Raw genomic sequence first — 57,671 nt, 5'->3', positions numbered from 1 at the left:
CCCTCGACGGCCTCGACGTGGTCCGGCTGAAGGGCGGCGACCCGTTCGTGTTCGGCCGCGGGTCGGAGGAGGTGCGCGCCTGCCGCGTCGCCGGTGTGCCCGTCACGGTCGTGCCCGGAGTGACGAGCGCGATCTCGGTGCCGGCCGCCGCGGGCATCCCGGTCACGCACCGCGAGGTCAGCCGCGCGTTCACCGTGGTCTCGGGCCACGCCCCCTTCAGCGAGGAGGAACTCGGGCACCTGGCCGGGCTGGGCGGCACGCTCGTCGTCCTCATGGGCGTGAACACCCTCCCGCACCTGGTCGCCGGGCTGCAGCGCGCGGGCATGACCGCCGGGATGCCGCTCGCGATCGTCGAGCGCGGCTGGTCGCACGCCCAGCGCACCACGATCACCTCCGTCGGCGAGGTGATGGGGCTGCTGGCCGACCTCGCTCCGCGCTCTCCCGCGGTCATCGTCATCGGCGAGGTCGTGCGCCAGGCCTCGTGCGATGATTCTCAGGATCCCGAGAGCATCGCCCGCGCGGTCGATGCGCTGACGACGTGAGAGCCCGAGGGGGCCGCCGATGAGCACCACCGACGCACCCGACTCCGACGCCTCCTCACCGGGCTTCCGGCCCGACCAGCTCGTGGGCTTCCGCATCGGCGTGACCTCCGACCGCCGCTCCGAGGACCTCATCGCCGCCTTCGAGCGCCGTGGCGCCGACGTCACGCACGCGCCCACCATCCGGATGCGCGGCATCGACACCGAGGGCGTCCTCGAGGACGAGACCCGCGCGATCGTGGCCGCGCGCCCCGACGTGCTGCTCGCGACGACCTCCTACGGCATGCGCCGCTGGCTCGAGGCGGCCGACGCCGCGGGCCTGGGCGACGAGCTGACCGACGCTCTCTCGGCCGCGCGGATCCTCGTCCGGGGTCCGAAGGCCCGCGGAGCCGTTCGCGCCGCCGGCCTCGACGACCACGGCATGAGCGAGCGCGAGACGACCACCTCCCTCGTCGATCTGGCCCTGCGCGAGGGAGTGGACGGCCGCACGATCGCGGTGCAGCTGCACGGGTTCACCGACCCCCACCAGCTCGAGCGCCTGACCGACGCGGGCGCGACGGTCCTCACCGCCGCCCCCTACCGCTGGAGCGTGCACGAGGACTCGGCGCGGGTCCTCCGGCTGATCGAGGCGATCTGCTGCGGCGGGATCGACGCCGTCACCTTCACCAGCGCCCCCGCGGTCGAGGCCCTCTTCACCGTCGCCGAGGCCGCCGGCCGGCTCGACGCCCTGCAGGCCGCGTTCCGCGAGACGGTCGTCGCGGCGGCGGTCGGCCCCGTCACTGCGGCGCCGCTCGTCGAGGCGCAGATCCTGCCGATCGTCCCCGACCGGTTCCGGATGGGCGCCCTCATCCGCCTGCTCTGCGAGCACCTCGAGCAGAGCGCCCCGCGCATCGAGACCGAGTACGGCCTCCTCGAGCTCCGCGGCCGTCACGCCGTGCTCGCGGGGGAGCGGGTGCCGCTGACCCCGGTGGCGCTGGCGCTGTTCCGCACCCTGGTCGCCGCCGAGGGCGCGACGGTCGCGCGCAACGTGCTCGCCGCCTCCGCTCCCGAGGCGCTCGACGACCACGCGGTCGACGTCGCGATCAGCCGCCTGCGCCAGTCCCTCCCGGAGCCCCGCCTCGTCGCGACCGTCATCAAGCGCGGCTACCGCCTCGCGACCCCGCTCTGACCGGGCGCTCTCCGGTCTGCGCTCGCACCCCGCGACCGGTCGCGTACCTGGGTCTCCGGGCGATCGAGCGCCCGGTTCGCGTCCACTCGTCGTTCGCGCCTCCGGCGAGTGGTCGCGTACCGGGGTCAGCGCGAGGTGCAGCACCCGGTTCGCGTCCTCTCGCGTCTGCCGTCGATCGTGAGTGGTCGTGCGGCGGGGTCTGCGCAGGGTAGAGCGCCCGATTCGCGTCTTCTCGTCTTTCCCGCTGCTCACGAGTGGCCGCGAGGCGGGGTCTGCATGGGTCGAGGCGCCCGGTGCGCGTCCACTCGCGGCTCGGGTCCGTGCCGCTGTCACGACGAGGGACGCCATCCGCCCGCGAGGAGCGCCCGACGGACGCGGGCGGCGCAGCCGAGCGGGTCCGCGTCGAACGAGGCCGAGGCGATGCGCACCACCGTCCACCCGGCCGCCGCGAGCCTCTCGTAGCGGATCAGATCGCGATCCCACTGCTCGCGGTCCGTGCGGTGGTGGTCGCCCTCGTACTCCACGACGACACGCCACCTCCGGTACAGCAGATCGACCCGGCCGATCCTCCCGAGCGCGTCGAACAGCTCGACCTGCAGTTCGGGCTCGGGGAGTCCCGCCGTCACGAGGACGAGGCGGAGCCGGGTCTCGCGCCGCGACTCCGCTCCCTCTCGGACGAGGGCGAGCGCGCGACGAACGGCGCGCGATCCACGGCCCTCGATGCGCTCGACGCGGCGCTGCAGCTCGTGCAGGGGGACCCACGGTCGGGGATCGTCCGTTCGCGGCTTCGCTGGGGAAAGGACGAGCGCATCCCCGACCGCGACCAGGTCCTCCAACCGCAGCGCGTCGCCGAGCTGGCAGAAGACGCTCGCGCCGTCGGCCAGGAGCAGCCCGCCCCGCCGCACTCCGGTCAGCTCGGGGTCCGCGAGCGAGCTGCCCACGAGCCCGCGCCCCCGCGGGGCGCGCGCCGGATGCCGGACCGCGACGTGCAGCGGTTCGTCCGGAGGCTCGCTCGGAAGATCCAGCGGCCAGAGCCGAGCCGCGGTCAGCCCGCAGAACACGGAGCGCCGCATGATCGTCGCGTACGCCGTGGCGCGCTCGAGGACGCTCGTCACCGCTCCGGCCGGTGCCCGCACTCCGCGGAAGGGGATCACCAGGTCGGACGCGCGGAGGCGGTCCTCCGTCACGCCGGCGGACCGCGCCTCCTCCACCGAGAAGGCGCGTCCGCGCAGTTCGAGCGGGAGGGGTGCGGGTCGGGGCATCGCGTCATCGTGCCCGATGTCCCGTTCCGGCGAGCAGGTTCTCCACAGGCCAGCGTCGATCCGCCGCGAACCGGGCTGTGCGGGGCGCCCGGAGCCCGTTTCCTGCCGAGTGGCGGGTCGGGCGCGGCTGCCAGAATGGGGCGCATGAGCAGCGCAGCCCTCCGTGTCGTGATCGCCCCCGACTCCTTCAAGGGGTCCGCGACGGCCGTCGAGGTCGCGGAGGCGCTCGCCGAGGGCTGGCGCGAGGAGCGTCCCGGAGACGCGATCGTGCTCGCTCCGATGGCCGACGGCGGGGAGGGGACGGTCGACGCGTTCGCGGTCGCGGTCCCCGAGGCGGCGCGGCACACGCTCACCGTGACCGGGCCCGACGATCGGCCGGTCGAGACCTCGTGGCTGCTGCTGCCGGACGGCGCGGCGGTCGTCGAGCTCGCCTCCGCCAGCGGCATCACCCTGCTCGACCCGCTGCGCCCCCTCACCGCGCACACCCGCGGCTTCGGGCGGGCGATCGCGGCCGCTCTCGACGCCGGGGCGCACTCGCTCCTGCTGGCGATCGGCGGCAGCTCCTCCACCGACGGCGGAGTCGGGGCCCTGCGCGAGCTGGGCGCGCGCTTCCTCACCGTGACCGGGCACGAGATCGGCGACGGCGGAGGCGCCCTGCACGACCTCGCGGCCGTCGACCTGCACGCGCTGCAGCGGGTTCCGGCCGGCGGCGCGCTCATCCTCAGCGACGTGACGAACCCGCTGCTGGGCGACTCCGGAGCAGCGCACGTGTTCGGGCCGCAGAAGGGCGCCTCGCGCGACGATGTGCTGCGGCTCGACGACGGCCTGCGGCACCTGGCCGCGCATCTCGACGCCGACCCGGAGGAGGCGGGCACGGGGGCGGCCGGCGGCACCGGGTTCGGCCTGCTCGCGTGGGGCGCCCGCCTCGCGCCCGGCTCGGCCGCGGTGGGCGAGGCGCTCGGACTCCCCGCGCTGATCGACGGCGCGGACGTCGTGCTCACGGGGGAGGGGCGCTTCGACGCCCAGTCGAGGGCGGGGAAGGTGCCGTCCTACCTCCTGGAGCTGGCGGAGGAGGCCGGTGCGCGGGCGATGCTGGTCGCCGGAGCGATCCAGGCGCCCACCACGGGCTTCGCCGCGGCGGGCTCGCTGGTCGAGGCCGCGGGGTCGGCCGCGACCGCGATCGCGGACCCGCTGCCGTACCTGCGGGCAGTGGCGCGGGACCTGGCGCGCCTGGCCTGAGAGCCTCCGGCCGCGCCCCCGGTGTCGGTGGTGCGGCCTACCGTTCGAGCATGATCACGGACGCGCGACGACCCCTACATGTGGTGGTCCGCCCCTGCCTCCGACCCCGGATGTCGGGAACAGCGACACGCCGACGAGCGTTGTACACAGGGAACGCCGGGAGCCTCTCCACAGCGGTGGATAACTCCGGGCGATCCGCGTCCTCACGCGGATCCGCGGGCCTCGGCCTGTGGATGAACGGGGGACGAACCGGTGGATAACTACACGAATGTAACTACTAGCCCTAGTGGGCTCCCGCCGGGCGCCCCCCTATATGTAGTATTGCTGAGCAGGTCGGGGCGAGCGCCCCTCCGGCGCCCAGCACCACCCCAGACGTACCATTCACGACCGTCTCCCACCCCGATCGGCACGCCGACGGAACGCCTCGGAGCCGGCCCAGGACACCCTCCCGGAAAGGACGACACGCATGGCCGTGACGGTCTACACCAAGCCCTCCTGCGTTCAGTGCACGGCGACCTACCGCGCCCTCGACAGCAAGGGCATCGACTACGAGGTGTTCGACCTCTCCGTCGACGAGAAGGCCCTCGAGGCCGTCAAGGCGCTCGGCTACCTGCAGGCGCCCGTCGTCATCACCGACGACGATCACTGGAGCGGCTTCCGCCCCGACAAGATCGCGACGCTCGGGGCCTGAGACCCCTCGCCGCCGCGTCCCTCCCCGGACCGGCGGCCCCACGCTCCGCCGGTCCGGGTGGGCAGGTTCTGCCCCGGACCGGCGGAGGATCCGAGTCGCGAGGCTCGGGTCCTCACCGGAACGACCGCCACGACGCCCCGCAGGGCACCCGGAGGGGGAGCACACGATGAGTGAGCTCGTCTACTTCTCCAGCAGCTCGGGCAACACGCACCGCTTCATCGAGAAGCTGGGGCGGCCCGCGCAGCGCATCCCGCTGCACTCGCACCGCGACGGGGCGAAGGCCGACACGCTCCACGTCGACGAGCCCTACGTGCTCGTCCTGCCGACCTACGGCGGCGGGATCGACGGGGGAGCGGTTCCCAAGCAGGTCATCCGGTTCCTCAACCAGCCCCGCAACCGCTCCCTGCTCCGCGGCGTCATCGGCGCCGGCAACACGAACTTCGGCGAGGCCTACTGCCTCGCCGGCGACATCATCGCGAGGAAGTGCGCCGTGCCGCACCTCTACCGCTTCGAAGTATTCGGAACCCCCGACGACGTCCGCGCCGTCGACGAAGGATTGGACACGTTTTGGACGCAGCAGTGATCGACGCCCCCCGGGACGCCGCGCAGATGGACTACCACTCGCTCAACGCGATGCTGAACCTGTACGGCCCGAACGGAGAGATCCAGTTCGACAAGGATCGCGAGGCCGCTCGCGAGTACTTCCTGCAGCACGTCAACCAGAACACCGTGTTCTTCCACTCCCTCAAGGAGCGCCTGGACTACCTGGTCGAGAAGGAGTACTACGAGCAGGCCGTGCTCGATCAGTACTCGTTCGAGTTCATCCAGCAGCTGAACGACCTCGCGTACTCCAAGAAGTTCCGCTTCGCGACCTTCCTCGGCGCCTTCAAGTACTACACGTCGTACACGCTCAAGACGTTCGACGGGAAGCGCTACCTCGAGCGCTTCGAGGACCGCGTCGTGATGACCGCTCTCGGACTCGCCCAGGGCGACGAGAAGCTCGCCGTCGCCCTCGTCGAGGAGATCGTCGCCGGCCGCTTCCAGCCCGCGACCCCCACGTTCCTCAACACGGGCAAGGCCCAGCGCGGCGAGCTCGTCTCGTGCTTCCTGCTGCGCATCGAGGACAACATGGAGTCGATCGCCCGCGGCATCAACTCCGCGCTGCAGCTCTCCAAGCGCGGCGGCGGAGTGGCGCTCTCGCTCTCCAACATCCGCGAGGCCGGCGCCCCGATCAAGCAGATCGAGAACCAGTCCTCGGGCATCATCCCCGTGATGAAGCTCCTCGAGGACAGCTTCAGCTACGCCAACCAGCTCGGCGCCCGCCAGGGTGCGGGAGCCGTGTACCTCTCGGCGCACCACCCCGACATCCTGCGCTTCCTCGACACCAAGCGCGAGAACGCCGACGAGAAGATCCGCATCAAGACGCTGTCCCTCGGCGTCGTCGTGCCCGACATCACGTTCGAGCTCGCGAAGAACAACGAGGACATGTACCTCTTCTCGCCCTACGACGTCGAGCGCGTCTACGGCCTGCCCTTCGGCGACATCTCGATCTCCGAGAAGTACCGCGAGATGGTCGACGACCCGCGCATCAAGAAGACCAAGATCTCAGCGCGCGAGTTCTTCCAGACCATCGCCGAGATCCAGTTCGAGTCGGGCTACCCCTACATCGTGTTCGAGGACACGGTGAACAAGGCGAACCCGATCAAGGGCCGCATCAACATGTCGAACCTGTGCTCCGAGATCCTGCAGGTCAACACCCCGACGACCTACAACGAGGACCTCTCCTACGCCACCATCGGCAAGGACATCTCCTGCAACCTCGGCTCGATGAACATCGCGCTGACCATGGACTCGCCCGACTTCGGCCGCACCATCGAGACCGCGATCCGCGGCCTCACCTCGGTGTCCGACCAGTCGCACATCACCTCGGTCCGCTCGATCGAGGACGGCAACGACAAGTCGCACGCCATCGGCCTGGGCCAGATGAACCTGCACGGCTACCTCGCCCGCGAGCGCATCCACTACGGATCCGAGGAGGGCATCGACTTCACCAACATCTACTTCTACTCGGTGCTGTTCCACGCCCTGCGCGCCTCCAACAACATCTCCATCGAGCGCGGCACCACCTTCGAGGGCTTCGCCGACTCGAAGTACGCCTCGGGCGAGTTCTTCGACACCTACACCGAGAAGGAGTGGGCTCCCGCCACCGAGCGCGTCGCCCGCCTCTTCGCCGACGCCGGCATCGCCGTCCCCACCCAGGACGACTGGCGCTCGCTCAAGGCCTCGGTCATGGAGCACGGCATCTACAACCAGAACCTGCAGGCCGTCCCGCCGACCGGCTCGATCTCGTACATCAACAACTCGACGTCCTCGATCCACCCGATCGCGTCGAAGATCGAGATCCGCAAGGAGGGCAAGCTCGGCCGCGTCTACTACCCGGCGCCGTTCATGACGAACGACAACCTGGAGTACTACCAGGACGCGTACGAGATCGGCTACGAGAAGATCATCGACACCTACGCCGCGGCGACGCAGCACGTCGACCAGGGCCTCTCGCTGACCCTGTTCTTCAAGGACACCGCCACCACCCGCGACATCAACCGCGCGCAGATCTACGCCTGGCGCAAGGGCATCAAGACCATCTACTACATCCGTCTCCGCCAGCTCGCGCTGGAGGGCACGGAGGTCGACGGCTGCGTCAGCTGCATGCTGTAGCGATCGCCGCTGCTCCCCTCGACACCTCTGCACCACCGACCCGCACGAAGAAGAGATCATGACTCCCCCTGAGAAGCTCAAGCTGGTCAGCCACGTCAACGCCATCAACTGGAACCGCATCCAGGACGACAAGGACGTGGAGGTCTGGAACCGCCTCACGAGCAACTTCTGGCTGCCCGAGAAGGTCCCGCTGTCCAACGACATCCAGTCGTGGAACACGCTGACCCACGAGGAGCAGCAGCTCACGATGCGCGTGTTCACGGGCCTGACCCTGCTCGACACCATCCAGGGCACGGTCGGCGCGGTGTCGCTCATCCCCGATGCGATCACTCCGCACGAGGAGGCCGTCTACACGAACATCGCGTTCATGGAGTCGGTGCACGCGAAGAGCTACTCGTCGGTCTTCTCGACGCTGTCCAACACCCAGGACATCGACGAGGCGTTCCGCTGGTCCGTGGAGAACCCGAACCTTCAGAAGAAGGCCGAGATCGTCATGGACTACTACCGCGGCGACGACCCGCTGAAGCGCAAGGTCGCCTCGACTCTGCTCGAGTCGTTCCTCTTCTACTCCGGCTTCTACCTGCCGATGTACTGGTCCTCGCGGGCCAAGCTCACCAACACGGCCGACCTCGTGCGCCTCATCATCCGCGACGAGGCCGTGCACGGCTACTACATCGGCTACAAGTTCCAGAAGGGCCTCGAGCGCGTCGACCAGGCCAAGCGCGACGAGATCAAGGACTACACGTTCTCGCTGCTCTACGAGCTCTACGACAACGAAGCGCAGTACACGCAGGACCTCTACGACCAGCTCGGCCTGACCGAGGACGTCAAGAAGTTCCTCCACTACAACGCCAACAAGGCCCTGATGAACCTCGGCTACGAGCCGATGTTCCCCAAGCAGGTCACCGATGTGAACCCCGCGATCCTGTCGGCCCTCTCGCCCAACGCGGACGAGAACCACGACTTCTTCTCGGGCTCCGGCTCCTCCTACGTGATCGGCAAGGCCGTGAACACCGAGGACGAGGACTGGGACTTCTAGGCGTCGACACCACGTCCGGTCCTCCACGGCGAACGGCCCCTCCCCGACACGGGTGAGGGGCCGTTCCTCGTTCGCAGGGACCGCGCGCTGGTCAGCCGTCGAGGAGCGCGGCCCGGATAGTGCGGAGCAGCGCGGGGGCGTGCACGGTGACGGTCGCCCACAAGCGCTCGTTGTCGAGCGCGGAGTAGTTGTGCGGGGCGATGTTCCGCGTCGCTCGCAGCCCTTCGACCGCGTCGCCGGGCAGCTGTGCGACGACGGCGGCCGGCAGGTCGCGGTGCACGAACTCGGCGAGAGTGATCAGGGCGAGCGCGCCGATGTCCCTGCTGTCCGAGACGGGGCGGATGAACTCGTCCTCGCCGTCTCGCGCGGCACGATCGAGGCGGGAGAGGAGCCGGTCCGCCTCGAGGATCAGCCGGGCGCGCTTGTCGGTGTCGTCGGCGGGGCGCCGGGGGCGGGCGGTGAAGCGGCCGGGCGTCGTCTCGCCGTCGTCCGGCCCGGTCACAGCGGCACTGCCTCGCGGCGGATCGCGGCCACGACGTCGTCGTCCGGGCTGTCGATCACGACGTCCACCGGGAAACCGAGGAGCTCTTCGGCGCGACCGCGGAACGCGGCCAGGCGGAGGAAGTCGACGGACGGATCCGCCGCGACGAGCAGGTCGATGTCGCTCCGCTCGTCGTCCGAGCCCCGGGCGGCGGATCCGAACACCCGGACGTCGCTCAGTCCGTGCTCGACCGCGAGCTGCCGGACGTCGTCAGCCAGGTACTCCAGAACGATCGACGGGCGGAGTCGGGCGGCCCGGAGGAGTCGCTCGAGCAGTTCCGGACTCGGACGGCGCGCTCCGGCTTCGATCGCGGCGATGTTCGGCTGGCGCAGGCCGGTGGCCGCAGCGAGTGCCGTCTGGGACATCGCGACGTCCTCGCGGGCGCGACGCAGGACGGCACCGAGGGGGAGGCGGTCGAGGATCACGATCGCATCATATCGCCGTGGTATGTCAGAGCGGGAGGCGCATCAGCACCCGCGGGAAGCCGTTCAGCACGGAGGTCGTGTCGGCCGCCCAGGAGAAGCCGGCGCGCTCGAACAGAGCGCGGGTGCCGACGTAGGCCATCGTCTGCTCGACCTTGGCGCCGCGGTTGTCGACCGGGTAGCCCTCGATCGCCGGGGCGCCGTAGGAGCGCGCGAAGTCGACGGCTCCGGCGAGCAGGGCGTGCGAGATGCCGCGGCGGCGGAAGCCGGGGCGGACCCGGATGCACCACACGGTCCAGACGTCGAGGTCGTCGACGTGCGGGATCCTGCGGTTCTTCGCGTAGCTCGTGTCGGCGCGTCGGTGCACGGCGGCCCAGCCCGCCACCTCGTCGCCGTCGTAGGCGAGCACGCCGGGCGGAGGATCCTGCGCGACCAGTTCGCGCATCCGCTCACCCCGCGCAGGACCGCGGAGGGAGGTGTTCTCGGTGGAGGAGAGCAGGCGGTAGCTCAGGCACCAGCACACGCTCGCATCCGCCCGCTTCGGCCCGTTCATCGTCGCCACGTCGTCGAAGACGGACGCCGGGCGCACCTCGATCGTCATGAGGGCACCCTGGCACTAAGGGAGAAGCGCGGGCAAGCATCCGCATTCACCACTCCGCCGCATGAATCGCACCAGCACCCGCTGTTGGACGCCACTCAGCCGGCCCCCCTAGCGTGGGGGAGTACCCGACGAAGGAGTCCCCCCTTGAAGCACGTCACCCTCGGCGCCTCCGGCATCGAATCCCCGAACGTCGTCCTCGGCCTCATGCGCATCCCCGACATGACCGACGACGCCATCCGCGATCTCGTGCGCACCGCGCGCGACTCCGGCATCGACTTCTTCGACCACGCCGACGTTTACGGCGACGCCGTGCACCACTGCGAGGAGCGCTTCGCCGAGGCGATGCAGCTCACCCCGTCCCAGCGCGACGAGATCGTGCTGCAGACCAAGTGCGGCATCGTCGGCGACGGCCCGTACTTCGATTTCTCGTACGAGCACATCATCGAGTCGGTGGAGGGGTCGCTGAAGGCTCTGCAGACCGACCGCATCGACGTGCTCCTGCTGCACCGCCCCGACGCACTGGTCGAGCCGGACGAGGTCGCCCGCGCCTTCGACGAGTTGCACGCCGCCGGCAAGGTGACGCACTTCGGCGTCTCGAACCACACGCCGTACCAGATCGAGTTGCTGAAGAAGTCACTGAACCAGCCGATCGTGGCGAACCAGCTGCAGCTCTCGGTGACACACGCTCCGCTGATCGCGCAGGGAGTCGCGTCGAACATGGCGGCGCTCGACCAGTCGATCATGCGCGACGGCGGCATCGTCGACTACTGCCGCCTCAATGGCATCACCGTCCAGGCGTGGTCGCCGTTCCAGGCGGGCTTCTTCACCGGCGTCTTCCTCGACAACCCGGCGTACACGGAGCTGAACGCCGTGATCGACCGCCTCGCCATGCAGTACGACGTGCCCGCGATCGCGATCGCCACGGCGTGGATCACGCGCCACCCGGCGAACATGCAGGTCGTGCTCGGCACCACCAACGAGCAGCGCGTGCACGACGCGGCGCTCGGCTCCGACATCCCCCTGACCCGGGCCGAGTGGTACGAGATGTTCCGTGCCGCCGGCTACACGGTCCCCTAGAGCTCCCACCCCGGAGGAAATGCGCGTCGGCGCACAGAGAGGGCACGACTCCGGTCGTGCCCTCTCGCACGTCCGGGGGTCGTCAGATGCGCAGGCGCACGGTGACGGCGGAGTCGATCTCGACGCCCTCCGCCCGCCGCACCGCGGTCTTGAGCGGCACCAGGTAGCCGCCGTCCTTCGGCCAGAGCGACGTGCTCCAGGTGCTCGAACCGAGGACGACCGTCGCGGGGATCATGCCCCAGCCGTACGACACATGCGCTGCGGCGTCCGCGATCGTAGGGACGCGCTCCTCCGGGACGCGCACGAAATGCCAGGGTGCCGGCCCGCGCCAGAAGACGACGACGGCGTCGAACTCGATCTCCACGTGCAGAGAGTACGACTCAGCGAGACCCGGGAATAGGATCCGCCCCTCCGCGTTGAACTTGAGTGCAAGTGACTCAACTCTTCAGGAGGACTGGTGCCCGACAACTTCAACGAGGCCGGAGCGAGCTCGTTCGACGACTTCCTCGCCCGCTACCTCGACGGTGAGCGCGCCCGCGCGGCGCGGTCCATCGACCTCAGCCGATTCCTCACCGCCCGGACCCAGAGCATCCTGCAGTCCGCAGGACGCTTCGCCCTCGAGCGCGGCCAGACCGAGCTCGACGCGCTGCACGTGCTGCGCGTCCTCGTCGACGACGAGGCCGTCGCGCAGACGGTCCGGCGCATCGGCGTCGACCCCGGCGCGATCGCGACCGCGACGGAGGCGCGCCTGCCGCAGGCCGCCGAAGGGCAGGCGTCGCCGAACGCCGCCACCATCACGCCCAGCGCTCAGCGCGCCCTGTTCCACAGCTACCAGGTCGCCCGCTCGAGCGGATCAACCTACATCGACCCCGAGCACCTCTTCTTCGCGCTCGTGCTCGGCCAGGACGCGCCCGCCGGGCAGGTCCTGGCGCGCGCCGGCGTGACCGCGGAGGCACTCACCCAGGGACTGCGCGAGACCGTCACCGCCGGTCCGGAGCAGCAGGAGGCCGGCGCCCCCGCCTCCGAGACGCCGATGCTCGACCAGTTCGGCACCGACCTCACGCAGCTCGCCCGCGACGGGAGGCTCGACCCGGTGATCGGCCGCGCCGACGAGATCGAGCAGACCATCGAGATCCTCAGCCGCCGCACCAAGAACAACCCGGTGCTCGTCGGAGAGGCGGGCGTCGGCAAGACCGCGATCGTTGAGGGCCTGGCCCGCGCGATCGTCGCGGGCGAGGTCCCGGAGCAGCTGCGCGACAAGCGCGTCGTCTCCCTCGACCTCCCCGGCATGCTCGCCGGCACCCGCTACCGCGGCGACTTCGAGGAGCGCCTGACGAAGACGATGGACGAGATCGCCGCCCGCTCCAGCGAGCTGATCGTCTTCATCGACGAGGTGCACACCGTCGTCGGCGCCGGTGGTGCCGGCGAGGGCGGCATGGACGCGGGCAACATCCTCAAGCCGCGGCTGGCCCGCGGCGAGCTGCACCTGGTGGGTGCGACCACGCTCAAGGAGTACCGCACGATCGAGAAGGACCCGGCGCTCGAGCGCCGCTTCCAGCCCGTCCGCGTGGGCGAGCCGTCCGTCGAGGACGCGATCGCGATCCTGCACGGACTGCGGCAGGCCTACGAGGAGCACCACCGCGTGACCTTCACCGACGACGCCCTGCGCGCCGCCGTGGAGTTGTCGGACCGCTACCTCCCCGACCGCGTGCTGCCCGACAAGGCGATCGACCTGATCGACCAGGCCGGTGCGCGCCTGCGCCTGTCGCTGGGCGCCGGAGTCGACACCGCGGCCCTGCTCGAGCGCCTCGCGGTGCTCGAGGGCGACAAGAACGCGGCCGTCTCGGCCGAGCACTACGAGGAGGCGTCGCGACTGCGCGACGAGATCTCGTCGGTGCAGGCTCAGCTCGACGCCGCGACCTCGACCGGACGCGCGACGACCGGGGCCGAGGTGGGCGAGACCGAGATCGCGGCCGTCGTGGCCCGCGCCACGGGCATTCCCGTGTCGCGACTGACGGAGGGGGAGCGCGAGCGGCTCGCGCACCTCGAGGACGAGCTGCACCGGCGCGTCATCGGGCAGGACGACGCCGTGACCGCGGTCGCCCGCGCCGTCCGCCGCAGCCGGACCGGGCTCGGCGACGCCTCGCGTCCCGTCGGCTCGTTCCTTTTCCTCGGACCCACGGGTGTGGGCAAGACCGAGCTGGCGCGCACGCTGGCCGGCTCGCTCTTCGCCGACGAGCAGTCCGTCATCCGCTTCGACATGAGCGAGTTCGGCGAGCGGCACACCGTCTCGCGGCTGGTCGGCGCCCCTCCCGGGTACGTCGGCTACGACGAGGCCGGACAGCTGACCGAGCGCGTGCGGCGGAACCCTTACTCCGTCGTGCTGTTCGACGAGATCGAGAAGGCGCACCCCGACGTGTTCAACCTGCTCCTGCAGGTGCTCGACGACGGGCGTCTGACCGACGGTCAGGGCCGCACGGTCGACTTCCGCAACACGGTGATCATCATGACCTCGAACCTGGGGTCGGAGTTCCTGGCCTCCCGCTCCGGCGCGCTCGGCTTCGTCGCGCAGAGCGACGCGTCGGCCGAGGGCTTCGCCTCGGAGAAGGACCTGCGCGACCGCGTCATGGGCCGGCTCCGCGAGGCGATGCGTCCCGAGTTCCTCAACCGCATCGACGAGATCGTGCTGTTCCGCAAGCTCGGCCGCGAGCAGCTCCGCGAGATCGTGGGCATCGTGCTCGACGCGACACGGGCCCGACTCGCGCCGCGCGAGGTGTCGCTCGAGGTCACGGAGTCGGCGATCGACTGGCTCGCCGAGCACGGCTACGAGCCGCAGTACGGTGCCCGTCCGCTCCGCCGCCTCGTGCAGCGCTCGGTCGACGACCGCATCGCGGACCTGTTCGTGAGCGGCGACGTGACGGACGGCGGAGCGGTGCACGTCGACGCGGTCGGCGGCGAGCTGGTCGTGACGTCCTCGTCGCGGATGCCGCTGGCGGCGTAGTCCACCGCCCACCCGCGCCCCGGCTCCCTCACCTCGGGAGCCGGGGCGTCGTCGTGTCCGGGACCGGGCGCTCGTGCGACCGCTTGCGCGGGGGAGCGGGGCCGGATAGACACGGGAGAGCACGAGAACCGGAGGCCCGATGTCGAACCCGCGCTACTACGACCCGGTCGGTCGCGCGATCCGCGCCCTGCTCTGGATCTCGCTCGTCTGCTTCGGGCTGGCCGTCGGCTTCTTCGCGCTCGACGTCGTCACTCCGGGGTCGATGACGGACGCGGCACGGCCCTACGCCGAGGCGAGCGGGGCGCTGGCGTGCTTCGGCATCGCGGCGCTCATCATGCACTTCGCGGTGGTCGCGATCGTCGGGGCGATCCGGGGGCGCGGACAGTAGGTCCGCGCCCCCGAGCTGGTCTCAGTGCCTGGGCGTCAGGCGATCAGGGGCACTTCTTCGCAGTGATCGAGACCTTGAGTTCGGCATCCGGAGCGACGGAGGATCCGCCCGCCGGCTCCTGACCGGTCACCTTCCCGGTGTCCGGCGCATCGCCGGCCTCGGTGCAGGACAGCGTGATCTGCGTGAATCCGGCGGCCCCGAACGCGGCCTTCGCCGCCTCCAGGTCCTGACCCGTCACATCCGGCACCGTCTTCTGGTTGCCGCTGCTGGTGAACACCGTGATGCCGGTGCCCGCCTGAGCCGAGCCCGACGGATCCTGGCGCGTCACGGTGCCCACCGGGGCGTCGGACGCCTCGGTGCCGCCCTCGATGAGGGGGAAGCCCGCCGCGGACAGCTTGGCCTTCGCGTCGGCGAGGGCGAGCCCTGTCACATCGGGGATCTCGACGCGCGGCACGACCTGGAGCGAGCCGTTCGCCTTCGGGAAGGCCGCTCCGCCGTACTCGGCGTTCGCCGCCGCCATCACGACCGGCCAGATGCGGTGACGGGCGGTCGCCGCGGGCCCGGAGTCGAAGTTGAACTGCCGGAGGCGCAGGTTGGCGGCGCCCTTCACGTTGAAGACGCCGACGACGGTCGCGACCCGGGTGCTCGCTCCGCTCATCCAGGTGGCTGCGGCGCTGTCGGTCGTGCCGGTCTTGCCGATCAGCGGGATGCTGTCGCGGGTGCGCGACGCGGTCGCCGTGCCGCCCGCGGTGAAGGTCGACTGCAGGGCGACGGCGGCGGTGGCCGCGACGTTCGCGTCGATCGACTGGCGGCAGTTGGCCGGCGGGACCGGCTGCTCCGCCCCGGCGGTGTCGGTGATGCGGTCGATCGCGATCGGGTCGCAGGTGATGCCGCCCGAGGCGACGGTCGCGTACGCGCCCGCCATCGAGAGCGGCGAGACGTAGTTGGTGCCGAGAACCGAGGACGGGTTGTGTTCGAGCTCGGCGCCGCTGCCCTGCTTCACGCCCATGTCGAGCGCGGTGTCGCGGATGCCGCAGAGGTCGAGCTTGCGCGCCATGCCCACGAAGCCGGTGTTCAGCGACGTCTTCGTGAAGGAGACGGGAGTGCCCACCTCTCCGGTGCCGCCCTCGTCGTTCTTGGCGCTCGTCTCGTTGCTCGTGTCGGTCCCCCCGGCCACGCACGAGTCGGTGAAGGTGCCCCAGGTCGACTTGCGCGTGCCGTCGACGCGCTCGTTGATGCTGTGCCCCTCCTTCAGCCACTCGATCAGGGTGAAGAGCTTGTAGGTGGAGCCCGGCTGGATGCCGGAGGAGCCGCCGTACGCCTTGTCGGTGCTGAAGTTGATCGCGCTGTAGGAGGCGTCGGCGTTCAGGACGTCGGGGTCCTGCGAGTACTTCTTGTTCTGCGTCATCGCGAGCACCCGGCCGGTGCCGACCTCGACGCTGACGGAGACGGCGCCGACGTCGAAGTTCCACGTCTCGGGGACCTGCGCGTTCACGGCGTTCACCGCCGTGTCCTGGAGGGAGACGTCGAGCGTCGTGTAGACGTCGAGGCCGCCGCGGCGGAAGTTCGTCCAGCGCGCGTCCTCGTTGTCGCCGAAGGTGTCGGAGTTCTTCAGGACGTTCGTGACGTAGTCGCAGAAGAAGCCCGCGTTGCCGGCGGTCGAGCAGCCGGTGCTGGGCTCGGTGATCGCAGGCTGGACCGGCGTGGCGAGGGCCGCGTCGTGGTCCGCCTGCGTGACCTTCCCCTCCTCCAGCATCTTGTCGATGATGTAGTCGCGCCGGTCCTTGTTGCGGGCGTAGCCGTTCGCGGCGCCGTTGTCGGGGTCGTCGGGCTGGTCCAGGCGCAGGTTCGCCGGGTTGTTCACGATCGCGATGAGGCTCGCGGCCTGGGCGATCGTGAGGTTCGCGGCAGTGGTGTTGAAGTAGTAGTTGGCGGCCGTCTCGAGGCCGTAGGTGGTGCCGCCGAAGAACGCGATGTTCAGGTATCCCTGGAGGATCTGGTCCTTCGTGTACTCCTTCTCGAGACCGATCGCGAGCTTCATCTCGCGGAGCTTGCGCTCGGGAGTGGTCTTCGTCGCGCTCTCGATCGCCGCGGCGCGCTCGGCCTCGTCGGTGATGTTGCGGACGGCCTTCTCGATGAGCACGTTCTTCACGTACTGCTGCGTGATGGAGGAGCCGCCCTGCACCTCGTTGCCGAGCACGTAGGTCTGGGCGACCGCGCGGAGGGTGCCCGGGAGGTCGACTCCGCCGTGCTCGTAGAAGCGGGGGTCCTCGCCCGAGACCGCGGCGTCCTTGGCGAACTGCGAGATCTGATCGAGAGGGACCTCGACGCGGTTCTCGACGTAGAAGGAGGCGAGCAGCTGGGGCGTGCCGTCGGCGCGCGTGGCGAAGATGTTGCTCTTCTCGGAGAGCTTGTCGACCTCGAGGTACTCGGGGAGGCCGTCGAAGACGCCGATGGACTGGTTCGCGGCGACGCCGGCGATCGCCACGGCGGGCGTCACCGTGGCGGTCACGAGGACTCCGGCCACGACGCTCATGCCCAGGAAGCCGACGATCGCCTTGATCACGCCGCCGGTGGTCCGTCTGTCCGTCGCCAATCCGTCTCCTTCGGGTACCCCCGGTCTCGCGACGGCCGCCACCGACGCCCTGACGCGCTCTGCGACAGGTCAACCTCGACAGACTAACCCGAGACCTCCGGAAGACGAAGGCCCGGTCCGAGGCCTGAAAGGGGGCTGGGACGCGGGGCGGAGGCGGCCGGGCGGTCGGTGCGTGCGCAGAGGGCTCCGTGGGTCGGGGATGCTCGGGCGCGACGAGCTGGTGATTGCCTGAGAAGAATCACAGGGAGACGGCGAGCGGGTGTCATACAGGGGCTGCTCGGGAGAGCGCGGCCTCGGTGCGGCGACGCGGCCCGTCCGCTCTCCTCGGTGCCGGTCGCTGAGAGGCCGAGGGCTTCCTCCACAGGGCGGCACCGTTGCGCCATACCGGTGTTATCCCTACTCTCCGAGGAAACCTCACCGATCCGAAGGAGATCACATGTCCCCCTCCCGGCGCGCAAGCGCTTTCGCCCTCGTAGCGGTCGCCGCAGCGACCCTCGCTGCTCCCGTCGCCACCGCGGCGGAGAGTCAGTGCCCCACCGGCTTCAGCTGCGTCTGGACCGACAAGGACTACTCGAGCAGCTACTCCGGCCGCGGCAACGCCAACTACCACGAGTACTACGCCGTCGGCGGCCGCATCTTCAACGACTCCATCTCGAGCATCAAGAACCGGTACCCCGGGAAGAAGAACTGGTTCGAGCACATCGATCGAGGTGGCGCACGCCTGCAGATCGAGGCGTTCGAGAAGATCTCGAACCTCCAGGACCGCCACACGGGTCTCTGGTACCACGCGGACTGGAACGACTTCATCTCGAGCGTCGACTGATGGCGGGAGTCCGCCTGCTCCCGCCGCTCGTCCTGGTCCCGGTGCTCGCGCTCTGCGCGTGCACCGGGCCGGGCCCCGAACCGACCGGCGCCACGATGCCGGAGCGCGTCGACATCAGCGAATACGCGGACGTCAGGGCCGGCCTGGACGCGGCGAACGAGACGATGACGTTCCCGATCGACGCGTTCTTCCTGTCTCCCGCCGCGCTCGGCCGGGTCGGCCAGGCGAACGCGCTGCTCTGGGACGCGTGCATGCGGGAGGGCGGGCGGACCTACCCTCCGGCCGCTTTCGACCTCACGACGTCGGGCATGCTGCCCGACACGCTGTACGGGATCTGGAGCCCGGAGAACGCCCGGCAGTGGGGGTACGGGCTCGACCCCGCGAATGACGCGGTGATGGAGGCGGCGAACGAGGCCCTGATGGCGGCCGCGGCGGCGGATCCCGGTTGGGATCCCGCGTTCGACGTCTGCCTCGAGTCGACACCCCGGATCCCGGAGCCCGGGCGCTGGTTCAGCGGTGACGACGAGCTGGCGATCTCCGGCCCGGCCAAGCAGGTCGCCGACGACGCGAAGATGCTCGCGATGACGGACCCGCGCTGGGACGAGGCCCGGGCCAGGTGGAGCGACTGCCTCGTCGCGGAGGGACTCCGCCTGCGCGAGGGCGAGACGTCGCCCTGGTCCCCCGAGGTGCCCGAGGATCCCGAGGCGGCGATCAGGACGGCCGTCCTCGACGTCGAGTGCAAGGCGAGGACCGAGCTGGTCGAGACGCTGAGCTCGCTCGAGGCGCAGTACCAGGCGGCCCTCATCGATCGGGAGCGAGCGGCTCTGGACGAGGTCGCCGAGAAGGAGCGGGAGATCGTCGAGCGGGCCGACCGGATCATCGCGGGGAGCGGCCGGTGAGCGACGAGCCGCCCTCCCGTGTCCGCCTGCCCGCCGTCGTGCGTCCGCGCGCTCTGGCGGTGTTCGCGGTCGCGGTGCTGCTGGTCGGTGCCGCGGGAGTTGCGCTCGGGGCCTCGATGCGCTCGACGTCGGACGTCGACGACGAGGCGCTCCTGGCTCCTCCGCCGGTCGACGCGGCGGTCGAGAGGCGCTCCATCGATCCGGCCCGGATGCTGCAGGGGGCCGTCGACGCGGGGGACACGACGACGGTGGTCTTCGGCGACGCGGGCGGCGAAGACGTGCTGCCGTACGTGACCGAGGTCGGCACCGCGGCGGGAGCGGCGCTCGTCAACGGAGGGCTCCTGCTCGCCGTCGCCGACCGGCCCCGGATCGCGCTGCACGTCGCCTCGCCCCTGTACCGCGACCTCCGCGTGGGCGACGAGGGGAAGGACGTGCGGGCGTTCGAGACCGCGCTGAAGGCCGTGGTCCCCGGCGACTTCGACGTCGACGAGGACTTCACCGCGCGCACCCTCGCGGCGGCGGAGCAGCTCTGGCAGCGGCTCGGGTACGACCTGCCGACCCGTCCCGGCGAGGTGGTCGCTCCGGCGCCGTCCCCGTCGGCACCGGGTCCGGTGGCCACCGGTGTTGCCGTCACGACGGCGACGACACCTCCCGCGACGGCCACGACTCCGGCGATCGCTGCGGCTCCGGAGGCGTACATCGACGTGGCGCAGATCGTGCAGCTGCACGCCGACGCGGTCGGCGTGCTGACCGTGCTCGACGTCGGCGCGATCGCCGAGGCCGGCGCCCCGCTCGCGACGCTGCAGACGAGCCCGCGCCGCGTGGTCGCCCGCGCGAGCGTCCTCGATGCGGACGAGTTCGTCGTCGGGACCGCGGTGACCCTGCGGGCGAGCGGACGGCCCGAGCAGAGCGGCACCGTCGCAACGGTCGGCGGGTTCGTCGCCGCCGACGGGACCGCGCAGAGCGTGTCGGGACGCGACGTGCGCGTCGACCTCCCGGCCGACTGGGCCGATCTCGCCGAGAAGTCGACGGTCACGCTCACGACCGTCGAGGCGGGCGAGCCGGTGCTGGCGGTGCCGCTCACGGCGGTCCACGACGCGTCCACGGACCCCTACGTCGTCTCCTCCGAGACGGCGGGCTTCGACCGGGGAGAGCGGGTGCCGGTCCAGGTGCTCGGTTCCGGCGACGGCTGGGTGCGCATCGACGAGGAGTCGGGGCTCCTCGAGGGCGATCGGATCGAGGTGGGCCCGTGACCGTGCCGCTCCTGTCCCTCCGCGGCGTCTCGCGGCGCTACGCCGGCACGACCGGCACCCTCGCGCTCCAGGGCATCGACCTCGACGTGCACGAGGGCGAGTTCGTCGCCGTCGTCGGCCGTTCCGGAGCGGGCAAGTCGACGCTCCTCAACGTGCTCGGGCTCCTCGACTCGTCCGACGCGGGGGAGTACCGCATCGGCGGGCTCGACGTCTCGCAGCTGCCGGAGGGCGACCGGGACGCCCTGCGGGCGCGCACCTTCGGCTTCGTGTTCCAGGACTCGTTCGTGCTGCCGGGCGAGAGCGTCGCCCGCAACGCGGCGCTGCCCCTGCGGATGCGGAGGGAGTCCCACGAGTCGCAGACCACCGCCGTCGCCGCGGTGCTCGACCGCTTCGGCCTGCTGCGACTGGCGGAGCAGCCCGCGGGCACGCTGTCGGGCGGGGAGCGCCAGCGGGTCGCCCTGGCCCGCGCCGTGGTCGGCCGGCCCGCGGTCGTCCTCGCCGACGAGCCCACGGGGAACCTCGACTCGGCGACGACCGCGGTCGTGATGGACCTGCTCGTCGAGCTGCACCGCAGCGGGGTCACGGTCGTGCTCATCACGCACTCGGCGGAGGTCGCCGCGGTCGCGGGACGGCGGATCCGACTCGAGGACGGCGCGATCGTCGCCGACAGCGGCGACGGCCTCGACGATCGGCTCGGGGTGCCCGGAGGAGTGGCGACCGCGGTGCCGCGGGAGCGGGGGCGACGCGGTCCGGCCTGGGTGATCGCCGACGCCGTGTCCGCGCTGCTGCTCTCGCCCGCCCGCACGCTGGGGGTCCTGGCCGCCTTCGTCCTCGCGATCGCCGGACTCGTGTCCTCGGTCGGGATCAGCGCCACCGCCACGCAGCAGGTGACCGAGCGCCTCGACGCCGCGGCGCTCGACCAGGTGACCGTCCGGATGCCCGAGTCCTCCTCGGACGAGGACCTGCGGCACGCAGCCGCGGCGATCGCCGGTCTCGGCGGAGTCTCCGCGGCGGGCCCGAGAGTCCTGCTCACGGGATCGGAGGGACGACCGGGGCGCCTCCTCGGGCCGGACGGACTGTCGACGGAGGCGACCGTCCTGGCGGTCGACGAGTCGTTCCTCGCCGTCGAGCTGGTCGCGGTCGCCCCCACGACGGCGCCGGCCTGGCTCGACGTCGTCGACGGCGTGCCCGTCGCGCTGCTCGGGATCGGAGCGGCGGAGGACCTCGGGATCCCCATCGGGCGCACGGGGGACACGATCCGCATCGCAGGGCAGTCCGTCGTCGTCGCGGGGTTCCTCACGTCCTCGGAGCGGGATCCCGCGCTGACGGAGTCGATCCTCGTCTCGCTCACCGACCTGTCCGTTCCTCCGCGGTCCGAGCGCCAGGTCGTCGCCCGGACGAGCCCGGGTCGTCCGGCCGCGGTGGCCGGATCGATCCCGCTCGCCGTCGACCCGGGGCATCCCGAGAGGGTCGTCGTCGAGACCGTCGCCGACCTGCGGCTGCTCGCCCGCGGGGTGAGCAGCGACCTCGCGGCCAACCTGCTCGTGGTCTCGGCCGTGCTGCTCCTGCTGGTCTGTTTCAGCAGCGCCACGTCGATGTTCCTCGCCGTGTCGGCCCGCACCCGCGAGATCGCACTGCGGCGGGCCGTCGGAGCGACCCGACGCGACATCCGCCTGCTGTTCCTCATCGAGGGGACGGTCATCGGACTCGCGGGTGGCGTCTCGGGGCTCGCTCTCGGCGTCCTCGCGACCTCGGTGCTCAGCGGTCTGCAGGGCTGGTCGCCCGTCCTCGATGCGACCAGCGCCGTCGTCGGCCTCGTCGCGGGCGTGGGGGCGGGAGCGCTGTCGGCGGTCGGACCGGCTCTCCGTGCCGCGCGGATCGAGCCGGCGCTCGCCCTGAGGGCGGGATGATCGCGGCGGCGGTGGCGGGGTCCCTCCCGGGAAGCCGGTCTTCTAGGGTGCTGGTATGTCGAGCACCTCTCCCGACCCCCGTCCGGATGACCCGTCGCTCCCGCAGCCCGCCCCGCCGACCGGAGCGATGCCCTACGCCCTCGGCTTCCTCGCTCTGACCGGGATCCCGTTCCTCTCGCTGATCGTCGCGGGCATCGTGATGGCGGCGGTGCACCCGTCGGTGCGGCAGCGCGGGGGAGTGGCCGCCGAGAACGGCCGACGGGCTGCGAACTGGGGCCTCACGACCGTCCTGATCACCGTCCTCTGCCTCGTCGGCCACTTCGTGCTGCTCTTCGCGCTCACCGCCGACGCTCCGTCGACGAGCTTCTACCCGATCGGCATCCCGATCACGGTCTTCGCGGTGCTGGCCGTGGCGCACCTCGTGGTGATCATCTGCGGCCTCGTCTCGGCGAACCGCGGGCACGTGTTCCGCAACCCGCTCGCGATCCCGTTCCTCCGCCGCCGCGCCGCGTCCTGAGCGCTCAGGACGTCGCGACGGGCCAGACGTAGTCGAGGTCGTCGGGGGTGCCGGGGAAGCGTGGCGCGTAGAACTCCGGCGCTTTCGCGAGCAGCTTGGAGCGGTGCGAGCGGTGCAGCTCCTCCCGGCCCAGCCACGGCGGCACCGGGAAGCCGCCGAGCAGGTACGCCTCGGCGTCCTCCGGCACCGTCTCGAGCACGGCCATCGTCTTGACGAGACAGGTGTCGGCGAAGCCCCGCTCCGTCCAGACGGCGCAGGTCTCGCGCTGGTACTCCATCAGCGCGGGCCGGTAGCCGCGCCACATCGCGGTGACCGGGTGGTGCTGCCAGCCGTAGCCGGCGACGGTGAGCGCCTTCATCACCTGCAGCGTCTCGACGCGCTGCTTGCCCAGGCGCCGGTCGTCGAGGAAGCTCGCGCTCGCGTGGAAGTCGGGGAACGGGAGGAACGTCTGCATCCCCTCCAGTCAACACGAGGGTGCGCGGGCGGGACGAGCCCCCCTCGCTGCAGCCCACCTCTCCGCGACCCCCTCTCCGCGTCGCCCCCCGGCCACCCGGAGGTCACGTCGAGGACGCCTGCGGCCCGTACCGTGCGGTCCATGACCGGACTCCCCCTCCTCGCCACCGACGACGTCCAGCTGCGCTGGGCGCGCCCCGAGGTGCTCGACTCCTCGCGGCACCGGATGCTCCGCCTCCTCACCCTCGCCGAGCGCCTGCGCTTCGAAGCCACCGGCCGCCGCGAGGCGCGCGACAGCTTCCTCCTGGGCCGGGTGCTCGTGCGCGAGCTCGCCGCCGAGACGCTCGGCATCGACCCGCTCGAGATCGCGGTGGAGGCCCGCTGCGCCCGCTGCGGCGGACCGCACGGCCGCCCCGTCCTCGCGGGGGAGCACCCCGCCCTCGAGCGGATGCGCATCAGCATCGCCCACTGCGAGGGCGCCGTCGTCGCGGCGCTGGCCACCGGTCGCGACGTCGGGATCGACGCGGCCCGCACCCGCGTCGTGCGCGAGCGCATCGCCTCCGGGCAGGAGAGCGCCGAGCAGGTGCTCGAGGAGCTCCGCGCGCAGGCCGTCGCCAAGGCCGACGGTCGCGGCACGGACATCGACGAGGCGGTGCGCTTCCGCACCCGCGAGGGCGCGACCGAGGCCTGGATCGACGGCTCCGAGCGCTACTTCGCGGTCTCGGAGCCGACGGTCCACTCGGCGCTCGTCGTCACGCTGGCGCTCGCCGAGGCCTGAGCGGCGGGTCGGCGGCGCGCCGACCGCGTGTCAGAGGTGCGGGGCCACGTGCTCCGCGAACCCCGCCGCGACCTTCGCCGCGACGTCCGCGTACGCCGTGTCCCAGACCTCCTGGTGGAAGATCTCGACCTCGATGTCGCCCGTGTAGCCCGCCTCGACGACCGTCTGCGTGAGCAGCTCGAAGTCGATGACGCCCTCGCCCACGTAGTGGCGCGAGAGCAGCACGTCGGCGGCGAGCGGAGTGGCCCAGTCGCACACCTGGTACGAGGCGATGCGCCCCTCCGCCCCGGCGCGCAGGATCTGCGGCAGCACCTGCGGGTCCCACCAGACGTGGAACGTGTCGACCACGACGCCGACCGCGGCCGCCTCGAACGGCGCGGCGAGGTCGAGGGCCTGGCCGAGCGTCGAGACGACGGCGCGATCGGACGCGTACATCGGGTGCAGAGGCTCGATCGCCAGCTGCACTCCGGAGCCGCGCGCGTAGTCGGCCAGCTCGGCCAGCGCCTCCGACACCCGGGCGCGCGCGCCGACGAGGTCGCGCGATCCGGCCGGCAGTCCGCCCGCGACGAGCACCAGCGCCGGTGCGCCCAGCGCGGACGCCTCGTCGATGGCCCGGCGGTTCTCGTCGAGGGCCGCGCGGCGATCCGGCCCCTCGGGCACGGTGAAGAAGCCGCCCCGGCACAGGCTCGAGACCCGCAGGCCGCTCTCGGCGACCAGGCGCATCGCCTCCGCGACCCCCACTTCGGCGACGGGCTCGCGCCACAGGCCGATCGAGGAGTAGCCGGCCCGGGCGGTGACGTCCAGCGCCTCGCGCAGGTCCGCGTACTTGATGGTCGCCTGGTTGAGCGAGAGCCGCGGATGCACGGTGGTCGCATCGGCCCGCACCACCGGATCGAGCGCGGTCATGCGAGCACCGTCCGGAGCGCGTCGACGCCGTTCACGGCGAGCAGGCCCGTCCAGCGGGCGGCGGCGAGCTCGGGACGCTCCAGCGCCCCCGCCTCGTCGGCCAGCCGCACGATCTCGGAGAGGTGCGGCAGCGAGCGCGCCGAGTGCAGTCCGCCCACCATCGCGAACGCGGTCTGGTGGCCGTTCAGCCACGAGAGGAACGCCACTCCGGTCTTGTAGTACTGCGTGGGCGCCGCGAAGACCTGACGCGCGAGCGCCTCGGTGGGCTGGAGGATGCGCCGGTAGGCCTCGACGTCGTCGGCGTCGAGCGCCTGGATCGCGGCGGAGGCGTTCGGAGCGAACGCGGCGAACGCGCCGAGGAGGGCGTCGGAGTGGCGCACCTCGCCGTCGGCGTCCTGCCCGCCCTCGATCAGGCCGACGTAGTTGAAGTCGTCGCCGGTGAAGAGGGTCGCGCCGAACGGGAGGCGCGCGCGCACCGCGATCTCGGCGTCCGCGTCGAGCAGCGACATCTTGATGCCGCGCACCTTCGCGAGGTTGTCCTCGATGATGCGGATCACCGTGTCCGACGCGGTGGCGACGTCCTCGGAGCCGAAGTAGCCGGTGAGCACGGAGTCGAACGCCGGTCCGAGCCAGTGCAGCACGACCGGCCGCGAGGCCCGCTCGAGCACGGCGCGGTAGACGCGCTCGTAGTCCGCGCCGGACTGCGCCGCGCGGGCGAGGTGGCGGCTGGCCATCAGCACCACGCCGACGCCGGCGTCCTCCGCGACCTCGAGCTGCTCGAGGTACGCGTCGATGACGCGCTTGAGCGGCACGACCTCGTCCGTCAGCTGGTCGGTGTTCACGCCGACCACGACCTCGCCGCCGACCGAGGCCGCCTCGGCGCCGCTGCGGCGGATGAGCTCGGTGGTCGCGGCCCAGTCCATGCCCATGTTGCGCTGGGCGGTATCCATCGCGTCGGCGACTCCGAGGCCCCAGGACCAGACGTGGTGCCGGAACGCGAGCGTCGCGTCCCAGTCGACGGTCGCAGGGCTGCCGGGCGTGTTCTCGGCCCAGGTGACCGGGACGACGTGCGCGGCCGCGTAGGCGACCCGCGCACCGAGCGGTCGGCGGGGTCGGACGAGGTCCGGCGCGGCCGAGACGGTGTGCACGCGGAGCGATCCGTCCGCGGCGAGCAGGGTGACGTCGGTCACGGAGCGACCTCGGCGGAGGTGGCGGCGGAGGCGGCGAGGGCCTGCTCGTCGGCCTCGGCGTCGAGCGCGGCGACGTCGATGCGGCGGCCCTCGCGAGCCGACTCGAGTCCGAGCTCGGCGAGGCGGACGCCGCGGGCGCCGGCGAAGAAGTCGTAGGGGTGCGGGCCGTTCTCGACCACGTGGCGGATGAACTCCTCCCACTGCGTCTTGAAGCCGTTCTCGAAGACGTCGTTGACGGGCAGCTCCTGCCAATCCTCCGCGTAGACGTGCTGCTCGGGCAGGTCGGGGTTCCAGGTCGGCTTGGGGGTCGCGACGCGCGGCTGCACCTTGGCGCCGAAGAGCCCGACGACCGCGCTGCCGAGCGTGCCGTCGACCTGGAACTCCACGAGCTCCGGGCGGTTCACGCGCACGGCCCAGGAGGAGTTCAGCTGCACGGTCGCGCCGCCCGCGACGTCGAAGATCGCGTAGGCCGCGTCGTCGGCGGTGGCGGTGTACTCGTCGCCGTTCTCGTCCACGCGCACCGGGATGTGGGTCGCGGCCTTGGCGTAGACGCCCTCGACGGCGCCGAACAGGTTCTCGAGCACGTAGTTCCAGTGCGGGAACATGTCGACGATGATGCCGCCGCCGTCCTCCTTGCGGTAGTTCCAGCTGGGGCGCTGGGCGTCCTGCCAGTCGCCCTCGAAGACCCAGTAGCCGAACTCGCCGCGCACCGAGAGGATGCGGCCGAAGAATCCGGAGTCGATCAGGCGCTTGAGCTTCTGCAGGCCGGGGAGGTAGAGCTTGTCGTGCACGACGCCGTTCTTGATGCCGGCCTCCTTGGCCAGCTCGGCGATCTCGAGCGCCTCCGCGTAGCTCTCGGCGGTGGGCTTCTCGGTGTAGATGTCCTTGCCGGCGGCGATGGCCTTCTTGAGCGCGGGGACGCGGGCCTTGGTGACCAGGAAGTCGGCGTAGATCTGCCACTTCGGGTCGGCGAGCGCGGCGTCGAGGTCGGTGGTCCAGTGCTGCAGGCCGTGCTTCGCGGCGAGCTCGGCGAGCTTGGCCTCGCTGCGCCCGACGAGCAGCGGCTCGAGCTGCACGCGGGTGCCGTCCGAGAGCAGCACGCCGCCCTGCTCGCGGATCGCGAGGATCGAGCGGACGAGGTGCTGGCGGTATCCCATGCGGCCCGAGACGCCGTTCATGATGATGCCGAGGGTCCGCGGTTCGGCGGAGGTGGTGGCGGGGGTGGTCGACTCTGACACGGGAAGCCCTTCTGCTGTGCGGTGCCCCGATCGGCCGACGGGCCGGACGGAAAGCGTTTACCAGAGTGTAGGACCGCGGATCGACCGGGGGCAAGCGCATTCCCACCGAGCGTCGCCGAACGGCCGGTCCGCGCAGGGCCGAGCCCTCAGGCCACCGACGCCGTGACGCGCAGCGCGCCCTCGAAGACCTCGGCGCCCTCCGCGCCGACCGTCAGCGTCAGCCGGGTCAGCCGCACTCCCCAGCTCGCCTCGAGCAGCGGATCCTCGAGCAGCCACTCCTCCGTCGTCGCCTCGGCGCCGTTCCACTCGACCCTCAGCCGCCTCGCCCCCTCGATCGGAGTCACGACCGCGGCGCCGTCCTGCAGCTCCACGTCTCCCGCGATCAGCAGGTGCACCTCGACGCCGTCCACCACGACGGTCGCGGGGCGGGGCAGGCGCCACTCGTCCTCGACGACGACCTGCGCCCCCTCGCGCCGGGCGCGGCGCCTCAGGCTCGATCCGGCGGGGAGGGGGTACGCGGTGGCGAGCTCGAGCAGCAGCCCGGCCGGCCCCGACGAGACGTCCGACGCGCCGAAGCCGCGGCCGACCCCCTGCTCGAGACCCCACGGTGCCGGAGCGGAGTGCCAGCGGCTCTGCATCGCGCGGATGCCGTACCGCTCAGGGCCGAAGGTCTGCGACGTGTACGTCGGCTGTCCGGCGTCGACCAGCACGGGCACGCCGTCCAGCGCCACGATCACACTGCCGACGTCGAGGTGGTTGTGGTGCTCGCCGTTGTGCCCGCCCTTGACGACGAGGCCCAGACCCCCCGCGACGCCCGGGTGCTCGCGCGTCACGAGGAGCTGCACCGACGGCAGCCAGGTGGGGGAGACGAGGGGTGCCGGCCCGGGCTCGGCCGCGATCCACTGCCGGTCCGAGAGGGCGCGGACGAGGCGCCCGAGCCCGGCCGCCGGATCGGCGAGCGGCTCGGCCGGCCGACGCTGGGCGGCGGCGTGCGCGATCACGTCCCGGTCCCCGATCCGCCGGCCCCAGCGGTGCAGCACGTGCCAGGGCAGGGTGTCGGAGGCGCGCGCCGGCCCGTCGGCGACGTTCGCGTACCACGCACCGCCCAGGTGCATCCGGTGCGGGAACCGCACGGCCTGCCGCACGACGGGCAGCTCGGAGGCGTCGAGGGCGCCGTCCGTCGCCTCGGCGAGCAGCTCCAGGGTCTCCAGCGCCCGACCGGCGCCGTTCCACCAGTAGGCGAAGCCCTCGTCGATCGCGCCGTCCGCCGGCAGCGAGTCCAGGAACCGGTCGAGCCCCTCGAGCACCAGCGCGACGACGTCGGCCCGCTCCTCCGGGTCGTCGACGAGGGCGATCGCGGCGAGCAGGACGTTGCCGTGGATCCACGGGTTCCAGTTGTGCACGTCGCCGTCGAGCCCGAGCCAGTGCCAGTCGCGCCGGTCGAGGAACGGCCGGATCACGCGCGTCCGCGTCTCGGCGCGCATCCGCTCGCGCAGGCCGGGGGCCCGTCGGGCGAGCGGCTCGCCGAGCAGGGCGTCGATCCACGCCAGCTGCCCGACCACCTCGCCCGCGCCGAGATCCAGGTAGGGGCGGTCGATCGGAGGGACGACCCGGCCGAGCAGGGGCAGCGCGTCGTCGTGCGCGGCCCAGCTCCAGCTGCTCTGCTCGCACAGCAGCTGCACGCCGTCGGCCGTCTCGTCGAGCCAGCCCTGCTCGCCGGTGGCCGCGGCGAGCACGGCGGCGCGGGTGAGGCGGCGCTGGCGCTCGCCGATGCGGCCCTCGTAGTCCGTCCGGTTCCCGTCGCGGGCGTAGCGCGCGTACTGCGAGAGCAGCGGCTGCGGCCACGGGGTGCCGAGGTCCTCCTCCGCCCGGCGGCGCAGCGCCTCGAGGGTCGGCCCGTGCTCGAGCTCCCCGAGGGGGAGGCGGGCGGCGGCCAGGAGGGGGACCAGCGCCTCCGCGTCGAGGGCGGTGCCGAAGCGGCGGCGGAGGGGGCCGGTGAAGGGCTGGGCGGTCGTCGTCGACATGTCTCGTCCCGTGTGCTCGAGTGTGATCGAAGCGGATCGATACTGTCCGATCCGCCTGCAGCGGTCGGATCAGCCTACGACTCGATCACGGGCGGTGGCGAGCCGCGTTCACTCGAAGAGCGACAGGGTGACGACGGAGGCGTAGCCGCCCGCGCGGACGGACGGCGCGGCGCGCAGCACCAGCTCGGCGTCCGCGGTCCACCGTCCGGGCCGGGCCGCCGCCCCGTCGGCCAGAGAGAGCAGCTCGGCCGCGACGAGTCCGGCGCGGGCACCCTCCGGACCGCCGTCGAGCACGGTCCGGACGGCCGGCCCCGCGACGACGGGCCCCTCTCCCTCGAGCAGCCGGGGCGCCCAGCCCAGGTGCTCGACTCCGAGCGCCGGCTGCCCGTCGTCGCCCGTGAGGTCGGCCGCAGTGCCGAGGACGGACCAGTCCGCTCCCTCCGGCACCGCGTCCGGGTCGCGGGTGTCGCGCACCGTGACGGTCGGCAGGACGCCGAGGAAGCGGCGGGCCGTGGCGGTGGATCCGGATTCGGTCAGCACGGCCGCGTCGCCCGCGACGGTCATGGTCAGGGCGCCGCCGTCGACCGGGGGATCGATCGAGACGTCGACGTCGACGCCGTCCGTCGACTGCTCCTCCGGCACGCGCGGTTCCTCCGAGGGGGCGGGAGCCGGTGCGGCGGGCGGAACCGGCGCGGACGGCTGCGGCTCCGGGGTCCCGTCGAGGTCGGTGCCCTCGGGGCGCTCCTCCGCGACGCCGTCGACGGCACCGGCGGCACCCGAGCGCGGGCCCCTGATCGGGCCCGCCGGGCTCGGGGTCGCCGTCGGACTCGCGGTCGGAGTCGGGGACGGCTCGGCGACCGCCGTCTCGGGAGTCTGCGGCACGGCCTCGGGAGCGGCTGCGGCGGTGGCGAAGAGGAGCGCCAGCACGAGGCCGGCGGTCGGAGCGGCGGCGGCGAGGGCGGCCGTGCGGGCGGAGCGGGTCACGCGTGGATCCTGGTTCTGCCGAGCGGCACTGCGAGCGGCGAGTCCTTCGTACCAGTGCCGCACTCCGCACCGAGACCCCTCTTCCGGTGCACGTCGCCTCGCGCCGTCACGCGGAGGAGCCCCGGTCGGGGGACGATGTCCACCCGACCGGGGCTCCCTTCAGCGCTCCGGGTCAGCAGCTCCGCGCCGGGTAGGCGACGGTCTGCTCGAGCGTCTCCCTGCCGCCGACCGCGGTCACCGTCACCTGGCCCGCCGGTGCGGTGGCCAGGCGCGTCGTGAACGCGTGCGTCGCGTTCGCTCCCGGAGCGACCTGCGAGAACGCCTTCTGCCCGTAGGCCGAGCGCACGGTCACGTCGATCGGCATCGCCGAGCCGTTCGCCGTGGTGACCGTCAGGACGGCCTTCTTGGCGATGCAGCGGCTCGTGACGCTGACGGGGGCCACGACCGCCGGGGCGGCGGCCTCCGGCACCACGATCTCGGTGATCTTCACGAACGAGTTCGGGGTCGCGAAGGTGATCCGCAGTCCCGTCGCCGTGACGGCGCCGAACGTCAGCGTGGTGGCCGCGCCGTTCGCCGCGACCGGGGCGGTCTGCGCGGTGGTCGGGCGCCACACGCCGTCGGCGCCGCGGTACGCCACGCTCGCCGACGCGATCGTGCCCTCGATGTTGGTGAACGTCACCCGGTCGACGCGGTGGGACGCCGCGGTGGTCAGCGTGAAGTCCGCGCTGCTCCGCAGCGGCGCGCTCGACCACGTCGACCAGGTGGTCGCCGCGTTCCCGTCGCACGCGTTCGCGGCGGGAAGGGTCGCCCACTCCGTCTGGCTGAAGGACGCGCTCACGCTCGAGCCGGCGATCCGGCACAGGTTGACCGGAGGCGCCTCGCCCCAGATCTCGACCTCCGAGATCGACTGCCAGGTGTTCGCCGCACTGGTGAGGTGCAGGCGCACGGCCGCGGTGTCGGGGAGGGAGGAGAGATCCAGTGCCACGGTCGGCGCCGCGTCGGTCGCGACCTGGGTCAGGGTCGCCGCGACGGTCGACGTGCGCCAGGCGCCGTCGACCTGGTACTCGACCTCGATCCTCGAGGGCCAGCTCGCGGCTCCGTCCTTGTAGGTGTGCACGGTGAGCGAGTCGAGGTCCTGCGGCGAGCCCCAGGTGAAGGTCAGGCGGCTGTCGCGCGGGTACCCGGTGGAGGTCCAGTCGTCCCAGCCCTTACCCTTCAGGTCGCCGTCGACGAGCTTCGGAGCGAGGTCCGAGCGGCTCGTCGTCGTCACCGTCGCCAGGCGCGCGAGGTTCGCGATACCGGGCTCGGCGACCTCGATGGTGCGGGTGAAGCGGCGTCCGTCCGAGTACTCGGCGTCGCCGGCCAGCACGCCCGTGACGCTGAGCGTGCCGAGGACGTTCGGACCGGTCGGCGCCCACTCGACGGCCACGTCGCGCGTGCCGCCGGGGGAGCGGACCGAGACGGTCGCGGGCAGCTTCGCGCCGATGTCGGCCGCGCGGGTGACGGTGTCGGGGAGGCGGTCGTCGACGACCGACCAGAGTCCGGCTCCGACGCCCTTGTCGTCCCAGTAGGACGCGTCCCAGCCGTCGGCCCAGCGCGCCGGGTCCTCGACGGCGGGATTGCGCATCTCGAGGCGCCCGTTCTCGCCGATGGTCATCGGCAGCCAGACGTAGTTCGAGTCGGCCGCGCCGTCGTTCCACCGGTCGCCCATGTAGACGTGCCTGCCGGAGCCGAGGGTCAGGACGTTCGTCGACTGCGAGCCGAAGGTCGTCTTGCGGCCGTCGCCGACCGAGAGGAGTCCGTCGCCGCCCTCGGGGATCTGGTTGTACGCCACGTTCTCGTAGGGGTCGCCGGCCTGGACGCCGCGGATCCACGGTCCGAGCACGCTGTCGGCCGTGTAGTAGGTCTGCGGGTTCGGCGCCCATCCGGTCGCACCCGAGGCGAGCGTGTAGTACTTCCCGCCCTCGGCGAAGATCGCGGGCGCCTCCAGGACGCCGCACTCCTTCACGATCTGGAAGTCGGTCCCGCGCACGGGGGCGCCGGGCGTCCCGTCGGCGAAGACGTAGGGGTACGTGCCGTCGGCCGAGTACTGGTTCGCGTCCAGGGTGTCCGTGGTCGTCGTGCGCTCGACGTTGGTGTAGTCGGCGTCGAGCTTCGCGATGTAGAGGCTCCGGTTCTCCTCGGAGGAGTAGGAGATGTACGCGGTGCCGTCCTCGTCCTGGAAGACGGTCATGTCGCGGGCCTGGCCCGGCACGGCCGCCGAGATGCACGCCTTGTAGTCGGTACGGTTGTAGAGGCGGTAGGCGCCGGTCATCGTGAACGGACCGGTCGGGCTGTCCGAGACCGCGACCGCGGCGAACGACCGCGCATACGTGCTGCCGCCCGGCGTGATGCGGCCGTCGGAGTGCCACCACATCACCCACTGGTCGTTCTTCTCGTTGTAGAGCACCTTCGGGCGCTCGAAGATCGCGGTGTTGGGCGAGGTCTGGTTCGTGTCGAGGTGGTAGTCGATCTCGGCGATGCGGTCGGCGCGCGGCACTCCGGCGTCGTCGACGGTGTCGTAGAGGGCGTCGAAGTAGGGCTGCTCGAGCTCCTCGGGTGCCTGGACGCTGCGCAGCGCCGTGCCGCGGTTCTCCCAGTTCATCCCGTCGGTCGAGCGGTACACGGCGACTCCGGGGCTGTTGTAGTAGCCCTTCGTGCGGTCCTCGCCGTACCAGTAGTGCACGTCGGCGCCGTCCTCCTGCGCCGTGACGATCTGCCCGCCGTGCGCCTGGATGTGGCGCCCGTCGGTGTCGTACCAGCTCGGCTGGAAGTAGCCGGCCGCGCTCCGGCCCGGATCCTGGATCGCGGGGAAGGAGTCGTACACGCGTGGCGGATCCGCGCGCGGCACTCCGTCGGCGGGATCGGTCACCACCGCGCTCGCGAGCGGCGCCGCGAGGGCGGGCGCTCCTGCTCCCAGGAGGCCCGTGACGACGAGAGCCGTCACCGCCCATCCGAACGGTCTGAATCGAGACGTCATGCTGTGCTCCTTTGCACGGGGACTTCACGGGTGTTCACGTAAACATTCCTGCGATCCACCGTACAGGGCGACGTGGACATGCACGAGGGGGGCGGGCTCTCCCTGCGTCAGCGCGGGGCGCGCAGCTCGCGCAGCGGGCCGGCGTGCAGCGGCTCCGTCGCCCAGCGCGCGGTGAACGTCGCGGCGGCGGCATCGAGCGCGAGGTGCAGTCGATGCGGCGTCTCGAGGAACAGCACGTCGACGAGCAGCTCGCCGGCGGGGCCGCGGCCGGCGCTCGCGGCCAGGACGTCCGTCGTCGTCCACTCCCCGGATCCCGGCGCGACGAGCAGCCGGTCCTCGCCCTCGATCAGCGCGAGCGTCCAGCCCGCGGCCTCGACCGAGAGCTCGAGGCCGGTCAGCGAGAGGACGTCCGAGTGCGACGGCCGGTAGCGGCCGGGCGCGACGTCGACGGCGGCAGGGGCGAGCGGAGGGAGGCCGAGCGCGCCGAGGCGTGTCGCGAGCGCCTCCTCCGCCTCGGTCGGGGCGACGGCGCACGCCGGCAGGAGCGCCGGCAGCAGGTGCTCCCAGACCCGCGCGAGCAGGCCCTCCGTGTCGGTCGTCTGGCCGGTGATCGCGAGCACCGCGTCGTGCTCGGGCAGCACGAGGCCGAACTGCCCGTAGGCGCCGTCGGCCCGGTAGCCGTGCTGCGAGCGCCAGAACTGGAAGCCGTAGCCGCCGGTCCAGTCGTCGCCGGTCCCGGTCGGCGTGGGGACGTGGGCGGTCGACGCCTCCGCGACCCACTCGGCGCTCAGCAGCTGCTCCGAGTCCCAGCGGCCCTCCTGCCGGTAGAGCAGCGCGAGCGCCGCCGCGGCCTCGGTCGTGGCGTGCAGTCCGCTGTAGCCGATCTCGCGACCGGAGGCGTCGCGCAGCCAGGCGACCTCGCCGATCCCCAGCGGATCGAGCAGCCGCGGCCGGAGGTAGTCGACCAGCGACTCCCCGCTCACCCGCTGCACGATCGCGGCGGCGGCGAACGTGCACGGCTGGTTGTAGGCGAAGAGCCCGCCGGGCTCCTCGTCGGGCGGCACCAGGAGGAAGCCGCGGACCATGTCGACCGGATCGAGCGCCCGCGCGCGGTCGATCGTCTCCTCGCGGTGCCCGCTGGCCATCGCGAGCACGTGCCGGACGCGGATCGCGCGCGAGCGCTCGTCCGTCACCTCCGCGTCGAGCTCGGGGAAGTAGGAGAGCACGGTGGCGTCGAGGTCGACGAGCCCCTCGGCGACGGCGAGGCCGATCGCGGTCGCCGTGAAGCTCTTCGAGTAGGAGTAGAGCAGGTGCAGCCGCTCGGCCGAGTAGGGCGCCCACCAGCCCTCGGCGACGACGCTCCCGCCGCGCACCAGCACGAGCCCGTGCAGCTCGATGCCGGGCGCCTCCTCGAGGGAGTCGATGAGGGCGAGGACGCCGGCGGCGTCCACTCCGCGGGCGGACGGTGAGCTTCTCGGCAGCGAGCGGTTCATGCCCCGATGCTACGGGCGCGGTCGGGGAGCCGGGCCCGGCGCGTCCGCGGGCGGCGCGTCCGGGAACGGGCCGAGCCCGAGGAGGAAGCGCAGCAGCACTTCGGCCGGCGCGCGGACGGCCGGGCCCAGGCCCAGCTCCCAGCCCGCGTCGGTCGCGACGAGGGAGCGGCCGCGGAGCGCGGCGCGGATCGGGAGCGGCGCGCGCTGCATCCGCTCCATCGCGATCGCGCCCGAGACGCGGGGCGGCAGGTCGACCCCGGTGACGAGGCTCAGCTCGACCCGGACGACGTCGACCAGGTCGGCCACGCCGCGGGATCCGGATCCGGAGCGCCGGGCCGAGGCGAGCGCCCTGAGAGCGCCGGGGATCTGCTCGGCCGGGGGAGGGGAGCCCGCCTCCCTGGCGCCGACGCGGGTGGCGAGGCGCTGGCCGGTGCTGCTCGAGAGCCGCACCACGAGCTCGCCGAGCACGGCGGCGGTGGAGGGAGGAGGGGTGGAAGGGGCGGAGACGGCACCGGCCGCCTCCTCCTCCAGGAAGGAGGGGGAGGCGGCCAGTACCGCGAGGCGATCGAGTCGATCGGCGACGAGCGGGCGCCAGTCGTTGCTGACTCCCGACTCGTCGACGTCGGGCCGAGCGCTCAGCGGGAGGAACCGCGACCAGTCGGGCACGGGACTCCGATCAGCGTCCGCCTGCGCGGCGCTTGTTGTAGACGTCGAAGGCGACCGCGAGCAGGAGCACGAGGCCCTTGACCGCCTGCTGCCACTCGATGCCGATGCCCATGATCGACATGCCGTTGTTCAGGACTCCGATGATCAGACCACCGAGGATCGCGCCGCCGATGGTGCCGACGCCGCCCTGGACCGCCGCGCCGCCGATGAAGGCGGCCGAGATGGCCTCGAGCTCGAAGCCGTCTCCGGCCTTCGGGCCGGCGAGGTTCAGGCGGGCGGTGAAGACGAGTCCGGCGAGGGCGGCGAGGACGCCCATGTTGACGAACAGCCAGAAGGTCACGTTGCGGGTCTTGATGCCCGACAGCTCCGCGGCGTGCAGGTTGCCGCCGATCGCGTAGACGTGGCGGCCGAAGACCGAGCGGTTCATCACGACGCCGTAGACCAGCACGAGCACGGCCAGCACGATCAGGGTCACCGGGATGCCCTTGAAGGTGGAGAGCGCGTAGGCGAAGGCGCCGATGACGACCGCGACCAGAACGAGCTTGGTCACGAACCAGGCACCCGGCTCGACGCTCTGGTTGTACTTCTGGCGTCCGCGACGGGTCCGCACCGACTGGACGGTGAGGGCGATGATCGCCAGCGCGCCGACTCCGAGCGACAGCGGGTCGAGCGCGGTCTCGCCGAACAGGTCGGTGAGGAAGCCGTTGCCCAGCGCGCGGTACTCGATCGGGAAGGAGCCGATGTTCGCGTTGCCGAGGACGACGAGCGCGAGGCCGCGGAAGATCAGCATGCCCGCCAACGTCACGATGAACGCTGGGATGCCGACGAAGGCGATCCAGAAGCCCTGCCAGGCGCCGACGAGGGCGCCGATTCCGAGCGACAGGATGATCGACAGCCACCACGGGAGGCCCATGTTGACGGCGAAGACGCCCGAGACGGCTCCGACGAACGCGGCGACCGAGCCGACCGAGAGGTCGATGTGGCCGGCCACGATGACCATCACCATGCCGATGGCGAGGATCAGGATGTAGCCGTTCTGGACGATCAGGTTGGAGATGTTCTGCGGGCGCAGCAGGATCCCCTCGGTCATGATCTGGAACAGCAGCACCACGACGATGAGGGCGAGGAAGATGCCGTTCTTCCCGAGGTCGCCCAGCACGTGGCTGAGGCGCTTCGTGAACGCGTTCTCGGTGGGGTTCACCTGCGCACCCGCCGCCGTGGGCGGGGTGTTCTGCAGATCGGTCATCGTTGCTTCTCCTGGGTCATGAGGGTGAGGACCGCCTCGGGGGTCGCCTCGGCGATGGGCAGCTCGCCCGTGATCCGGCCCTCCGACAGCGCGTACACGCGGTCGCAGATGCCGAGCAGCTCGGGGAGCTCGGAGGAGATGACGATGATCCCCTTACCCGCCGCCGCGAGCTTGTTGATGATGGTGTAGATCTCGTACTTCGCTCCCACGTCGATGCCGCGGGTGGGCTCGTCGAGGATCAGGACGTCGGGGTCGGAGTAGATCCACTTCGACAGGACGACCTTCTGCTGGTTGCCGCCCGAGAGCTTGCCGGTCTTGGCGAGGACGGTCGGCGACTTGATGTTCATGCTGCCGCGGTACTCGTTCGCGACCTCGAACTCGCGGTTGTCGTCGACGAGTCCGCCCTTCGACACCTTCTCGAGCGAGGCCAGCGAGATGTTCCGCTTGATGTCGTCGATGAGGTTGAGGCCGTAGTGCTTGCGGTCCTCCGTGGCGTAGGCGAGCCCGTGGGCGATCGCCTCCGACACGTTGCGCATCTTGATCTCCTTGCCGGCCTTGAAGACCTGGCCCGAGATGCGGCTGCCGTAGGAGCGGCCGAAGAGGCTCATCGCGAACTCTGTGCGACCCGCGCCCATGAGGCCGGCGATGCCGACGATCTCGCCGCGGTGCACCGTGAGGTTCACCTTGTCGACCATGACGCGCGTCGGGTCCTGCGGGTGGTGGGCGGTCCAGTCCACGACGCGGAGGATCTCCTCGCCGATGTGCGGGGTGTGGTCCGGGTAGCGGTGGTCGAGGTCGCGGCCGACCATGTCCTTGATGATCCGGTCCTCGGTCACGTCGTCGTGAGCGATGGTCTCGATCGTCTTGCCGTCGCGGATGACCGTCACGGTGTCCGCGATCTTCTTGATCTCGTTCAGCTTGTGGCTGATGATCAGCGACGTGATGCCCTGCTCCTTGAGGTGCAGGATCAGGTCGAGCAGGTGGTCCGAGTCCTCGTCGTTGAGCGCCGCGGTGGGCTCGTCGAGGATGAGCAGCTTGACCCGCTTGGAGAGCGCCTTGGCGATCTCGACGAGCTGCTGCTTGCCGACTCCGATCTCCTGGATCTTCGTCGTGGGGTTCTCCTTCAGACCCACCCGGGCGAGCAGCGCGGCCGCCTCCTGGTTGGTCTTGTTCCAGTCGATCAGCCCCGCGAATCCGCGGACCTCGTTGCCGAGGAAGATGTTCTCGGCGATGGAGAGGTAGGGGCTGAGGGCCAGCTCCTGGTGGATGATGACGATGCCCTTGGCCTCCGAGTCGCGGATGCTGCCGAACTGCATCACGTCGCCCTCGAAGACGATGTCGCCCTCGTAGGTGCCGTGCGGGTAGACCCCGGACAGGACCTTCATCAGCGTCGACTTGCCGGCGCCGTTCTCGCCGCAGATCGCGTGCACCTCGCCGCGCGCGGCGTTCAGGGTCACGTCCTGCAGCGCTTTGACACCCGGGAACGTCTTGGTGATCCCGCGCATCTCGAGAATGTTGGTGCTCACTACGCCTCACTCCTTCAGGGAGCCGGGCCCCCTCTCGGGCACCCGGCTCGGATCGTTCAGTACCGACTCGCGACCCGCACCCTCTCGGGCGCCGATCCGGTCACGGCCCCTCGGGGGAGGCCTCGCTCGCTTCCGCTCCTCGTTATTAAGAGGAGTGACGCGTCAGCTCCTCCTCGGGAGGGCGTCCGCGGCGGCTCCTCCTCTGGAGGGCTGTCGCGGAGCTCCTCCTCTGGAAGGGCGGTCGCGGTTCTCGGTGGGGTGAGCTGCAAGGCGGAGGAGGAAGCGATGGTGGAACCATCGCGCCCGACGACAACGCCGCAGATCACCCCACCGAGGTTCGCGATTAACCGTTGATCTCGGCGTCGGTGTAGTAGCCGCCATCGACCAGGACCGACTCGATGTCGTCCTTGGTCACGATGACGGGCTCGAGGAGGTACGACGGGACGACCTTCTCGCCGTTGTCGTAGGTCTCGGTGTCGTTGACCTCGGGCTCGGTGCCCTCGAGGACGGCCTGCGCCATGGTGACGGCTTCGGCCGCGAGCTCGCGGGTGTCCTTGTAGATGGTCGCGTACTGCTCGCCCGAGATGATCGCCTTGACCGAGTCGAGCTCGGCGTCCTGGCCGGTGATGATCGGGAAGTCGGTTCCGACGGTGTAGCCGGCGTCGGTCAGGGCCGAGATGATGCCGCGGCTGAGGCCGTCGTAGGGCGAGAGGACGCCCTGGACCTGGGATCCGTCGGAGTACGACTTGGTCAGGATGTCCTCCATGCGGCTCTGGGCGACCTCGGGGTCCCAGCGCAGCGTGGCGACGGTGGTGAACTCGGTCTCGTCGCTCTTGACGACGAGGGTGCCGTCGTCCATGAAGGGCTTGAGGGTGTCCATCGCGCCGTTGAAGAAGAACGTGGCGTTGTTGTCGTCGGGGCTTCCGGCGAACAGCTCGATGTTGAACGGGCCGGCCGGCGCGTCGGCGGCGGGGGCTCCGGTCAGGTCGGTCAGGCCCAGGCCCGCGAGGAGCGAGGTGGCCTGCTGCACGCCGACCTTGTAGTTGTCGAAGGTCGCGTAGTAGTCGACGTTCTCGGAGTCGCGGATGAGGCGGTCGTAGGCGATGACCGGGATGTCGTTCGCGGCCGCCTCCTCGAGCACGCTCGTGAGGGTGGTGCCGTCGATCGAGGCGATGATCAGGGCCTTGGCGCCCTTGGTGATCATGTTCTCGAGCTGCGAGACCTGGGTGGGGATGTCGTCCTCGGCGTACTGCAGGTCGACCTCGTAGCCGGCCTCCTCGAGCTGCGACTTGACGTTGTCGCCGTCGGCGATCCAGCGCTCGGAGGACTTCGTCGGCATCGCGACGCCGACCAGTCCGCCTTCGCCGCCGCCTTCGCCGCTGCCCGAGTCGCCGCCGCTGGAGCAGGCTGCGAGGGAGAGGATCATCGCTCCGCCGGCGAGACCGGCGAGGAGGGAGCGCTTCATAGTGGTCACTGTGATTCCTTCGTCATTGAATGCAGTGGGAGGGGCCGCTCCCGGATGCGGGGCGGGATGTGAGCGCTCATGTGAGCGATCACATGGAGTGATGCTAGACCCGCGGATCGCTTTCGTGCCACCGGGAAAGTTGCGACTCGGTAACGGCGCGCGGTGACGGACGCTCCGCGACGCCCACCGGGCGCAGGGTGCGGGGCACCGCGGTGGACCCGCGGACGACGAGGTGCGGCTCGATCGGTGGCGCCGGCTCCGGCCGCTCGCCCTCGATCAGGCTGAGCAGCGTCGCCATGCAGCGGCGGCCGAGCTCGGCGAAGTCCTGGCGGACGCTCGTCAGCGGCGGCCAGTAGAACGCGGCCTCGGGGATGTCGTCGTAGCCGATCACGCTGACGTCCTCGGGCACCCGGATCCCGCACTCGTGGAAGGCGCTCAGCAGGCCCAGCGCCATCTGGTCGTTCGCGGCGAAGACGGCCGTGAAGTCGAGGAACCGCGCGAGCTCGAGGCCCACGCGGTGGCCGCGCTCGGCGCTCCAGTCGCCCAGGAGCGGCGGCCGCATCGCGATGTCGCGGTCGTCGAGCTCGGCCAGGAAGCCGCGCATCCGCGCCTCCGCCTCGATCCAGTCCTGGGGGCCCGCCAGGTGCACGATCTCGGTGTGCCCGAGGTCGATCAGGTGCGCGGTGGCCAGGCGCGCCCCCGCCATCTGGTCGACGTAGAGCGCGTCGTCGCGGGAGTCGTCCGAGGTCTGCAGGGTCACGTGCGGGATCCGCAGCGCGGCCCCCGAGAGGATGTCGAACACGCGGATCTGCGGCGCGATGACCACGAGACCCTCGACCGCCTGGTTCAGCAGGTGGCGGATCCCGGCCTGGATCGATTCGCCGTCGGTGCCGTCGACGTTGGCGGTGACGACGAGGTAGCCGGCATCGCGCGCAGCGACCTCGATCGCCTGGATGCTCGACGCCGGGCCGTACTGGAGGCTCTGCGAGGACAGCACGCCGACGGTGCGCGTGCGGCTGGTGACCAGCGCGCGGGCGGCGAGGTTGGGCCGGTAGTCGAGGTCGGCCATCACGGCGAGGACGCGGCGCTTGGTCTCGGCGCGCAGGCTCGGGTGGTCGTTCAGGACGCGGGAGACGGTCTGGTGCGAGACCCCGGCGGCGCGCGCGACGTCGTAGATGCTGGGAGCCCGGGGCGCGGGCTTGTCTTCCGGCATCGGGGCACCGTGGCTCTCTGTGATCGGCGGCGCCCTGTCGCAGGGACCGTCCGAGCCCGCGTCAGCGCGGGACCCGCCCGTCCGCGGGCGCGTGTGAGCACACCTTACGTCGCTCGGGGCCCTGGAGTGCTCGCGCGCAGGACCACCGAGGTCGCGACGGGCTCGGCGGGAGCGTCGTCGTCGCCGAGCGCGACGGCGAGAGAGCGCTCGCCCAGCTCCCGCAGCGGCACGGCCACAGTGGTGAGCGCGGGGTGCACGTCGCGCACCGTGGGGATGTCGTCGAAGCCCGCGACGCCGAGGTCGGCGCCGGGCTCGATCCCGGCCGCGCGCAGTGCGGAGGAGACGCCCATCGCCATCACGTCGCTCACCGCGAAGACGAGGTCCATCTCGTCGCGATGCTCGGCGAGGAGCCGCGTGGCGCCGTCGAATCCTCCGTCGCGCGAGAAAGGCGCCTCGACCACGAGCGCGGCGTCGAGGGCGATGCCGTGCGCCTCGAGCCCTTCGCGGAATCCCTGCACGCGGTCGTGCGACGTGAGGATCGCGGGGCTGCCGGACACGACTCCGAAGCGCCGGTAGCCCTGCCCGACGAGGGCCTCGGCCAGCGCTCGCGCACCCGCGCGGTTGTCGAGCACGACGGTCGGGAACGGCAGGCCGCCCTGGCTGATCAGCACGACGCGGCCGCCCGCGGCCTCGAACGAGGTGAGCTCGGCGATGAGCGCGTCGCGCTCGTCCTCGCCGGCGAAGCGGCTGCCCGCGAGGATCATCACCCGCGGCCGCGCGCCGCGCAGGGCCCGCACGATGGCGAGCTCGCGAGCGGAGTCGCGGCCGGTGACGGCCATCGTGACGACCAGGCCGAGCTCCTCCGCCGCTCCGGCGACGCCCGCGGCGATGGTCGAGAAGTAGGGGTCGGCGATGTCGCTGACGATCAGGGCGACCGTGCTGGTCGAGCCCTTGGCGACGGCCTGGGCCGAGAGGTTGGGGGAGTAGCCGAGGCGCTGGGCGGCCGCGAGCACGCGGACCCGGTACTCCTCGGCGACCTTGCGCTGACTGCCGTTCAGCGATCGCGACGCGGTGGCGAGCGAGACGCCGGCCTCTCGCGCGACGTCGTGCAGGGTCACTCCGGAGCTGCGTCCTGATCGTGTCGGCACAGGCGCGTCCCTTCGGTCCCGGTCATTCTGGCACAGGGGGTGCGCGCGGGGCGGGAGCCGTGGCCGGGCGCCGAGGGAGCCTCCGACCGTCGAGACAGCCCGGTGCGGCGGGCTCCCTCGACGGTCCGGGGTTCCCCGGATGCGCGGCGGGTACCGTGGACGGATGCGCCTGCTCCTCATCCGCCACGGCCAGACGCCTTCGAACGTCGCCGGGCTCCTCGACACCCGCATCCCGGGACCCGGGCTGACCGAGCTCGGACGCACCCAGGCCGAGCTGCTGCCCGAGACCCTCGCCGGTGAGGGTCTCGGCGCGCTCTACGTCTCGACGATGCGCCGGACCCACGAGACGGCGGCGCCGCTCGCGGCTGCCCTGGGGCTCGAGCCGATCGAGCGCGACGGGATCCGCGAGATCGCGGCGGCCGGTCTCGAGATGCGCGGCGACGAGGCCGCGGTCGAGGAGTACATGGGCACCGTGTTCCGCTGGGCCGGCGGCGAGACCGGGCTGAGGCTCGCCGGGGGCGAGACGGGCGAGGAGTTCGCGGCGCGGTACGACTCCGTCGTCGCTGAGGCGGAGTCGTCGGGGCACGGCACGGTCGCGCTGGTCAGCCACGGGGCGGCGATCCGCTGCTGGGCGGGGCTGCGCTCGGCGGACCTCGACGCGCGCTTCATCGCCGATCACCTGCTCGACAACACCGGCGTCGTCGTGCTCGTCGGCGGCGGCTCGGAGTGGGTGCTCGAGTCGTGGCAGGGCGAGCCGGTGAGCGGAGTGGGAGCGGCTGCTCCCTCCGGTCCGTCGGGGGACACGACGGCCTGATCCCCAGCGCCGGTCGGTTTCCTCCCGATCCTCGCGTAACGATCGCGCAACGACACGAAAGCTGCTCTGACCAGGGATTCCGCGGCCCGGATCCCGGGGCGGAGACGCGTCGACACCCCTCCTCCAATCGTCCGACATTTGCCGGATCGGGGCTCCGCGGCTACCGTGGACGGCGGTCTTCGAGACCCCGATGAACCGGTCCGCGCCCGTGCCCCGTCCCCGTGACGGAGAGCCGCGAGCGTACGGTCAGCGGGAGCGGAGGCGGCCCCGAGGCCGCCTCGGACGCACCCCGGACGCCTCCGTCCCCCGCCTGCGTCGCGCGGCGGGCAGCACGCGGAGGCTCGATCCGGGGAGTCCCACGCGCCCCGACCCGGCACCACGAGATGAGAGAGCGCGGGATCCGTCCTGCGCCCCGACGGAGCGTACGTGCAGCAGAACCAGAACGACATCAGCGAGCCCGCGGGCGGAGTGGTCCTCGAGGACCTCGCCGTCCCCGCCCTCGAGGCGAGAGGGCTCTTCAAGGTCTTCGGACGGCGTCCCGACGAGGCGGTGAGACGACTGCGGGCGGGCGTGGACCGGGCCGACCTCGGCTCCTCCGGGACCGCGGCGGTGATCGACGCCTCGTTCGCCGTGCGCCGCGGCGAGATCTTCGTGGTGATGGGGCTCTCGGGCTCCGGCAAGTCCACGCTGATCCGGATGCTCAACGGCCTGCAGGAGCCGACGGCGGGCGAGGTCCTGATCGACGGATCGAGCATCACGGGGGTGCCCGAGGGGGAGCTGCGGCGCGTGCGCCGCTCCTCCGTCTCGATGGTGTTCCAGCACTTCGCGCTGCTGCCGCACCGCACCGTGCTCGACAACGTCGCCTACCCGCTCGAGATCCAGGGTGTCCCGGTCGAGGAGCGGCGGGAGCGCGCGCTGCTGGCGATCGAGCGCGCCGGACTCGCCGGCTGGCACGACAAGACGCCCGACGAGCTGTCCGGAGGCATGCGCCAGCGCGTCGGCCTCGCCCGCGCCCTGGCCGCCGACACCGGCATCGTCCTGATGGACGAGGCGTTCTCGGCACTCGACCCGCTCATCCGGCGCGAGATGCAGGAGCAGCTGATCGAGCTGCAGCAGGAGCTCGGCAAGACGATCGTCTTCATCACCCACGACCTCAACGAGGCGATGCTCCTCGGTGACCGGATCGCCGTCATGCGCGACGGCCGCATCGTGCAGATCGGCACTCCGGAGGAGATCCTCACGGACCCGGCGAACGACTACGTCGCGCAGTTCGTGCAGGACGTCGATCGGGCGCGCGTGCTGACCGCCGCCGCCGTGATGGAGCCGCCGCGCTCCGTCGTGACCCTCGCCGCCGGGCCCCGGGCGGCGCTCCGCGGGATGCGCGACCTGCAGACCTCCGCGGCGTTCGTGGTCGGCGCCGGACGCCGACTGGTCGGGACCGTCCGCGACCGCGACGTGATGGGGCAGGTGCGCCGGAGCGAGGTCGATCTCTCGGCCGTCGTCACTGCGGACGTCGTCGCCGTCGCTCCGGACACCGCGCTGAGCGAGATCATCGAGCCCGCCGTCGAGACGGAGCTGCCCGTCGCGGTCGTCGACGGGAGCGGACGCCTGCTCGGGGCGATCCCGCGCGTCACGCTGCTGGCCGCCCTCGGCAACATCAGCTCGCAGACCGGGGAGCAGCCCGTGATCGAGCCGCCGGCGACGATCCCGACGGAGCTCGTCACGGCCACGCTGCACGCGACGGGCGGACCCGTCGACGACTCCGTGCTCGCGAGCGAGGGGGGCGTCCGATGATCCGCCTGCCCCTGGGTGACGCCGTCGAGAGCGGCATCGACGCCCTCACCGCGGTCTTCCAGCCCGTCTTCGACCTGATCAGGACCGTCTTCGGCGCTCTCTACACGGGAGTCGACGCGGTGCTCGCCACTCCGCCGTTCTGGGTGATCATCGCGTTCCTCGCGGTGCTCGCCTACGCCGCGCGCGGGTGGGTCCTCGCGATCGGCACCGCGGTGGGGCTCCTGGTGATCGTGAGCGTGGACCAGTGGGAGAACGCGATGGACTCGCTCGCGCTGGTGCTCGTCGCCTCCGTGATCGCCATCGCGTTGAGCGTGCCGCTGGGCGTGCTCGCCGCGCGCAACCGGACGGCCTCCACGATCCTCCGCCCGGTGCTCGATCTGATGCAGACCATGCCGGCGTTCGTGTACCTCATCCCGGCGCTGATCTTCTTCCGCGTCGGAGTCGTGCCCGGCATCGTCGCGACGATCGTCTTCGCGATGGCGCCCGGCGTCCGACTGACCGAGCTCGGCATCCGCGGGGTCGACCCCGAGCTCGTCGAGGCGGGGGAGGCGTTCGGCTCCTCGAAGTGGCGGATCCTGCGCCAGATCCAGCTGCCGCTCGCGCTGCCGTCGATCCTGGCGGGGCTCAACCAGGTGATCATGCTGTCGCTCTCGATGGTGGTCATCGCGGGCATCGTCGGGGCGGGCGGGCTCGGTGGCGACGTCGTCGCGAGCCTCAACCGGATCGACGTGTCGCTCGGGTTCGAGGCCGGCATCTCGGTGGTGATCCTCGCGATCGTGCTCGACCGGATGACGGGAGCGCTGGGGAAGCCCTCGCCCGCCCGCGTCGCCCGGGCCGGCAGCCGTCGTGCGGTGGTCCTGACCCGCTCGGCCGTCGCGGCCGTGTCGATCGCCGTCGTCGCCTCGCTCGGCGCGTCGGCCGTCGCGGGGCCGGCGAGCACCGCCTCCGTCGACAACGGCGACCGCACCGACGTGCGCCTGGCGGTGTTCCAGGGCTGGGACGAGGGCATCGCGGTGTCGGCGCTCTGGGGCGCCGTGCTCGAGGAGCAGGGCTACGACGTCGAGCTCTCGGACATCGACGTCGCGCCCGGCTTCGCGGGACTCGCCGCCGGGAGCTACGACCTGGCGCTGGACACGTGGCTGCCGACCACCCACGGCAGCTACCTGGAGCAGTACGGCGACGACCTCGTCGACCTCGGCGCCTGGAACGACGAGGCGAAGCTGACCATCGCGGTCAACGAGGACGCTCCGATCGACACGCTCGAGGAGCTCGCCGCGAATCCGGACGTCGTCGGGAACCGGCTCATCGGCATCGAGCCCGGGTCCGGGCTGAACGCCGTCACGACGGAGGAGGTCATCCCCGGGTACGGCCTCGAGGGCATGGAGTACCTGACGTCGTCGACGCCGGCGATGCTGCAGGAGCTCGAGACCGCGACGGCGAACGGCGAGGACATCGCCGTGACGCTCTGGCGCCCGCACTGGGCCTACGACGCGTTCCCGGTGAAGGACCTCGAGGACCCGAAGGGGCTCCTCGGCGAGGCGGAGGACATCCACTCGTTCGGCTCGAGCTCGTTCGACGGCGACTTCCCGACGCTGAGCAGCTGGATGCGCGACTTCCGGATGGACTCGGAGACGCTCTACTCGCTCGAGAACGCGCTGTTCAACTCCGCGTCGGACGACCGCGACGCGGCGCTCGCGGCCTGGATGGACGAGAACCGCGAGTACGTGGACTCGATGACGTCCTGACGCGGGGCGGGTCTCGGGTGGGGATCTCGATACGCCGTCTGCGACGGCTACTCGATCAGCAAGGGAGGGCTTGCTGGTCGAGTAGCGCGCAGCGCGTATCGAGACCCGCCTCACCAGCGGCGTCAGGCGCGTGCCGCCGCGTACTGCGCGCGGATCGCGGGGCGGTGGTCGGCCGTCGGCTCGGCCACCGAGGTGACCCGCCAGGTCGGCCGCGAGCCGGTCAGCGCCCACGCGGCCTGCACCGCGGCTCCGTCGGCCACGTACTCGCCGGGGGTCGGCACGACCACGGGCACGTCGAACACCTGTGAGGCGGCCAGCTGCACGGCGCGGTTCTGCGCCGCTCCGCCGATCAGCAGGATGCGCCGCGCTTCCACTCCGAGGCCGCGCACCGCGTCGAGGCCGTCGGCCAGGCCGCAGAGCATGCCCTCGATCGCCGCGCGGGCGAGATTCGGCCGAGTGGTCGAGGCGATGGTCATGCCGTGCAGGCTCGCGGTCGCATCCGGCAGGTTGGGGGTGCGCTCGCCCTCGAAGTACGGGACGAGCACGAGGCCGTCGGCGCCCGGCTCCGCCTGCAGCGCGAGGTCGGCGAACTCGTCGAAGCCGGCTCCGAGCAGGGCGGCGGTCGAGGACAGCACCCGGGCGGCGTTGAGCGTCGCGACGAGCGGCAGGAAGCGCCCGCTCGCGTCGGCGAAGCCGGCGACGGTCCCGGAGGGGTCGCGCACCGGGTCCTCGGTCACCGCGAAGACGGTGCCGCTCGTGCCGATGCTGACGACCACGTCGCCGGGCCCCGCACCCAGACCGAGGGCGGCGCCCGCGTTGTCACCGGCGCCGGGGCCGACCACGAGGCCCTCCGACGTCCGACCCGCCTCCTCCGACGGACCGAGCACGCGGGGGAGCGCCGGACGGTGGCCGAGCGCGTGCTCGAGCAGCTCGAGGTCGTAGCCGTCGGCGCCCCAGTACGAGGTGCCGGAGGCGTCCGAGCGGTCGGTCGTCAGCGCGTCGAGGTCCACGCCGCGCGGGGAGCCGGGGCCGTAGCCCAGCAGCCGCCAGGTCAGCCAGTCGTGGGGGAGGGCGACCGCCGCGACGCGGGCCGCGTTCTCGGGCTCGGCGTCGCGCAGCCAGCGGAGCTTCGTGGCCGTGAAGGAGGCGACCGGGACCGTGCCGGTGCGGCGCGCCCACTCCTCCGCCCCGAGCTCGGCGACCAGCGCCTCGGCGGCACCCGCGCTGCGCGTGTCGTTCCAGAGCAGGGCGGGCCGGATCACCTCGCCGTCGGCGTCGAGGACGACCATGCCGTGCTGCTGCCCGCCGATCGAGATCGCGGCGACGTCGTCAAGTCCGCCCGCATCGGCCAGGGCGGCGGTCAGCGCGTCCCACCAGGACGAGGGGTGCACCTCGGTGCCGTCGGGGTGGCTCGCGCGACCGGTGCGGACCACCGCTCCGCTCTCGAGGTCGCGGACGACCACCTTGCAGCTCTGGGTCGACGAGTCGACTCCTGCGACCAGCGTCATCGCCGTGTCCGTTCCTCCCGCCGCGGCGGGATGCGTCTTCGAGGGGGTACGAGGGAACGGACGAGACCCCGTGCCGCAGGGCAGGGGTCTCGTCCGTCAGGGGAGTGCCGGAGCGATCAGCGCGCGCCGAGCAAGTGCTCGGTCGCGAGCTGCTGCAGGCGCACGAAGCCGAAGCCCTTGCCGCCGAGGTAGGCGTCGGTGTCGAACGACTCGTACGACGCGGTGTCGGCGAGCAGGTCGTCGTAGGACTCGCCCTCGTTCAGCGTCGGGGTCTGCAGCTCGGCGACCTTGGCGGCGGCGAGCGCCTCCTGCACCTCGGGGTCGGCGCGGAAGGCCGCGGCGCGCTCCTTCAGCAGCAGGTAGGTGCGCATGTTCGCGGCGGCCGAGTCCCAGACTCCGGTCTCGTCCTCGGTGCGCGAGGGCTTGTAGTCGAAGTGGCGCGGGCCGTCGTAGGCCGGGACGCCGCCGGGGCCGCCGTTCTCGAGGAGGTCGACGAGCGAGAACGCGTTGTGCAGGTCGCCGTGACCGAAGACGAGGTCCTGGTCGTACTTGATGCCGCGCTGGCCGTTGAGGTCGATGTGGAAGAGCTTGCCGTGGTACAGCGCCTGGGCGATGCCGGCGGTGAAGTTCAGGCCCGCCATCTGCTCGTGGCCGACCTCGGGGTTGACGCCCACGAGCTCGGGGCGCTCGAGCGAGTCGATGAACGCGATCGCGTGGCCCAGGGTCGGCAGGAGGATGTCGCCGCGGGGCTCGTTGGGCTTGGGCTCGATGGCGAAGCGGATGTCGTAGCCCTTGTCGGTGACGTAGTCGCCGAGCAGGTTGACGGCCTCGCGGTAGCGCTCGAGGGCCGCGCGGATGTCCTTGGCGGAGTCGTACTCGGCGCCCTCGCGGCCGCCCCACATCACGAAGGTCTTCGCGCCCAGCTCGGCGGCGAGGTCGATGTTGCGGAGGACCTTGCGCAGCGCGAAGCGGCGGACGTCGCGGTCGTTGGAGGTGAATCCGCCGTCCTTGAAGACCGGGGCGCTGAAGAGGTTGGTGGTCACCATCGGCACGACGAGGCCGGTCGACTCGAGCGCGCCCTTCAGGCGGTCGATCTGGGTCTGGCGCTCGGCGTCGGTCGAGCCGAAGGCGAAGAGGTCGTCGTCGTGGAAGGTGAGGCCGTAGGCGCCCAGCTCGTCCAGCTTCTCGACGGCGTGCACCACATCGAGGGGCTCGCGGGTCGGGCCGCCGAAGGGGTCCGTGCCGTTGTAGCCGATGGTCCAGAGGCCGAACGAGAACTTGTCGGCGCGGGTGGGGGTCAGGGACATGGATCCGATCCTTTCCGGCGACGTCGCCGAATTGTTGTTGCGGCCAACATATCGGGGGCGGCGGCCGGGCGCAACGCCGATCGATGCCGTCCCCGGTCTCGGCGGTCGATATGTCGCGGGTCGCGACAAACCTGTTGCGGAAGCGCTTCGACTCTGCGTACAGTGCTCAGCAGCACAGCCTCGTCGAAGCGTTTCGAGCATCGAGGGGGTCCGACGACGAGGTCCGGCAGGAGGAACGATGGCGACCATCCACGACGTCGCCCGCGCTGCCGGGGTCTCGATCAGCACGGTGTCCTACGCCCTCTCGGGCAAGCGCTCCATCGCCGCCACCACCCGCCAGCGGGTCGACGACGCGGTGCGCGAGCTCGGCTACCGGCCGCACGCCGGCGCTCGGATGCTCGCCGGGGCGCGGACCCACATCCTCGCCCTCTCGGCGCCGATGCGCGGCGAGCTGCACCTGCCCACCCACATGCGCTTCGTGACCGAGGTGCTCGAGCGGGCTCGCGAGTCCGACTACGACGTGCTGCTGCTCGTCACCGACGAGGCCTCCAGCGGCATCGACCGGGTCTCCTCCTCCTCTCTCGTCGACGGCATCGTGCTGATGGGCGTCGACGACGACGACGACCGCGCCGCGCTCATCCGCGACGCGGGAGTGCCCGCGACCTTCATCGGCGTCCCCGCCGACGCCCACGACCTCGCCTGCGTCGACCTGGACTTCGCGGAGGCGGCGCGCCGGAGCGTCCGCACGCTCGCCGAGCAGGGCCACCGGTCCGTCGGCCTGATCGAGCACCCGCAGTCGTACACCGACCGCAACGCCGGCTTCGTCCGCCGCTTCGACGACGCGTTCCGGGCGGAGTGCGCCGCGCTCGGCCTCGAGGTCGTCGTCGAGCGGCCGCACATCGGCCGCGCCCACGCGGCGTCCGCCGTCGACGTGATCCTCGGATCCGCGATCGCCCCGACCGCCCTCGTGCTGCACTGCAACGAGCCCGTGGCCGAGGCCGCCGTCGAGCGCGTGCTCGAGCGCGGCCTCTCCGTCCCCGGGGACCTCTCGGTCCTCGCCGCCTGCGCGAGCTACGACGGAGCGGCGCTGCCGGTCCCGGTGAGCTCCTTCCCCCTCCCGTTCGACGCGATGTGCCGTGCGGCCGTCGGTCGCACCCTCCAGCAGATCGAGTCCGGACGCACCGTCGGAGTCGATCTCCTCCCGCCCCACTACGTCGACCGCGGCTCCGTCGCGGCCGCGGCGATCGGCGCCCGCGTGCCGACCGCCTCCTGACGCCCCTCCCTCCACTTCCTGCTCCTGCTCCTCGTCGGTCGATCGTCGAAACGCTTCGACGTCCGTCCGAGCGGAGAGCGCTCCACCACCCATCCACGCAGTCACAGCCCAGCGGCACCGTCCGAAGGAGAACACCCGCTATGTCGCCTCGTCCCCGCACCGCCTTCCACCGCCCCACCGCCGCCGCGGTCGGCTCGCTCAGCCGTCGCGGCCTCCTCGCCGGCGGCGTCGGCCTCGGCGCGGTCTTCGCTCTCGCCGCCTGCTCCGGAGGAGGATCCGACGCCGGATCCGACGCCCTCGCCACCGAGGTCGACGGCGCCGGCCGCACCCTCACCATGTGGGACTTCGAGACCCCCGACAGCGACCGCGGCATCGCCTGGCTCGCCGCCCGCGACATCTTCACGCAGGAGACCGGCGCCGAGATCGCCTACGAGTTCAAGGCCTTCGAGCAGCTGCGCACCGGCGCCAGCCAGATCTTCAACTCGAACTCGGCCCCGGACGTCGTCGAGTACAACAAGGGCAACGCCACGAGCGGCCTGCTCTCGAGCCAGGGCCTGCTCACGAACCTCGACGAGGCCGTCGAGTTCTACGGCTGGGACAAGCTGGTCCCGGGTGCGCTGCAGACGACCGCCAAGTACGACGAGGACGGCATCATGGGCTCCGGCTCCTGGTACGGGATCCCGAACTACGGCGAGTTCACCTTCGTCTACTACAACGAGGACGCCTTCGCGGCGAACGGCATCGAGGTGCCGACGACCTACGACGAGTTCATCGCTGTGCTCGACTCGTTCGTGGCCAAGGGCATCACGCCGCTCGCCGAGGCCGGGGCCGAGTACCCGCTGCAGCAGCTCTTCTACCAGCTCGCGCTGCTGAAGGCCGACCGCCAGTGGATCACCGACTACCAGACCTACACAGGCGAGGTCGACTTCTCGGACGCCGCGTGGTCCTACGCCGCCGACCAGCTCCAGGAGTACGTCGACAAGGGCTACATCTCGCCGGACGCCTCCGGCCTCAAGGCCGAGGACGCGGGCACCGCGTTCATCTCGGGCGACTACCCGATCTTCTTCTCGGGCTCGTGGTGGTTCGGCCGCTTCAAGACCGAGATCACCGGCTTCGAGTGGAACACGTTCCTCTTCCCGGGCGCGGAGTTCACGATGGGCTCGGCGGGCAACCACTGGGTGATCCCCGAGACGGCGAAGAACAAGGACCTCGCCTACAAGTGGATCGACATCACGATGCGCCCCGAGATCCAGAACCTGATCGGCAACAACGGAGGCATCCCGCTGGTCGTCGACGAGTCGGCGATCACGGACGAGAAGAGCAAGGAGCTTCTGTCGCAGTGGAAGACGGTCGTCGACGGCGACCAGCTCTCGTTCTACCCCGACTGGCCCACCGCGACCTTCTACGACGACCTCGTCGCCGCGACGCAGGAGCTGCTGAACAAGTCCACGTCGCCCGACGACATGCTGTCGCAGCTGCAGGAGAAGTACGACGACGGAGTGGACGACATCAAGTGAGGCTGCGCCTCACTTGATGTCGTCCAAGGCGGCAGCCGCACGCCGGGAGGCGTGCTCACCGCGGAAGCCTCGCTGACGCGACGGCGACCCCTCAATGGGGTCGCATGAAGCTCCGCTGAGGTCACGCCCGCCGCATCCCCTCCCCGCGAGATGCCACTCCGGTACACGACACGCCGTCGCACCCGTACCGGAGCGGCATCTCGCGGCCCCCTCCCGCACGCCTCCCCGCACGACCTCTAGGAGTACCCATGACGACGACCGCCCCGCGTCGCGCGGAGAGCGCGCCACCGCCTCCGGCCGCGAAGCCCCCGCGCGAGAAGCGCTCGGGCGGCTACTGGCTCTATCTGATCCCCGGGTTCGTGCTCTTCACGTTCATCGTGCTGATCCCGCTCGTGTGGAACGTCTACATCAGCTTCACCTCGTGGCGCGGCATCAAGCCGCCGATCTTCATCGGCCTCGAGAACTGGGTCGAGCTGATGGGCGACGACCAGTTCTGGACCTCGTTCCTCAACTCCGTCTACATGATCATCGCCATGGTGATCGTGCCGACGATCCTCGGCCTCCTGCTCGCCGCGATCCTGTTCGACCTGGTCGGCAAGAAGTTCGGCGGGAAGCTCGCGAGCTTCCTCCGCGCCACCTACTACCTCCCGCAGATCCTCCCCACGGTGATCGCGGCGATCGTCATCGGCTGGATCCTGCGTCCCGACAACGGCGCGCTCAACACGATCCTCGAGGCGGTCGGACTCGGCTCGCTCTCGCACGACTGGCTGGGCAAGCCCGACACCGCGATGCTCTCGATCATGGTCGTGATGATCTGGGTCCAGCTGGGCTACCCGGTCGTCATCTTCATGGCGGCGCTGCAGCGCGTGGATCCGGAGCTCTACGAGGCCGCGGAGCTCGACGGCGCGAACTGGTTCCAGCGCTTCCGCTGGATCACCGTGTCGATCATCCGCCCCGAGATCTTCGTGGTCACCCTCACCTGCACCATCGCCGCGCTGAAGGTCTTCGGTCCGATCTACGCGCTGACCCGCGGCGGGCCGGGCGATTCGACGATCGTGCCGAGCTACTACTCCTACACCGAGTTCTTCCAGAAGCAGCAGGTGGGCTACGGCGCCACCATCGCGACCGCGCTCACGATCGTCATCGTCATCCTGGCTGTGCTGTTCATCCGCGCCCAGGAGCGCGTCGAGCGCAGCGAAGGAGCCCGCTGATGTCGGCCATCGAGACCCTGCCCCTCACGCAGGCGGGCACCGCGGACAGCGACCTGACCACGTCGCGCCGAGCGCCCAAGCCGGCCAAGGGCACCACCAAGCGCACGATCGGCGACTGGGCGATCCTCGTGGTCGCGATCGTCATCGGGCTGGTGATCATCAGCCCGGTGCTGCTGATCCTGCTCAACTCGTTCAAGACCCCCGCCGAGTACTCGGCGAACGGGCCGCTCGCGTTCCCGACCGGGCTCTCCTTCGACGGCCTGTCGACCTTCTGGGAGCGGGTGAACTTCCCCGAGAAGCTCGTCAACTCGATCCTGATCTCGGGGTCGGTCGCGATCCTCGCCGTCGCCCTCTCGGTGCTGAACGCCTATGCGATCGGCATCGGCCGGGTGAAGGGCCGCAGCTGGATCATCGTGCTGTTCCTGCTGGCGAACATGCTGCCGCAGGAGGCCCTGCTCTACCCGCTGTACTACATGTTCAAGGCGGTGGGGATCTACGACAGCCAGCTGTCCGTGATCATCATCTTCACGGTCATCCAGTCGGCCTTCGGCACGTACCTGCTCTCGAGCGTCTACGGCACGTTCCCGAAGGAGATCCTCGAGGCCGCGGCGCTGGACGGCGCCTCGAAGTGGCAGGTGCTCACCCGGGTGATCGTGCCGATCTCGCGGCCGACCCTCTCGGTGCTGATGATCTTCTTCTTCATCTGGACCTGGAACGAGTTCCTCATCCCGCTGGTGTTCCTCGTGAGCGACGCGACGCAGACCGTCCCGATCGCGATCTCGAGCCTCCAGGGCGACAAGATCATGGATGTCACGACGACCAGCGCGAGCGCCCTGCTGGGCCTGCTCCCGACGCTGATCTTCTTCCTGATCTTCCAGCGCACGCTGACCCGCGGCATCACCGCCGGCGCGGTCAAGTAGCGCCAGCACCGCGGGCAACGGGCCTCCGAGCCCCTGCTCCGCGGTGCCCGCACGACGCACGACGCACGACGCACGACCACCTCCACCGCCACCAGAGAGGCACACGCATGAAGTTCACCGACGGGTTCTGGCAGACGAGGGCCGGATTCACCGCCCTGTTCGCGCAGGAGGCGTACGACATCCGCGCCACCGGCTCCGCACTGGAGGTGATCGCGCCGACGAAGGTCATCCAGGGCCGCGGCGACGTGCTGAACCGTCCCGCGCTCACCGTCACGGTCTCGTCGCCCGCCGAGGGAGTCGCGAAGGTGCGCATCGAGCACTGGCGCGGCACGGCGACCCGTCCCGGCTTCGCGCTGACCGAGGGGTCGGTCGGCGAGGCGAGCGTCACGGAGGCGGGCGGCGTGCTCCGCACGGGCGATCTCGAGGTCCGCGTCGCGCAGGGTGCGCCCTGGTCGCTCGAGTTCTGGGACACCGCGACCGGCACGCGCCTGACCGGCTCCGGCCGCAAGTCCCAGGGCTACCTGACCGGACCCGACGGCGACCCGTACGTGCACGAGCAGCTCGACCTCGGCGTCGGCGAGCTCGTCTACGGTCTCGGCGAGCGCTTCGGCCCGTTCGTGAAGAACGGCCAGACGGTCGACGTGTGGAACGCCGACGGAGGGACCTCCTCCGAGCAGGCCTACAAGAACGTCCCCTTCTACCTCTCCAACCGCGGCTACGGCGTGCTCGTCAACGACCCCGGCCTCGTCTCGTTCGAGATCGGCTCGGAGTCGGTCGAGCGCGTGCAGTTCTCGGTCGGCGGCGAGGCGCTGGAGTACCTGGTGATCCAGGGCCCGACGAAGAAGGACGTCCTGCGCCGGTACACGGGGCTCGCCGGCCGCCCCTCCGTCGTGCCCGCATGGAGCTACGGCCTCTGGCTGACCACGAGCTTCACCACGAGCTACGACGAGGACACCGTCAACTCCTTCATCGACGGCTTCGCCGAGCGCGAGCTGCCGCTGTCGGCCTTCCACTTCGACTGCTTCTGGATGCGCGAGTTCCAGTGGACCGACCTCGAGTGGGACTCCCGCACCTTCCCGGACCCCGAGGGCATGCTCGCCCGCCTGCACGACCGGGGCCTGAAGACCTGCGTCTGGATCAACCCGTACATCGCGCAGGCCTCGCCGCTCTTCGCGGAGGGCCGCGAGAAGGGCTACCTGCTGAGGACGACGTCGGGCGACGTCTGGCAGTGGGACCTCTGGGTCGCCGGCATGGCGCTGGTCGACTTCACGAACCCGGAGGCGACGCGCTGGTTCCAGGACAAGCTGCGCGTGCTCGTCCGCCAGGGCGTCGACTCCTTCAAGACCGACTTCGGCGAGCGGATCCCGGCCGAGGGCGTGGTCTGGGCCGACGGCACCGATCCGGAGGCGATGCACAACTGGTACACCCAGCTCTACAACCTCGCGGTGCACCAGGTGCTCGTCGAGGAGCTGGGGGAGGGGCGCGCGACGCTCTTCGCCCGCAGCGCGACCGTCGGCGGCCAGGCGCTTCCGGTGCACTGGGGCGGCGACAACACCTCGTCCTACGTGTCGATGGCCGAGACCCTCCGCGGCGGACTGTCTCTCGCGCTCGGCGGCTTCGGCTTCTGGGCGCACGACATCGGCGGCTTCGAGGGCACGCCCGACCCCGGAGTCTTCAAGCGCTGGCTCGCGTTCGGGCTGCTCTCCTCGCACTCGCGCCTACACGGCTCGACGTCGGTGCGCGTGCCGTGGGAGTTCGGCGACGAGGCGGTCGACATCACCCGCCGCTTCACCGAGCTGAAGCTCTCGCTGATGCCCTACCTCTACGCGGCCGGCGCGGAGGCGGCCCGCGAGGGGATCCCGGTGATGCGGCCGATGACGCTCGAGTTCGAGGACGACCGGAACGCCGCGCACCTCGACACGCAGTACATGCTCGGCCACGACCTGCTGGTCGCCCCGATCTTCACCGCCGACGGCTCGGTCGAGTTCTACCTGCCCCGCGGACGCTGGACCAGCTGGTGGACCGGCGAGACCGTCGACTCGACGGGGGAGTGGCGCCGGGAGGTCCACGGCTTCGACACCCTGCCGCTGTACGTGCGCGAGGGCGCGGTGGTGCCGGTGGGCTCCCGGACCGACGTCGCGGAGTACGACTACCTCGACGGGCTCGAGCTCCGGGTGTTCCCGGGCGGCGACAGTGTGCGCGAGGTGCGGGTCGTGGCGCACGACTCCGGGGTCGAGACGGTCTTCACCGTCACCCGCTCGGGTGCCGACGTGAGCGTCGACGGGCCGGAGGGCAGCTGGACCTGGAGGAGCATCGGGGGCTGACCCCGGAGGTTCCGTGGGAACGAGGGCGCCGAGGCCCGCCGATAGGCTGACCCGAGACCAGAGGAGACCGCGGAATGCCCGACCACGCGACGCGCGGCAACACTCTCGACCGGGTCCGACGCCACAACCTGGCGGCGATCCTGCGCCTCGTGCACCGCGGCGGGCCCCGCTCCCGCTCGCAGCTGACGCGGGCCACCGGGCTCAACCGGTCCACCATCGCCGCCCTCGTGGGCGAGCTCGTCGAGCTGGGCATCGTCCGCGAGCGCGATCCCGACACGCTGAACCAGGTCGGCCGGCCGAGTCCGATCGTCGAGGCCGATCCGGGGGTCGTCGCCTTCGCCGTGAACCCCGAGATCGACGCCGTGACGGTCGCGGTGGTCGGCTTCGACGCGGAGGTGCGCCGCCGCCTCCGCCGCACCGCGACCGTGCCCACCGCCGAGGCGGCCGCCGCGCTCGCCGCGGACGCGATCGCCGAGCTGCGCGCCGAGCTGCCGGCCGACGCCCGCACGGTCGGCATCGGAGTCGCCGTGCCCGGACTCGTCCGGGACGCCGACGGTCTCGTCCGCACCGGTCCGCACCTGGGCTGGAGCGACGAGCCGTTCTCGCGGATGCTCGCCGACGCGACCGGGCTCCCCGTCCTCTCGGCGAACGACGCCAACCTCGGCGCCCTGGCCGAGAGCGCGCTCGGTGCCGGCCGCGACGTCTCGCACCTGATCTACCTCAACGGCGGCGCGAGCGGCGTCGGCGCCGGCGTGATCGTCGGAGGCGCTCCGCTGCACGGCATCGACGGCTACGCGGGCGAGATCGGCCACACCCTCGTCAATAGCGCGGGCGTCGACTGCCACTGCGGCGCGGTCGGCTGCCTCGAGACCGAGGTCGGCCGCGCCGAGCTGCTGCGCGTGCTGGGCCTGGAGGAGAGCGAGCGGCTGGAGGAGGCGCTCGCCGACTCGGAGGACCCGGCGGTCCGCGCGGAGGTCGAGCGCCAGCTCGGCCACCTGGCCGTTGCACTGCGGAACGTCGTCAACATCTTCAACCCGCAGCTGGTCGTGCTCGGCGGCTTCCTCGGCGCCCTGGTCGGCGTGGCGCCCGGATTCCTCGAGGAGCGCCTGACCCGCGGAGGTCCGTTCCGGGTGGCGCTCGAGTCCGTCCGCATCGCGCGCACCGAGCTCGGCGGTGATCTGCTGATGATCGGAGCGGCCGAGCTCGCGTTCGAGCAGCTGCTCGCCCA

47 protein-coding genes (1 of these 47 running past the window's edge) are annotated in these 57,671 nt (G+C 71.5%); 25 read left to right on the top strand and 22 right to left on the bottom strand.

Annotated elements, in window-relative coordinates; genetic code table 11:
- Nucleotides 1-542, top strand: partial view of a uroporphyrinogen-III C-methyltransferase gene (gene cobA, locus ASF46_RS12380; RefSeq protein ID WP_056867866.1) — the 3' portion only. Its footprint begins 514 nt before the window's first position; the window shows 542 of its 1,056 coding nt (coding positions 515-1,056); its start codon lies beyond the left edge, outside the window; it ends in the stop codon at nt 540-542.
- A 19-nt stretch (nt 543-561) separates the two neighbouring features.
- On the top strand, nt 562-1,707 hold the full coding sequence (locus ASF46_RS12375; RefSeq protein WP_056867865.1) for a uroporphyrinogen-III synthase: 1,146 nt from the start codon (nt 562-564) through the stop codon (nt 1,705-1,707).
- A gap of 329 nt (nt 1,708-2,036) precedes the next feature.
- Here ASF46_RS12375 and ASF46_RS12370 read toward each other — a convergent pair whose 3' ends face one another.
- Complete coding sequence (locus ASF46_RS12370) at nt 2,037-2,969, bottom strand: endonuclease domain-containing protein (RefSeq protein ID WP_056867864.1); 933 nt, start codon at nt 2,967-2,969, stop codon at nt 2,037-2,039.
- A 144-nt stretch (nt 2,970-3,113) separates the two neighbouring features.
- Here ASF46_RS12370 and ASF46_RS12365 point away from each other — a divergent pair, with 144 nt between their 5' ends.
- From ASF46_RS12365 to nrdF, 5 genes are all read left to right on the top strand, one after another.
- Nucleotides 3,114-4,208, top strand: coding sequence for a glycerate kinase (locus ASF46_RS12365; RefSeq protein ID WP_056867863.1), 1,095 nt, complete (start codon nt 3,114-3,116; stop codon nt 4,206-4,208).
- A 466-nt stretch (nt 4,209-4,674) separates the two neighbouring features.
- Complete coding sequence (gene nrdH, locus ASF46_RS12360; RefSeq protein ID WP_055791091.1) at nt 4,675-4,899, top strand: glutaredoxin-like protein NrdH; 225 nt, start codon at nt 4,675-4,677, stop codon at nt 4,897-4,899.
- Between the two features lie 166 nt (nt 4,900-5,065).
- Nucleotides 5,066-5,482 carry a class Ib ribonucleoside-diphosphate reductase assembly flavoprotein NrdI gene (gene nrdI, locus ASF46_RS12355; RefSeq protein WP_055791095.1) on the top strand — a complete coding sequence of 139 codons (417 nt, stop codon included), beginning with the start codon at nt 5,066-5,068 and terminating at the stop codon, nt 5,480-5,482.
- Nucleotides 5,483-5,508: 26 nt separating this feature from the next.
- On the top strand, nt 5,509-7,614 hold the full coding sequence (nrdE, locus tag ASF46_RS12350; RefSeq protein ID WP_056868579.1) for a class 1b ribonucleoside-diphosphate reductase subunit alpha: 2,106 nt from the start codon (nt 5,509-5,511) through the stop codon (nt 7,612-7,614).
- Nucleotides 7,615-7,672: 58 nt separating this feature from the next.
- Nucleotides 7,673-8,653, top strand: a complete 981-nt coding sequence (nrdF, locus tag ASF46_RS12345) for a class 1b ribonucleoside-diphosphate reductase subunit beta (protein ID WP_055791099.1) — start codon at nt 7,673-7,675, stop codon at nt 8,651-8,653.
- 91 nt (nt 8,654-8,744) lie between these two features.
- Here the strand turns inward: nrdF and ASF46_RS12340 are convergent, their stop codons facing one another.
- Genes ASF46_RS12340 through ASF46_RS12330 form a run of 3 tightly spaced genes read right to left on the bottom strand, consistent with a single transcriptional unit; the run spans nt 8,745 to nt 10,217 of the window.
- Nucleotides 8,745-9,155, bottom strand: a complete 411-nt coding sequence (locus ASF46_RS12340) for a HepT-like ribonuclease domain-containing protein (protein WP_056867862.1) — start codon at nt 9,153-9,155, stop codon at nt 8,745-8,747.
- Entirely contained in the window at nt 9,152-9,619 is a 468-nt protein-coding gene (locus ASF46_RS12335) for an XRE family transcriptional regulator (protein ID WP_157602487.1), read from the bottom strand. The genes ASF46_RS12340 and ASF46_RS12335 overlap by 4 nt, the downstream gene beginning before the upstream one ends.
- A gap of 25 nt (nt 9,620-9,644) precedes the next feature.
- A complete protein-coding gene (locus tag ASF46_RS12330) occupies nt 9,645-10,217 on the bottom strand; it encodes a GNAT family N-acetyltransferase (protein ID WP_056867861.1) in 573 nt (190 codons plus the stop codon).
- Nucleotides 10,218-10,361: 144 nt separating this feature from the next.
- On the opposite strand from ASF46_RS12330, the gene ASF46_RS12325 reads away from it, so the two are divergent.
- Entirely contained in the window at nt 10,362-11,294 is a 933-nt protein-coding gene (locus ASF46_RS12325; RefSeq protein ID WP_056867860.1) for an aldo/keto reductase, read from the top strand.
- A gap of 82 nt (nt 11,295-11,376) precedes the next feature.
- Here the strand turns inward: ASF46_RS12325 and ASF46_RS12320 are convergent, their stop codons facing one another.
- Complete coding sequence (locus tag ASF46_RS12320; protein ID WP_056867859.1) at nt 11,377-11,658, bottom strand: DUF1905 domain-containing protein; 282 nt, start codon at nt 11,656-11,658, stop codon at nt 11,377-11,379.
- Between the two features lie 93 nt (nt 11,659-11,751).
- Between ASF46_RS12320 and ASF46_RS12315 the strand changes: the two genes are divergently transcribed.
- Both ASF46_RS12315 and ASF46_RS12310 read left to right on the top strand, forming a co-directional pair.
- Nucleotides 11,752-14,295, top strand: coding sequence for an ATP-dependent Clp protease ATP-binding subunit (locus tag ASF46_RS12315; protein ID WP_056867858.1), 2,544 nt, complete (start codon nt 11,752-11,754; stop codon nt 14,293-14,295).
- A 139-nt stretch (nt 14,296-14,434) separates the two neighbouring features.
- Entirely contained in the window at nt 14,435-14,683 is a 249-nt protein-coding gene (locus ASF46_RS12310) for a hypothetical protein (RefSeq protein ID WP_056867857.1), read from the top strand.
- Nucleotides 14,684-14,726: 43 nt separating this feature from the next.
- On the opposite strand, the gene ASF46_RS12305 is transcribed toward ASF46_RS12310, so the two are convergent.
- The gene (locus tag ASF46_RS12305) at nt 14,727-17,279 is read right to left on the bottom strand and encodes a transglycosylase domain-containing protein (protein ID WP_056867856.1); all 2,553 of its coding nucleotides are present in this window, start codon (nt 17,277-17,279) and stop codon (nt 14,727-14,729) included.
- Nucleotides 17,280-17,715: 436 nt separating this feature from the next.
- On the opposite strand from ASF46_RS12305, the gene ASF46_RS12300 reads away from it, so the two are divergent.
- From ASF46_RS12300 to ASF46_RS12280, 5 genes are read left to right on the top strand one after another with little or no spacing between them, the layout of a single operon-like run.
- Nucleotides 17,716-18,102, top strand: coding sequence for a peptidase inhibitor family I36 protein (locus ASF46_RS12300; protein WP_056867855.1), 387 nt, complete (start codon nt 17,716-17,718; stop codon nt 18,100-18,102).
- Nucleotides 18,102-19,001, top strand: a complete 900-nt coding sequence (locus ASF46_RS12295; protein WP_056867854.1) for a hypothetical protein — start codon at nt 18,102-18,104, stop codon at nt 18,999-19,001. The genes ASF46_RS12300 and ASF46_RS12295 overlap by 1 nt, the downstream gene beginning before the upstream one ends.
- Nucleotides 18,998-20,254 carry a hypothetical protein gene (locus ASF46_RS12290; protein WP_056867853.1) on the top strand — a complete coding sequence of 419 codons (1,257 nt, stop codon included), beginning with the start codon at nt 18,998-19,000 and terminating at the stop codon, nt 20,252-20,254. The genes ASF46_RS12295 and ASF46_RS12290 overlap by 4 nt, the downstream gene beginning before the upstream one ends.
- Complete coding sequence (locus ASF46_RS12285; protein WP_056867852.1) at nt 20,251-22,164, top strand: ATP-binding cassette domain-containing protein; 1,914 nt, start codon at nt 20,251-20,253, stop codon at nt 22,162-22,164. Before ASF46_RS12290 ends, ASF46_RS12285 begins: the two co-directional genes overlap by 4 nt.
- A gap of 55 nt (nt 22,165-22,219) precedes the next feature.
- Nucleotides 22,220-22,681: a DUF4870 domain-containing protein gene (locus ASF46_RS12280; protein ID WP_056867851.1), complete on the top strand. Its 462-nt coding sequence runs from the start codon at nt 22,220-22,222 to the stop codon at nt 22,679-22,681.
- A gap of 4 nt (nt 22,682-22,685) precedes the next feature.
- Here ASF46_RS12280 and ASF46_RS12275 read toward each other — a convergent pair whose 3' ends face one another.
- Entirely contained in the window at nt 22,686-23,135 is a 450-nt protein-coding gene (locus tag ASF46_RS12275) for an MSMEG_6728 family protein (RefSeq protein WP_056867850.1), read from the bottom strand.
- Nucleotides 23,136-23,276: 141 nt separating this feature from the next.
- Between ASF46_RS12275 and ASF46_RS12270 the strand changes: the two genes are divergently transcribed.
- Nucleotides 23,277-23,912: a 4'-phosphopantetheinyl transferase family protein gene (locus ASF46_RS12270; protein ID WP_056867849.1), complete on the top strand. Its 636-nt coding sequence runs from the start codon at nt 23,277-23,279 to the stop codon at nt 23,910-23,912.
- A 30-nt stretch (nt 23,913-23,942) separates the two neighbouring features.
- On the opposite strand, the gene ASF46_RS12265 is transcribed toward ASF46_RS12270, so the two are convergent.
- From ASF46_RS12265 to ASF46_RS12205, 13 genes are all read right to left on the bottom strand, one after another.
- A complete protein-coding gene (locus ASF46_RS12265) occupies nt 23,943-24,818 on the bottom strand; it encodes a sugar phosphate isomerase/epimerase family protein (protein ID WP_056867848.1) in 876 nt (291 codons plus the stop codon).
- A complete protein-coding gene (locus tag ASF46_RS12260; RefSeq protein ID WP_056867847.1) occupies nt 24,815-26,008 on the bottom strand; it encodes a DUF993 family protein in 1,194 nt (397 codons plus the stop codon). Before ASF46_RS12260 ends, ASF46_RS12265 begins: the two co-directional genes overlap by 4 nt.
- Nucleotides 26,005-27,186, bottom strand: coding sequence for a Gfo/Idh/MocA family protein (locus tag ASF46_RS12255; RefSeq protein ID WP_082485590.1), 1,182 nt, complete (start codon nt 27,184-27,186; stop codon nt 26,005-26,007). Before ASF46_RS12255 ends, ASF46_RS12260 begins: the two co-directional genes overlap by 4 nt.
- 206 nt (nt 27,187-27,392) lie before the next feature.
- On the bottom strand, nt 27,393-29,270 hold the full coding sequence (locus tag ASF46_RS12250) for a heparinase II/III family protein (protein WP_056867846.1): 1,878 nt from the start codon (nt 29,268-29,270) through the stop codon (nt 27,393-27,395).
- A 108-nt stretch (nt 29,271-29,378) separates the two neighbouring features.
- Complete coding sequence (locus ASF46_RS12245; protein WP_056867845.1) at nt 29,379-30,254, bottom strand: hypothetical protein; 876 nt, start codon at nt 30,252-30,254, stop codon at nt 29,379-29,381.
- 172 nt (nt 30,255-30,426) lie between these two features.
- Complete coding sequence (locus ASF46_RS12240; RefSeq protein ID WP_056867844.1) at nt 30,427-33,273, bottom strand: discoidin domain-containing protein; 2,847 nt, start codon at nt 33,271-33,273, stop codon at nt 30,427-30,429.
- A 107-nt stretch (nt 33,274-33,380) separates the two neighbouring features.
- A complete protein-coding gene (locus ASF46_RS12235) occupies nt 33,381-34,766 on the bottom strand; it encodes a serine hydrolase domain-containing protein (RefSeq protein ID WP_056867843.1) in 1,386 nt (461 codons plus the stop codon).
- 9 nt (nt 34,767-34,775) lie between these two features.
- Nucleotides 34,776-35,432, bottom strand: a complete 657-nt coding sequence (locus ASF46_RS12230) for a hypothetical protein (RefSeq protein ID WP_056867842.1) — start codon at nt 35,430-35,432, stop codon at nt 34,776-34,778.
- A gap of 10 nt (nt 35,433-35,442) precedes the next feature.
- Entirely contained in the window at nt 35,443-36,678 is a 1,236-nt protein-coding gene (gene mmsB, locus ASF46_RS12225) for a multiple monosaccharide ABC transporter permease (protein WP_056867841.1), read from the bottom strand.
- Entirely contained in the window at nt 36,675-38,204 is a 1,530-nt protein-coding gene (gene mmsA, locus ASF46_RS12220) for a multiple monosaccharide ABC transporter ATP-binding protein (protein WP_055791163.1), read from the bottom strand. The genes mmsB and mmsA overlap by 4 nt, the downstream gene beginning before the upstream one ends.
- A 343-nt stretch (nt 38,205-38,547) precedes the next feature.
- Nucleotides 38,548-39,669, bottom strand: coding sequence for a multiple monosaccharide ABC transporter substrate-binding protein (gene chvE / locus ASF46_RS12215; RefSeq protein WP_056867840.1), 1,122 nt, complete (start codon nt 39,667-39,669; stop codon nt 38,548-38,550).
- 103 nt (nt 39,670-39,772) lie between these two features.
- Nucleotides 39,773-40,882, bottom strand: coding sequence for a LacI family DNA-binding transcriptional regulator (locus ASF46_RS12210; RefSeq protein WP_082485467.1), 1,110 nt, complete (start codon nt 40,880-40,882; stop codon nt 39,773-39,775).
- A gap of 104 nt (nt 40,883-40,986) precedes the next feature.
- Nucleotides 40,987-42,000: a LacI family DNA-binding transcriptional regulator gene (locus tag ASF46_RS12205; RefSeq protein WP_235576940.1), complete on the bottom strand. Its 1,014-nt coding sequence runs from the start codon at nt 41,998-42,000 to the stop codon at nt 40,987-40,989.
- Nucleotides 42,001-42,193: 193 nt separating this feature from the next.
- On the opposite strand from ASF46_RS12205, the gene ASF46_RS12200 reads away from it, so the two are divergent.
- The 3 genes from ASF46_RS12200 to ASF46_RS19885 all read left to right on the top strand — a co-directional run bounded on the left by ASF46_RS12200 (nt 42,194) and on the right by ASF46_RS19885 (nt 46,383).
- Nucleotides 42,194-42,844, top strand: coding sequence for a histidine phosphatase family protein (locus ASF46_RS12200; RefSeq protein ID WP_056867838.1), 651 nt, complete (start codon nt 42,194-42,196; stop codon nt 42,842-42,844).
- 426 nt (nt 42,845-43,270) lie between these two features.
- Complete coding sequence (locus tag ASF46_RS12195; protein ID WP_416351490.1) at nt 43,271-44,638, top strand: quaternary amine ABC transporter ATP-binding protein; 1,368 nt, start codon at nt 43,271-43,273, stop codon at nt 44,636-44,638.
- The gene (locus tag ASF46_RS19885) at nt 44,635-46,383 is read left to right on the top strand and encodes an ABC transporter permease/substrate binding protein (RefSeq protein WP_056867837.1); all 1,749 of its coding nucleotides are present in this window, start codon (nt 44,635-44,637) and stop codon (nt 46,381-46,383) included. The genes ASF46_RS12195 and ASF46_RS19885 overlap by 4 nt, the downstream gene beginning before the upstream one ends.
- 122 nt (nt 46,384-46,505) lie before the next feature.
- Here the strand turns inward: ASF46_RS19885 and xylB are convergent, their stop codons facing one another.
- Complete coding sequence (gene xylB, locus ASF46_RS12185; RefSeq protein ID WP_056867836.1) at nt 46,506-47,891, bottom strand: xylulokinase; 1,386 nt, start codon at nt 47,889-47,891, stop codon at nt 46,506-46,508.
- Nucleotides 47,892-48,007: 116 nt separating this feature from the next.
- Nucleotides 48,008-49,198 carry a xylose isomerase gene (xylA, locus tag ASF46_RS12180; protein WP_056867835.1) on the bottom strand — a complete coding sequence of 397 codons (1,191 nt, stop codon included), beginning with the start codon at nt 49,196-49,198 and terminating at the stop codon, nt 48,008-48,010.
- 238 nt (nt 49,199-49,436) lie between these two features.
- Here xylA and ASF46_RS12175 point away from each other — a divergent pair, with 238 nt between their 5' ends.
- The 6 genes from ASF46_RS12175 to ASF46_RS19430 form a co-directional block, all read left to right on the top strand.
- Nucleotides 49,437-50,471 (top strand): LacI family DNA-binding transcriptional regulator, encoded by a 1,035-nt coding sequence (locus ASF46_RS12175; protein ID WP_056867834.1) that lies wholly within the window; start codon nt 49,437-49,439, stop codon nt 50,469-50,471.
- Nucleotides 50,472-50,611: 140 nt separating this feature from the next.
- A complete protein-coding gene (locus tag ASF46_RS12170) occupies nt 50,612-51,988 on the top strand; it encodes an ABC transporter substrate-binding protein (protein ID WP_056867833.1) in 1,377 nt (458 codons plus the stop codon).
- A gap of 248 nt (nt 51,989-52,236) precedes the next feature.
- Entirely contained in the window at nt 52,237-53,199 is a 963-nt protein-coding gene (locus tag ASF46_RS12165) for a carbohydrate ABC transporter permease (protein ID WP_056867832.1), read from the top strand.
- Entirely contained in the window at nt 53,199-54,119 is a 921-nt protein-coding gene (locus ASF46_RS12160) for a carbohydrate ABC transporter permease (RefSeq protein WP_082485466.1), read from the top strand. Before ASF46_RS12165 ends, ASF46_RS12160 begins: the two co-directional genes overlap by 1 nt.
- Before the next feature lie 107 nt (nt 54,120-54,226).
- Nucleotides 54,227-56,443: an alpha-xylosidase gene (gene yicI, locus ASF46_RS12155; RefSeq protein WP_056867831.1), complete on the top strand. Its 2,217-nt coding sequence runs from the start codon at nt 54,227-54,229 to the stop codon at nt 56,441-56,443.
- A gap of 74 nt (nt 56,444-56,517) precedes the next feature.
- A partial coding sequence (locus ASF46_RS19430) for an ROK family transcriptional regulator (RefSeq protein WP_056867830.1) occupies nt 56,518-57,671 on the top strand: 1,154 nt, incomplete at its 3' end.

The sequence above is a fragment of the Rathayibacter sp. Leaf296 genome (assembly GCF_001423045.1).
Taxonomy (GTDB): Bacteria; Actinomycetota; Actinomycetes; order Actinomycetales; family Microbacteriaceae; genus Rathayibacter; species Rathayibacter caricis.
This window is presented reverse-complemented; position numbering and strand designations above follow the sequence as displayed.

What these genes read in the sequence shown, in the direction of transcription:
- yicI (WP_056867831.1), top strand. Translation starts at nt 54,227, where the DNA reads ATGAAGTTCACCGACGGGTTCTGGCAGACGAGGGCCGGATTCACCGCC.
- ASF46_RS12210 (WP_082485467.1), bottom strand. Translation starts at nt 40,882, where the DNA reads ATGCCGGAAGACAAGCCCGCGCCCCGGGCTCCCAGCATCTACGACGTC.
- nrdH (WP_055791091.1), top strand. Translation starts at nt 4,675, where the DNA reads ATGGCCGTGACGGTCTACACCAAGCCCTCCTGCGTTCAGTGCACGGCG.
- ASF46_RS12175 (WP_056867834.1), top strand. Translation starts at nt 49,437, where the DNA reads ATGGCGACCATCCACGACGTCGCCCGCGCTGCCGGGGTCTCGATCAGC.
- nrdE (WP_056868579.1), top strand. Translation starts at nt 5,509, where the DNA reads ATGGACTACCACTCGCTCAACGCGATGCTGAACCTGTACGGCCCGAAC.
- ASF46_RS12170 (WP_056867833.1), top strand. Translation starts at nt 50,612, where the DNA reads ATGTCGCCTCGTCCCCGCACCGCCTTCCACCGCCCCACCGCCGCCGCG.
- ASF46_RS12160 (WP_082485466.1), top strand. Translation starts at nt 53,199, where the DNA reads ATGTCGGCCATCGAGACCCTGCCCCTCACGCAGGCGGGCACCGCGGAC.
- ASF46_RS12310 (WP_056867857.1), top strand. Translation starts at nt 14,435, where the DNA reads ATGTCGAACCCGCGCTACTACGACCCGGTCGGTCGCGCGATCCGCGCC.
- ASF46_RS12370 (WP_056867864.1), bottom strand. Translation starts at nt 2,969, where the DNA reads ATGCCCCGACCCGCACCCCTCCCGCTCGAACTGCGCGGACGCGCCTTC.
- chvE (WP_056867840.1), bottom strand. Translation starts at nt 39,669, where the DNA reads ATGAAGCGCTCCCTCCTCGCCGGTCTCGCCGGCGGAGCGATGATCCTC.
- ASF46_RS12275 (WP_056867850.1), bottom strand. Translation starts at nt 23,135, where the DNA reads ATGCAGACGTTCCTCCCGTTCCCCGACTTCCACGCGAGCGCGAGCTTC.
- ASF46_RS12270 (WP_056867849.1), top strand. Translation starts at nt 23,277, where the DNA reads ATGACCGGACTCCCCCTCCTCGCCACCGACGACGTCCAGCTGCGCTGG.
- nrdI (WP_055791095.1), top strand. Translation starts at nt 5,066, where the DNA reads ATGAGTGAGCTCGTCTACTTCTCCAGCAGCTCGGGCAACACGCACCGC.
- mmsB (WP_056867841.1), bottom strand. Translation starts at nt 36,678, where the DNA reads ATGACCGATCTGCAGAACACCCCGCCCACGGCGGCGGGTGCGCAGGTG.
- xylB (WP_056867836.1), bottom strand. Translation starts at nt 47,891, where the DNA reads ATGACGCTGGTCGCAGGAGTCGACTCGTCGACCCAGAGCTGCAAGGTG.
- ASF46_RS12330 (WP_056867861.1), bottom strand. Translation starts at nt 10,217, where the DNA reads ATGACGATCGAGGTGCGCCCGGCGTCCGTCTTCGACGACGTGGCGACG.
- ASF46_RS12375 (WP_056867865.1), top strand. Translation starts at nt 562, where the DNA reads ATGAGCACCACCGACGCACCCGACTCCGACGCCTCCTCACCGGGCTTC.
- ASF46_RS12240 (WP_056867844.1), bottom strand. Translation starts at nt 33,273, where the DNA reads ATGACGTCTCGATTCAGACCGTTCGGATGGGCGGTGACGGCTCTCGTC.
- ASF46_RS19885 (WP_056867837.1), top strand. Translation starts at nt 44,635, where the DNA reads ATGATCCGCCTGCCCCTGGGTGACGCCGTCGAGAGCGGCATCGACGCC.
- ASF46_RS12365 (WP_056867863.1), top strand. Translation starts at nt 3,114, where the DNA reads ATGAGCAGCGCAGCCCTCCGTGTCGTGATCGCCCCCGACTCCTTCAAG.
- ASF46_RS12250 (WP_056867846.1), bottom strand. Translation starts at nt 29,270, where the DNA reads ATGTCGACGACGACCGCCCAGCCCTTCACCGGCCCCCTCCGCCGCCGC.
- xylA (WP_056867835.1), bottom strand. Translation starts at nt 49,198, where the DNA reads ATGTCCCTGACCCCCACCCGCGCCGACAAGTTCTCGTTCGGCCTCTGG.
- ASF46_RS12200 (WP_056867838.1), top strand. Translation starts at nt 42,194, where the DNA reads ATGCGCCTGCTCCTCATCCGCCACGGCCAGACGCCTTCGAACGTCGCC.
- ASF46_RS12265 (WP_056867848.1), bottom strand. Translation starts at nt 24,818, where the DNA reads ATGACCGCGCTCGATCCGGTGGTGCGGGCCGATGCGACCACCGTGCAT.
- ASF46_RS12235 (WP_056867843.1), bottom strand. Translation starts at nt 34,766, where the DNA reads ATGAACCGCTCGCTGCCGAGAAGCTCACCGTCCGCCCGCGGAGTGGAC.
- ASF46_RS12300 (WP_056867855.1), top strand. Translation starts at nt 17,716, where the DNA reads ATGTCCCCCTCCCGGCGCGCAAGCGCTTTCGCCCTCGTAGCGGTCGCC.
- ASF46_RS12255 (WP_082485590.1), bottom strand. Translation starts at nt 27,186, where the DNA reads ATGAACGGCGTCTCGGGCCGCATGGGATACCGCCAGCACCTCGTCCGC.
- ASF46_RS12280 (WP_056867851.1), top strand. Translation starts at nt 22,220, where the DNA reads ATGTCGAGCACCTCTCCCGACCCCCGTCCGGATGACCCGTCGCTCCCG.
- ASF46_RS12165 (WP_056867832.1), top strand. Translation starts at nt 52,237, where the DNA reads ATGACGACGACCGCCCCGCGTCGCGCGGAGAGCGCGCCACCGCCTCCG.
- ASF46_RS12295 (WP_056867854.1), top strand. Translation starts at nt 18,102, where the DNA reads ATGGCGGGAGTCCGCCTGCTCCCGCCGCTCGTCCTGGTCCCGGTGCTC.
- nrdF (WP_055791099.1), top strand. Translation starts at nt 7,673, where the DNA reads ATGACTCCCCCTGAGAAGCTCAAGCTGGTCAGCCACGTCAACGCCATC.